Here is a 56479-nt window from a genome sequence, read left to right as displayed (position 1 = left end):
GAGCGACGACACGGAGCGCGGATGGCGAAAACTCCGAAGAACCAGGCATTGGGGAAGGCCTTGCGGCAGGCCCGCGAGGAGAACGGATTGACGTTGCGCGCGCTCGGGAAACGGCTCGAACGCGACCCCGGGGTGCTGTCGCGCTGGGAGACCGGTGATCGGACGCCGCGTCCCGAGCAGGTGGCGCAGGTGCTGACCTCGCTCGGCATCAACGGCGAGCGGTATGAGGAGGTCGTCGAGCTCGCGCACGGGGCCGACGCACCCAACTGGGTGGCGACGACGCTTCCGGCACAGCGGCAGCAGTTGGAGGCTCTGATCGACTTGGAGCGGCGGGCGATGAAGATCGTCGAGGTATCGCCGCTGATGATTCCAGGGTTGCTGCAAACGAGTGATTACAGCACGGCGGTCATGCGGGGAGGAGGTGTGCCGGAGGCGGAGCTCGCCGCCCGAACGTCCTTGCGGCTCAGTCGTCGGGAATCGGTGACCGGTTCACAACCCGCTGATCTCGTCGCGTTCATCGGGGAAGCCGCGTTGTACCAGGTGATCGGGGACAGATCGGTCCTCGTTCCGCAGCTTCGATTCCTTGATCAGGTGGCGGCCCGGCCGAACATCGAACTCCGCATCGTTCCGCTGGCCAGCGGTTGGCATCCGGGTCTGGAGGGCCCCTTCCTGCTCATCCGAACCGGTCTGGAAGAGGTCGTCCAATTGGAGAATCGTAAGTCCGGGCTCTTCCTGCATGAGCAAGCGGATGTGAAGATCTACCGAGAAGCCGTCGGCATGATCGAGAGCGTGTCGCGGAACGCGCACGAGTCACGAGCCATCATCGCCGACCTCGCCAGGAGGATGGAGGAGCGCCGATGAGCGCGGAACGGACCTGGATCAAGTCGAGCCGCAGCCAGAACACCTCGACCTGCGTCGAGGTGACGACGACGTTCGACGAGATCAGAGACTCCAAGGACCCGCACGGCCCGACTCTCAAGGCCGCCGTCGCGCCCTTGGTGCAGGCGATCAAGTCCGGCCGCTTCGACAGCTGAAGCCCTCCCGGACCACCAGGTGACCGGCCCGCTCGACCGGGTTCCCCACGCGAGCGGCCCGGCCACCTGGCCGGATTCGCGCCGCCGGGGCGGGCCGGGTGGTTCACGGTTCGAGGAGACGCGCGCGGATCCGCTGGGCCACCGGGTCGGAGAACGCCGCCAGCAGGTCCGCCGCCTCGGCACGACGGTCTCCGGCTTCGTCGGACCCGCAGCGGTCGAGCGCGGTGGCGAGGTGGTCCAAGGCGACCGCCCACTGCCAGCGGTCGTCGAGCTCGCGGAAGGAGTTCGCCGCCAGCCGGTGGAACCCGACGGCCTCGTCGGCGCGGTCCAGCGCCGAGTAGACCGCGCCGGTCGCGTCGATCACCTCGGCTTCCCTGGCGTGGTCGCCCAGCCTGCGTTGCAGCGCGGCGGCCCGCTGCAACGTCACCAGCGCTTCGGAAGGCAGGCCGAGATCGGCCTCCACCCGCCCGAGTTCGAGCGACCAGTACGCCTGCCACGCCCGGTTCCCGTGCTCGTGGGCGATCGCCAGCGCCTCCTCGACGAAGCCCAGCGCGTCGTCCGGGCGCCCGAGCCCCCGGTGGGCGTGGCTGAGCCCGCGCAGCGCGTCGCCCCTGCCGCCGGGCGAGCCGAGCCGGGTGTAGCGGCGCACCGCGTCGCGGAGCAGCCCGGCGGCCTCCTCGAACCCTTCGAGTCCCAAGTGGACGTTCGCGATGCCGTTGGTGGACACCGCGATCCAGTACTCGTCCTCGGCGCCGGTCGCGAGCCGCCGGGTCCGCTCGAACATGCGCAGCGCCTGCTCCAGCTCGTGCCCGCGCAGGTGCGCCATGCCCACCGCGTTGGTGGAGGCCAGCTCGCCCGCCCGGTCCCCGAGCTCCCGGCGCAGGTCGAGCGCGGCCAGCTGGAACCGGATCCCTTCGGCGCGCCGCGCGGACTGGGTGTGCGCCTTGCCCAAGCTCTCCAGCATGTCGGCTTCCGCGTGCCGGTCCCCGGACGCGCGAGCCGCCCCGAGGCCGATGGTGCTGGTGGCGAACCAGTCGTCGAACTGGTTGCGGCCCGCGTAGATCCCGCGCAGCAGCGCGGGAAGCCGCCACGCCGCCTCGTGCAGGCCCGCGGCTTCGGCGGCCCGCACGGCGGCGACCAGGTTCACCCGCTCCCGCTCGAACCACTGCGACGCGTCCTCGGGCGAGGTGAACTCCGGGATCGCGACGCCGGGTTCCTCGGCCGGCGGGCGCCGATGCCCCGGGGCGAGCACCCGCACCGCCCGGTCGGCGCAGCCCGCGTACCAGCGCACCGCGCGGTCCAGCGCGGCGCGAGCGGTCTCGGCGGATTCCTCGGTGCGGGCCTGGTCCGTGGCGTACGCGCGGAGCAGGTCGTGGAATTCGTACCGGTCCGGCCGCGGCTGCTCCAGCAGGTGCGCACCGGCCAGGTCGTCCAGCAGCCGCCGCGCGCGGCTCACCGGCACGTCGGCCAGCGCGGCCGCCGCGGCCGATCCGAACTCGCGCCCGGGATGCAGGCCGAGCAGCCGGAACAGGCGGCTCGCGTCCTTCGACAGCGCCCGGTACGACCAGGCGAACACCGAGCGCACCGCATCCGCATCGTCGTCATCGCCCGCGGTCAACGCGTCCCACAGCGCGGACTCGTCCCGCAACTCCTCGATGAGGTCGTGCAGCGGCGCGGTCGGCCTGCTGATCGCGCGTTCCGCCGCGATCCGCAGCGCGAGCGGCAGCCGCGCGCACAACCGGGCCAGCTCGTCGAGCTCCGCGTCGTCGTCCGGCCCGCGATGCCCGGCGGCGAGGCTCCGCAGCAACCGGACCGCCTCCTGCTCGGGCAGCACGCCGAGCGTCACCCGCCGCGCGCCGGCGCGCGCGACCAGCCCGGACAGCCTGCTGCGACTGGTGATCAAGGTGAGGCATTCGCCGCTGCCCGGCAGCAACGGCCGCACCTGCCCGACCGTGGCCGCGTTGTCCAGCACCACCAGCATGCGGCGCCCGGCCAGCAGCGAGCGGAACAGGGCGGCCCGCGATTCCAGGTCGGCCGGGATCTGCGCCCCGGGCACGTTCAGCGCGCGCAGGAAGCGCTCCAGCGCCTGATCGGGCGTGACCAGCGGACCCGGGTCGTAGCCGTGCAGGTTGACGTACAGCTGCCCGTCCGGGAACCGCGGCGCCATCCGGTGGGCCCAGTGCACCGCCAGCGACGTCTTGCCGACTCCGGCGGTGCCGACCACCACGCACGGCGCCGTCGTGCGACCGGCCTCGCCGTCGGGCAGCAGCAGGTCCAGTTGGTCCAGTTCGGCGCGCCGGTTGACGAATCCCGGTGCGTCGGCGGGCAGCTGCCGAGGCACGCCGTCCTCGGGGCGCCGCGGGCCGTGGAAGTGGATGCCGCCGCTGACCAGTCCGGCCTGGACGACCTCGTGCGCCGCGCCGGAGAGCTCGTTCCTGGACTCGTCGCCGCCCCGTGCGGGCATGGCACCACCCCCGGTTCCGACGTCAGGCCGAGGGCGCTCGGCGACCCGCGGGGCGCAGTCCCCGCACGACCCGGCCGAAGAACGCGTCGATGCGTTCCCCGTTGCGGTGCAGGGACTCGATGAACGTCGTCCAGCGCTGCGCGGTCGGCCGATCGACGCACCGCACCGCGCCCACCGCCACGCCGTCCGCGTCGTAGCGGACCTCGTAGACGGTGTCCGGGCCGAGCACGAAGATCTCCGGCAGCGGGCCGTCGCGTTCCCACTCCGCCAGCGCCGCCGCGTCGACCACGCTGATCGACGCGCCGGACTCGTGCCGGATCAGCAACGAGTTCAACTCCCAGATCAGGTAGGGGCTCAGCGGTTCCTCGACCACCCGGACGCGGCGCACGGAGAACCCGTGCGCTTCGACCCGGTCGAAGTAGTCCACCAGCTTCGGCCGCCGTTCTTCGAGCAGTCGCAGCGACCGATCCCAATCCCCGTCGTCGAACGCTTTCCAACTGGCGCTTTCCGGTTGCCGGAAGACCTGCCTGCGTTCGAACTTCCACGCCCCGGTGTTGCTGCGGTTCCAGAACCGGTCGCGGAAATCGGCGAGGTAGTCGTCGAGCGCCAGCTCGTCCCCGGTGATCGAAATGGGGGATTCGTTGATCGAGGTCGCGTCAGTCATCGGGGATGTCCCCTTTCGCGGACCTGAGCATCGATCCGGGGATGACGACGAGACGTTCGTCGAATCCGACGTTCACCCCGTCCGGCAGCGAGCCCGCGTAGGAGTCGGTGAGGTCGCGGCCGATCACGGCGACGTCGCCGTTGTCCAGTTCCCAGATGTCGGGGCAGGTCGGTTCGTCGTCGGTGTGGCCGAGTTCCAGGGCGGATTTGCCGAGTCGTCTTCGAAAGGCCGCCGAAGCGTCCGCTTCCCAAGGTCGTGGCATGGTCATCCCCTCCGCTGATCGCGTACCGGGCGGGACAAGGCCGCGGGGAGCAGCCTTGTTCGGGGAAGTTTTCCGATATTCACCGATCGTTGGAAACTTCCCGTTGTGCGAGGTGGATCGTTCGGGAAGTTCCAGTGTAAGGACGCGGCGATGGGAAGAGGGGGAAGCATTGCTTCGCATCACTCGAATGGGGCTGATCAATGCCTGATGGGCGGAACAATGGTGCGCGCGTGCGGATTCCTCCGCGAAACGTGCGCGATCCGAGAGCGGTGCATCCGCCGTTCGTGCCCGCTGGCGTCCGCATAAGCCGCTCGGAATACTCATGGTGCATCGAAGATAGCATTCTTCTCGGATGGGTTCGTCTCGCGGAGCGCGATCGTTACGCATCCTCGACCGAACACGCCGAATTCGAATCGCCCGGCACCGTACCGCGCAATCCGGCCGGGTGATCGGAGCATCGAACTCCGCTGATGGGACGAACGGGCCGTTCGCCCGGACTTCGGCGCGCAGCGATGCCGCGGCCGGTCCGGCCCTCCCCGCGGGGGCGGCGGACGCCTCGGGATCGGGGATCGCGTGCCTCGCCGCCCGCCGCGCCGGTAATCTCGCGGCATGCGCACGGTGCCGCCGCTCGTCGGGCGGGACGAGGAACTTCGCCGGCTGGAGCAGCTGACCCGCGCCGCGGCGGAGGGGCGCGGTGGCGCGCTGGTGCTGCGCGGGGAGCCGGGCATCGGCAAGAGCGCGCTGCTCGACCGGGTTCGCCGGGCGGACGGATTCCGGGTCGTCGAGGCCTCCGGGGTCGAGCCCGAAGCGGAGTTGCCGTTCGCCGGGCTGCACCAGCTGTGCCTGCCGCTGCTCGGCCGGGCCGCCGAGGTGCCCGCGGCCCTGCGCGACGCGTTCGGCTCGGCGGGCGCGCCGGACGTGTTCCGGGTCGGGCTGGCGGTGCTGGAGCTGATCGGCGAGGCCGCGCGGGAACGGCCGGTGCTGTGCGCGATCGACGACGCCCACTGGCTGGACCACGCCTCGGCGAAGGTGCTGTCGTTCGTCGCGCGGCGCATCGCCGAAGAACCGGTGGTGATGGTGTTCGCGGCGCGGGACGGGTTCGACGAACTCCCCGGACTGGTGCTCGGCGGCCTGCCCGAGGCGCAGGCGCGCCTGCTGGTGCGCGCCACGCTCGACGAGCAGGTGCGGGACCGCATCCTCGCCGAGGCGCGCGGGAACCCGTTGGCACTGCTGGAGTTGCCGGGGGAGGACGGCGATCCGCCGGTGACCTCGTCCGTGCCGCACCGGATCGAACGCTCCTTCCGCGCCAGGTTCGCGCAGCTGCCCGCGACCGCCCGGGCGCTGCTGGTCGTCGCCGCCGCCGAACCGGCCGGGGATCCGGTGCCGGTGTGGGCCGCGGCTCGCCGGCTCGGCATCGACGGCGCGGCGGCCGCGGCGGCGGAAGCCTCCGGACTGGCCGAGTTCGGCACCCGGGTCCGGTTCTGCCATCCGCTGGCCCGGTCCGCGGTCCTCCGCGCCGCCGACGCGGAGCAGCGCCACGCCGCGCACCGGTCGCTCGCCGCCGTCACCGACCCGGTCGCCGACCCGGACCGCCGCGCCTGGCACCGCGGCCGGTCCGGCACCGGCCCCGACGAGGACGTGGCCGCGGAGCTGGAGTCGGCCGCGGCCCGCGCCGGCGCGCGCGGTGGTGTTGCGGCGGCCGCCACCGTCCTCGAACGCGCTGCGGCGCTGTCGCTGGACCCGGTGCGCCGCACCGACCGCGCGTTCGCGGCCGTGCGGGCGCGGCTCACGGCGGGCGGCGTCGAGGCGGCGGCCGAGCTGCTCGCGACCGCGGACACCGGCGGCCTCGACGAGCGGCGGCGTGCCGAAGCCGACCTGCTGCGCGGCCGGATCGCGTTCGCCGCGGGCGGCGACGATGGCCCGGCGTTCATGCTCCGCGCCGCCCAGCGCATGTCCGAAGTGGACCCGGCGGTGTCCCGGGAGCACCACCTGGACGCGCTGGAGATGGCGCTGGTCGTCGGCCGGGCGTCCGGGGTGCTCGACGCGGTGCTGGCCGCCGCCGCACCCGCACCGGGGCCGCCGGACGTCCTCGACGCGCTGGTGGCGCTGGAGACCCGCGGCCACCGGGCGGCGGGCCCGCTGCTGCGCGCCGCCGTCGCCGACGACGCCGCGATCGCCGCCCGCCCCGCGTTGGCCGCCATGATCGTGGCCGAGCTGTGGGACCTGGACGCGCACGCCGACGTCACCGGCCGGATCGTGCGGGCGGGCCGCGCCTCCGGCTCGCCGATGGTGGTGCGGCTCGGCCTCGCCCAGACCGCGTCCGGTGCCGTGCTCGCCGGTGACTTCGCCACCGCCGCGTCGGCAATCGCCGAGGAAGAGGCCATCGCCGACGCCGCGGGGGAACCGCCGCTGCGCTATCCGCGCCTGCACCTGGCCGCGATGCGCGGGGAACACGCGGAACTGGCGCGGCTGGGCGCCGAGGGGGACGGCGGCGGGCAGCTCGCCGCCAACCTGCACTGGGCCACCGCGCTGCTGCACAACGGCCGCGGCGACTACCGGGCGGCGCTGGCCGCAGCCGAGGAGGCGACGGCGCCCGGCGACCTGTTCCTCGCCGGGATCGCGCTGCCCGAACTGGTCGAGGCCGCCTCCCGCTGCGGTGCGCGGGGCGCCGCCGAAGCCGCCGCCGACTCGCTCGCCGAACGCACCCGGGCCGGTGGCTCGGCGTGGGGCCTCGGCGTGGCCGCCTGCGCCCGCGCGCTGATCAGCGGGGACGAGGACGACTACCGGGAAGCCCTCGACCACCTCGACGGTTCCCCGGCGGCCCCGCACCGGGCGCGGACCCGGCTGCTGTACGGGGAATGGCTGCGCAGGCGGAACCGCGGGCTCGACGCCCGGGAGACCCTGCGCGCCGCGCACCGGGAACTCGCCGACCTCGGGATGACCGCCTTTGCCGACCGCGCCGCCGATGAGCTGCGCGCGGCCGGCGGACGGGTGACCAGCCGCCCCGCGTCCGCCGCCGCGGAACTCACCCTCCAGGAACGGCACATCGCGCGGCAGGTGGCGACGGGTGCGACGTCGAAGGAGGTCGCGGAACGGCTGTTCCTGAGCCCGCGAACGGTCGACGCCCACCTGCGCAACATCTTCCGCAAGCTCGGCGTCACCTCGCGCCGGCAGCTCCGCGACCTCCCCGGCGTCACTCCCTGACCCGCTCGCCGTGCGGGCCGGGGGCGGCGCTGCCGCGGTACTCGCCGAGGCCGGAGACGAGCGCGGCGATGTCCGGCATGCCGTCGTACCGCCGCCGGTGCAGCTCCGCGATCCTCTCGGCGAGCCCGGGGTCCGGGTCGTCGGTGATGTCGAACGAGGCGAACCTGTCCACCAGCGGCAACCCGACGCGGTCGGTGGCGAGGTGTGCCGGGTGCACCAGGTACTCCTGGTAGCCGTCCAGATCGGCCAGCACGAAGACGGCGCCGTAGTCGTAGTCGCCACCGTGGTCCGGGCCGACGACGAAGGACCGCACCGCCGGGATGGCCCGGCCCTGCTCGCGCAGGCTCTCCAGGGCCTCCTCGACGCGTTCCGGGTCCGCGTCGGCCCGGAAGGTGAACCGGTTTCCGTGGTAGATCATCAGGATGTCCTCTCGTTCCGGTGCAGCGCCGTCGCGGTGCACCCGGCCGCGGCCAACGCCGCGCCGGTCCAGGTGAAGGCGCCGGAGATCCCGGCCACCTCGATGAGCGGTTGCGCGGCCAGCGGCGACAGGAACTGACCGAGGAAGATGCCGGTGACCAGTCCGCTGAGCACTCGCCCGCGCCTGGCGGGCGCCGCCAGCTCGGCGAGCCGCAGGTTCAGGTCGGGGACCACGAGCCCGACGCCGACGCCGCCGACGAGCAGCCCGAGCACGACCGGCCCGGCGGAACCGGCGGTGCCGATCACCACCCAGCCCAGCCCGAGCAGGACGACGCTGCCCGCCGTCAGCACGCGCGGGGCGAGCCTGCCGCGCAACACCGGGAAGGCCAGTGCCCCGACCGCGCCGGTCAGCGTGCTGCACGCGACGACGGCACCGGTGACCGCAGGGCCGAGGTGGAAACCGGCCAGCAGGAACGGCAGCTGCGTCGGCGCCATGTAGAACACGAGCGTCGCCACCAGCGCCAGCAGGTAGATCCTGCCGATGCGTCCGCTGTTCCGCGCCCGACCGGCGGCGGGCGGGTCCGCGGTGCGCGGAGTCCCCCTGATCGTCCGCAGCGCGAACGGCAGCACCAGGGCACCGGCGGCGTAGAGCCAGAACGGCAGCCGCCAGTGCACCGCCGCCAGCACCCCGGCAAGCGGCAGGAAGACGACACCGCCGAGGCTCGCGGCCGCCTGCTGCATCCCGAGGAACGCGGCGCGGCGCCGCCCGTCGAACCAGTCGGTGATCAACGCGCTGATCGCGGTCATGAGCCCGCCGACGGCGACCCCGAGCAGGACCCGCGTCACCAGCAGCGGCCCCAGGCCGGTCGCGAAGTAGCCCGCCGTGCCCGCCACCGCGTACAGCGCCAGCGCGCCGACCAGCAGCGGACGGCGGCCGAGCCGGTCGGCGACCGCACCGGAGATCGGCGCGCTGATCGCGATCGCCAGCGACGTGATCGTCAACGCCAGCCGTACCAGCACGTCGGCGCCCGCGAACTCGCCGGTCATCGCGGGCAGGCTCGGCGCGATCAGCGCCGCCGACATGATCGTCAACCCGGCGGCGCCCAGCACCGTCGCCCGCGCCGCCCGCGTCGGCGTTCCCTGAAGCGTCGTTCCACTCACGACGTCGACCCTGGCATCGGGTCCGGGCGGAACGCGTCGGCGAAAATCACCTAGGTCGAACGCCGCGGACGGCTAGGTGGTTCGCGCGATCAGGGGCCGTGCTGGTTCGCGTGCGGTTGGCTCGGCTCGGTCCAGAGGATCAGCACGACGAAGAAGAGGCAGGTGGGCAGGAGCAGGCACCAGAGACCGCTGCGGCCCGTGTCGTGCAGCCGCCGGATGCCGGCGGCGATGAACGGGATCAACCCCGCGTACGCGATGACGGCGTAGGCGAGGATCCCCTGCCAGAGCAGGTCCGGTGCCGCGCCCAGGAGGATCAGGGGCGTGCCGGTCATGGCCCCGTAGAAGAGGGCGAACAGCCAGAACTCGCTGCGCGCGGCGCGTCCCCTCGCCTGGAAGGACTTCCGGAAGGCGCCGCGGACGGCCGCCGCGAAGGTGACCCGCGGCTGCGGGGGTCGCGGTGCGGGCTCGGCGTCGCCCGGATCAGCTGCCATCACCCGACGAAGTGTTCAGCCGGAAACCTGCCCCCCGAGGCGAAATCGAAGATCCGCACCCGAACGGAGGCACGCGGAGGCGGTTCACCCGGCCCGGCTCGCTCACGCCTCCCAGCCGACGCCCGGCCGGACCGCACCGGCCGGGCGCTCGGAATCTCAGCGGGCTGGGCCTCACCCGAGTTCGGTGAGGACCTTGTCGACGATGGTGGTGCGGGCGAGGCCGTAGCGTTCGTGGAGGGTGGGGAGGGCTCCCGCGTCGAGGAATTCGTCGGGGAGGGCGATGGGGACGACGCGCTGCTGCACGCCGCCCTTGGCCAGTTCCGCGGCGAGGGTCTCGAAGAGGCCGCCGACGACGGTGTGGTTCTCCAGGGTGACCACGAGCCTGCCGCCGCCGAGCTCGGCGAGCACGGTCTCCGAGTCGAACGGCTTGATGGTGGGGCTGTGCACGACCGACACGTCCACGCCGTGCTCGGCGAGGTCCTGCGCGGCCTGCAACGCGCGCATCGTCATCAGCCCGCTGGAGACGAACACGACGTCGTTGCCGCCGCGCAGCACCGATGCCTTGCCGAGCCGGAACTCGTAGTCGTACTCGTCGAGCACCGTCGGTACCTTCCCGCGCAGCAGCCGCAGGTACGTGGGTCCGTCCGAGGCCGCGAGCTGCGGCACCGCCTGCTCGATGTCCACCGAGTCGCACGGGTCGACGATGGTCAGGTTCGGCATGCCCCGGAAGATCGCGACGTCCTCGGTCGCCTGGTGGCTCGGGCCGTACCCCGTGGTGAGCCCGGGCAGGCCGCCGATGATGTTGACGTTCAGGTTCGGTTCGGCGATGTCCAGGCACAGGAAGTCGTACGCCCGCCGCGCCGCGAACACGCTGTAGGTGGAGGCGAACGGCACCAGGCCGACCTCCGCCATGCCGGCCGCGGCGCCGAACAGCAGCTGCTCGGCCATGCCCATCTGGAAGAACCGGTCCGGGTGGGCTTCGGCGAACACGTGCATGTCGGTGTACTTGCCGAGGTCGGCGGTGAGGCCGACGATCCGCTGGTCCTGCTCGGCGAGCGCGGCGAGCGCGTGCCCGAACGGGGCGGGCGCGGTCCGCTGCCCGGGGTCGGCGAACGAGGCGATCATCGCCGAGGTGGTGAGGCGCTTCGTGGTGGGGGTGCTCATGCGCTCGCTCCTTCGAAACCGGCGGTGAGCTGGTCGCGGCACAGCTGCCACTCGTGCTCGTCGATCCGCATGAAGTGGGCCTTCTCGCGGGATTCCAGCAGTGGGACGCCCCGGCCGATCTTCGTGTCGCAGAGGATCACCGAGGGGGCGCCCTCCGGCCCGGCCTGCTCGGTGGCCGCGTCGAACGCCGCCAGGAGTGCTTCGACGTCGTTGCCGTCGACGCGCTGGGTGAACCAGCCGCAGGCCGCCCACTTCTCCTCGGCCGGTTCGATGCTGAGCACCGATTCGGTCTTCCCGTCGGCCTGCAGCGCGTTCATGTCGACGATCGCGGTCAGGTTCCCCAGCCGGTGGTGCTTCGCACCCATCGCGGCCTCCCAGGTGGAGCCCTCGTCGAGCTCCCCGTCGGAGAGGAAGTTGAACACCCGCGGGGATTCGCCGCGTAGCCGCAGCCCCAGCGCCATGCCCACCGCTACCGTCAGGCCATGGCCGAGGGACCCACCGGAGATCTCCATGCCCGGGGTGTAGGAGGCCATGCCGGACATCGGCAGCCGCGACCCGTCCGAGCCGTAGGTCTCCAGCTCCGCCACCGGAACGACCCCGGCCTCCGCCAGCGCCGCGTACAGCGCGATCGCGTAGTGGCCGGTGGACAGCAGGAACCGGTCCCGCTGCGCCCAGTGCGGGTCGGCCGGGCGCAGCCGCAGCTGGTCCACGTAGGACACCGCGAGCACGTCGGCGACGCCCAGCGCCTGCCCCACGTAGCCCTGGCCCTGCACTTCGCCCATGTTCAGCATGTGGTGGCGCATCCGGTGCGCGGCGTGGCGCACCCGATCCGCGCGCGCGGCGAGACCTTCCGCGCGCGACTCGCTCGGTGCGGTCATGCGGTCCTCACTTCCTTTCCGGGGGGCCGGATCGGTGTCCGGCAGCTTCGCGGGAGCGGTTTCCGCGGTGAACGCGGCCGCGGCGGTGGAGACGACACCCAGCAGCACGAACAGCAGCGCCGCGCCGAGCCAGCCGGCGACGCCGTACAGCGCGGTCGCCAGGAACGGCAGCAGGCCCGCCACCATCGAGGCGCCGTTGTAGCCCAGCGAGATCCCGGACGAGCGCACGTCCCGCGGGAACTGCTCGGAGAACCAGGACGACTCCACCGCGAAGATCGGGTCGTGGCTCAGCAGCAGCCCCAGCGACACCGCCACCACCACGGCGATGCCCGCGCCCGTGTTCACCAGCAGGAACATCGGGATGCCGAAGGCGATGGTGAACACCGATCCGAGCAGGAACACGGGTTTGCGCCCGATCCGGTCCGAGAGCGCGCCGAACAGCAGGTGGCTGAGCAGGCCCAGCGCCGAACCGACGATGGTGCCGACCAGCACGTGCTGCTTGTCCGCCAGCCCGGCCAGCACCACGTACGAGAGCATGAAGCTGGTGGTGATGTAGTAGCCGCCGGTCTCCGCGAGCCGCAGCGCCACGATCTTGAGGATCACCCGCCAGTCGCGGCGCAGCACCTCCAGCGCCGGGGTCGCGTGGATCTCGCCGCCGTCCTTCATGGCGGTGAAGTCGGGGGACTCGGAGATCTTCATCCGGATGAACATGCCCGCGCCGACCATCACGATCGACACCAGGAACGGCACCCGCCACACCCAGTCGCCGTCGAACAGGGCCTCCGAGGCGAGGAACGCGCCGTTCGCCAGCAGCAGGCCCGCCGGGATGCCGATCTGCGGCACCGCGCCGAAGAACCCGCGCCTGCGTTCGGGCGCGTGCTCCACGGACATGAGCACCGCGCCACCCCACTCGGCGCCGAACCCGATGCCCTGCACGATCCGCAGCAGGATCAGCAGCACCGGTGCCAGCACCCCGACCTGGGCGAACGTCGGCAGCACGCCGATCAGCACCGTGCCCAGACCCATGATCGCCAGCGACCACATGAGCACCGTCTTGCGGCCCAGCCGGTCCCCGTAGTGCCCGGCGAGGTAGCCGCCCAGCGGGCGGAAGAAGAAGCCGACGGCGAGCGTGGCGAACGAGGCCAGCACGCCGATGAGTTCGTTGCCGGTGTGGAAGAACACCGACCCGAAGTAGGCCGCCGACGCGGTCCCGTAGATGAAGAAGTCGTAGCTCTCGACCGCGGTACCGATCATCGACGCGACCGACACCTTCGCCGGGTTGTCGCGCGGTGGTCCGGTGGTGGGCGCAGCGGACATGGTCTGCTCCTTTGCAGCGACCGCAGGGGACGCAGGGATTTCCGCGTGGTGCGGGGAAGAACGGGTCAGGGCGCGGGGTAGGTCTCGATCACCCGCGAGTCGTCGCGCGCACCCAGTCCGGCGTCGGCGGCGCGCTCGTAGCGCTCCCGGGCCAGGTCCAGCAGCGGCGTGTCCGCCCCGGCCTGGCGGGCGGCGTCGGCGACGAGGTTGCTGTCCTTGACGAAGATGCCGATGGTGCTGGTCACCTCCACGTCGGTGCCCCGCAGCATGCGCGGACCGCGGTCGGAGAGCATCCACGACCCGGCCGCGCCGGACTCGACCAGGGACAGCACCTGCTCGCGGTCCAGGCCGAGTTCTCCGGCCAGCGACAGAGCTTCGGCGGCGGCGACGATGTGCACCGAGCACAGGTGCTGGTTCACCACCTTGATCGCCTGCCCATCGCCGATGCGCTCGCCGACCTCGCGGACCGCGCCGAAGCGCTCCAGCACCGGGCGGGCGGCGGCGACGGTCGCCGGGTTCCCGGCCGCGAACAGCGTCAGCTCACCGGTGCGCGCCCGCGCCACGCCGCCGGTCACCGGCACGTCGAGCACCAGCGCGCCGGCCGCGGCGAGCCGGGATCCCTGCTCCCGCACCGAATCCGGGCCGACGGTGCTCATCACGATCCAGCGCTGCCCGTCGAGGTCGTTGCGGCGCAACGCTTCGTCGACGAGGGCGGTCAGCTGGTCCGGCGTCGCGACCATCACGACGACGAACTCGGCGCGCGGTGCCGCCGCGATCGACGTGACCGCCGGAATCCCCCGCTCCGCGGCCCATTCCCGCGCGGACGGGCCCGGGTCGACGGCGGTCGTCGCGCGGCCGGCGGCGACCAGCCTGCTCGCCATGTGCCGGCCGATGGCCCCGATACCGACGAACACGACACCGGGTTCACTCATCTGACAAACCTCCTGCTCGGGCCCGGGAGCGGGCAGCGCGCACCGGCACCCGGACCTCGGGTGCGGTGCTGGGTGGGCGTGCCGGGTGATCGGCTCCGGCCCAGGGGCGGCTGGTGCGGTCAGCTCTCGCCGGTCAGCGAGGACCAGACCTCGAAGTGGTGGCGCATCGCGGCCCGCGCCGCTTCGCCGTCGCGGTTCTCGACGGCGTCGACGATTCCGTAGTGGACGGTGTCGATGACCCGTTCTTCGCCCGGCGCCAGGGGAGCGCGTGCGACGGCGACCCGGCGGCGGTCCACCACCTCGTCGCGCAGCACGTGGCTCAGCCCGTCGTGCAGCAAGGTGAAGATGGGGTTGTCGACGATGGTGAACAGGCGGCGGTGGAAGTCCAGGTCCGCCTCCAGCGCGCGGTCGTCCTCGCCCGCCCCGCTCGCGCGCACCATCTCGTCGACCAGGTCGCGCAGCACCTCGACGTCGTCGGCGGTCGCCAGCCGCGCCGCCGCCTCGGACATGCTGATCTCCAGCATCTCGCGGGCGGAGCGGAACTGGCCGCCGCCGAGCTGGCCGAGTTCGTTCGACAGGTCGAAGTACAGCTGGATGAAACCGGCGTCCGGGACGCCGAGGTAGGAGCCGCGGCCCTGGGTGCGGGTCAGGAAACCCAGCATCTCCAGCATCGACAGCTGCTCGCGCAGCGCGCCCCGGCTGATGTCCAGCGACGAGACCAGCTCCCGCTCGGTCGGCAGCCGGAGCAGGTCCGTGCCCGGTTCGGGAGTGGCCTGCTCGGCCAGGCTGCGCACCAGGAACGAGAGATCGACACCCACTGGACACCTCCTTTGGTAGGACCAATGCCGGGTACGTTAAGCGTGGCCAGGAGACCTGTCAACGATTTGGTCCGACCTTTCCGGGCGGCCGACGCGCTTCCCGGTCGCGGGGGCCGAGTCCCGCCGCCAGGTCTGCCGCGGCCGGCCGATGTCCCGTTCGTCCGGATGCCGCGTTCCGGTGCGTCGTTCACCTGTGGCGGAAGCTGAAATCGGTGAGCTGGCGCACAGTCCGTTGCGCGTGCCGTGGCGGCATGGTTTCTCCTGCCACCGGGGAGATCGAGAACCGGCGTCCGCGCGGGCGTCGGCGGAGGAGGGGCGATGTACGACGCGATCATCATCGGAGCAGGGTCCGCGGGGGCGGCGGTGGCCGCGAGGCTCGCCGAGGACGACGGACGGCGCGTGCTGCTCCTCGAAGCGGGCCCCGACTACCGCTCCGCCGACACGCCACCCGAGATCCGCGGCGTCGAACCCGGCAAGATCAAGCTGGTGGAGCAGCTGGCGGCCACCCACACGTTCCCCGAGCTGCGCGCGTCCCGGTCCGCCGCGCAAGGGCCCGCGCGCTACGTGCGGGGCCGGGGCGTCGGTGGCAGCTCCGCGGTCAACGGGCTGTTCGCGATCCGGCCGACCGTCGAGGACCTCGACGGCTGGGCCGCGCAGGGGTGCGCCGGCTGGGGATACCAGGACGTGCTGCCGCTGCTGAACCGGCTGGAGGACGACCACGACTTCGCCGACCGGCCCTACCACGGCTCCGGCGGCCCCATCCCGGTGCGCCGGCCGCGGCGGGAGGACTTCGCCACCGTCGAAGCCGCCCTGGACCGGATCGCGGAGCGGCGCGGCCACCCGTGGGCGCCGGACCACAACGCACCCGGCTCGACCGGGGTGTCGCCGTACGCGTTCAACGCGATCGGCGACCGGCGCGTGTCCACCAACGACGGCTACCTCGAACCGAACCGGGACCGGGCCGAGCTGCACGTCATCGGCGGCGCGCTCGTCGACCGCATCCGGTTCGCCGGGAACCGCGCCATCGGGGTGCGGGCGATCATCGGTGGTGAGCCGGTGGAGTACCGCGCCGCCGAGACCGTGCTCGCCGCCGGTGCCGTGCACACCCCGGCGATCCTGCAGCGCTCCGGCATCGGGCCCGCCGCGGAGCTGCGCGAGCTCGGCATCCGGCCGGTCGCCGACCTGCCGGTGGGAGACGGGTTGCAGGACCACCCGGCGATCCTGCTGGCGCTCGCGCTGCACGAACCACCGGACTACGGCGGCCTGCCCGAACGCGGGCAGCTGTGCCTGCGGTTCACCACCGGCGTCGGCGACGAGATCAACGACGGGATGCTCGCGGCGCCCGGCGCGCTCGGCATCGGCGTCCCCGTCGCGGGCGTCCTCGGCTGGAACAACCGGGTGCACTCGACCGGGCGGGTCCGCATCGCCGGCACCGACCCGGCCGCGGACCCGGACGTGGCGTTCGATCTGCTCTCCGATGAGCGGGACCTGCGGCGGCTGCGCGTGGTGGTGGACGAGCTGCGTGCCTTCGCGGCGCACCCGGAACTGCGGAAGATCAGCGCGGCGATGGGGCTCGGTGCGGGCATGGTCGATCCCGCGACCGACATGGACGACCGGGAGTTCGCCGATTTCGCGCTGGCCAACGTCTCCGACACCGCGCACGCCGCGGGCACCTGCCGGATGGGCGACCCGGACCGGCCGGACACCGTCGTCGACCCGCACGGGCGGGTGCTCGGCGTCGACGGCCTGCGGGTCGCCGATGCGAGCGTGTTCCCGTGGCTGCCGCGCGCCAACCCGCACCTGACCGCCGTCCTCGTCGGCGAGAAGATCGCCGAATCCTTGCGGACCGAAGGCGGCGCCGCATGAGCTCGGCGGTGAGCGGCGGTCGCCGGTCGATCGCGGCCCTCAGGCGGGGACGGTCACTCCGGTGAGGCGTTCGGCCTCAGCCCACAGGCGTGCCGCGAGGGCCGCGTCCCGCCCCGATCGTGGAAGTGCGACCTGCTTGGCCGGGCCGACCAAGCCCCATCGCGGGCCGTAGTAGCCGCCTGCGGTGGCGGCGCGACTCGTCGCCGCGAACAACAGGGGTTCCGCGCCCTGTGCAGGGCCCTGCGAGGGCACGATCTTGTACAGGATCGATTCCAGCAGGCCGGGCCTGCCGCCGTTGAGGGTGGGCCCGGAGGTCGTCAGGTTGGTGCGGGTGTAGCCGGGGTGCGCGCCGGTCGACAGCAAGGACCAACCGCGCCTGGCTGCGAGCTCGGCCAGGTGCACCATCAGCAGCATGTCGGCCAGCTTGGACTGCGCGTAGGCGCGGGTCGGGCTGTAAGCGCGGGTGGACTGCAGATCGGCGAAGTCGATGCGCGCCCGGTTGGCGGTGCCGCTGCTCATCGTGACCACCCGTGGTGCGGGGGCTGCGAGCAGCGCGGGCAGCAGCCGGTTGGTGAGGGCGAACGGCCCGAGGAAGTTGCTGCCCAGCTGAAGTTCGAAGCCATCGGCGGTCACGGTGCGCTGGGGCACGTTCATCACTCCGGCGTTGTTGAGCAGCAGGTCCAGCGGCCTTCCTGCTGCCACGAGGCTTTCCGCGAAGTCCTGCACCGAGGACAGGTCCGCCAGGTCGAGGCGGCGGACCTGCACGCGGGCGCCGGGGTGTGCGGCGCGGATCTCGGTCTTCGCCTGTTCGCCTTTGGCCGGGGTGCGCACCGCGAGGATGACCTCTGCTCCGGCACCTGCGAGGCGCGCGGCGGCCTCCTCGCCCGTGCCGCTGTTGGCGCCGGTCACCACGGCGAGCTTCCCCTGCTGGTCAGGAACTTGGTACATCCCGAACTCCTTCGCGCGCCGCTGGTCTTTCGTCGACCTCAGCATAAAGGACCGGTGGTCTCTTATCAACGTACCGGCGGTATGTAACATGTGCGCGTGAGCTTCCAGCGCGCCCGCACCGATGAACAGCGAACCCAGCGGCGGCGGCAGATCCTCGACACCGCGGCCGCGATGCTCGCGGAGATGCCGGTCGCCAGGCTGAGCCTGAACGAGCTGAGCCGCCGGGTCGGCCTGGCCAAGGCGAACGTGCTGCGGTACTTCGAATCGCGCGAGGCGGTCCTGCTCGATCTGCTCGACGTGGAGATCGCGGACTGGATCGCCGAACTGGAGCAGGTGCCGCACCGCGACCAGGGCACGCCGCGAGAGCGCGGGGACCACCTGGCCGACCTCTGGGCCACCTCGATGGCGAAGCGCCCGGTGCTGTGCGACCTGTTCAGCGCGCAGGGTGCGGTGCTGGAGCAGAACATCTCCACCGACGTCGGCATCCGGCACAAGCGCAGGGCCCAGCAGTCGCTCCGCGCACTGGTCGGGCTCGTCCGGCGGCACCTCCCCGAATTGACCGACGCCGATGCCGGGGCGCTGGCCGAGACCGCTCTGCTGACGGCCATGACCGCATGGCAGTGCAGCCGCCCGTCCCCGGAGATGGTGGCCGTCTACGACTCGGATCCCTCGCTGGCCGCGATGCGCCTGGACTTCACCGACCTGGTCCGCCGCACCACGGCGGTGACCGCTTCCGGCCTCCTCGCGCGCCGGTAGGGGCATTCCGGCGGCCGCTCGACGACCTCACGTTCGTGCCCGCTTTCGCGCTGGTCCGCCGCATGGACGTGCTCGCGTGGAACCGGCTGTCGCCATTCCCCGCTCAGAGGCAGATCAGCCGCGGAGGACGTTCGGGGTCAGCTCGGCGGGGGAGGCGTGGCCGGTGAGGCCCAGGGTGAGGTCCAGCTCGGCGACGACGTCGGCGACCGCGTCCGGGGCTCCCGCCGCCCCCGCCAGCGCCAGCCCGTGCACGTAGGGGCGGCCGACGCAGACCGCGTCCGCGCCCAGCGCGAGCGCCTTGACCACGTCGCCGCCGGAGCGGATCCCGCTGTCGAACAGCACGGTCAGCTCCGCGCCGACGACCGGAGCGATCTCCGCCAGCGCGTCCAGCGCGGCCACCGATCCGTCGACCTGGCGCCCGCCGTGGTTCGACACGACGACGCCGTCCACCCCGGCGTCCACCGCCCGGCGGGCGTCGTCCGGGTGCAGCACGCCCTTGAGCACGATCGGCAGCTTCGTGCGCTCCCGCAGCGAGGCCAGGTCGGCCCAGGTCAACGACGGCCGCGAGTAGGTGTCCAGGAAGGTGCGCACCGCCTCCCGCGGCTCCGGGGAGCGCAGGTTCCGCAGCAGCGGACCGGGGAACCGGCGGCTCATCGACAGCAGCGCCCGCACCGCGGCGAACGTGATCCGCACGTCCTCGCCGCCGGAGCCGCGCGCCACCCGTTCCCGCACCATCTCCCGGAAGCGCGGATCCGAGGTGTACTGCGCGATGCCCTCGCCGCGCGCGAACGGCAGCGAACCCAGGTCCAGGTCCCGCGGGCGCCAGCCCAGCATGGTCGTGTCGAGCGTGACCACCACGGCCTCCGCGCCGCTGCGCTCGGCGCGGGCGAGCAGGCTGTCCACGAGTTCCTCGTCGGTGCTCCAGTACAGCTGGAACCAGCGCGGCGCGTCGCCCATCGTGGCCGCGCAGTCCTCCATCGGCACGCAGGCCTGGTTGGAGAACACGTACGGCAACCCGAGCTCGGCGGCGGCCCGCGCCACGGCCAGGTCCGCTTCGGGGTGGACGAGTTCGACGGCGCCCACGGGCGCGAACAGCACCGGGGCCGGGATGCGGCGGCCGAACAGCTCGACGCCCAGGTCCCGCCGGGACACGTCGCGCAGCGTCCGCGGCACGATCGACCGGCGGTCGAACGCCGCTCGGTTGGCCCGCATCGTCGCCTCTGCGCCCGCACCGCCCGCCACGTACGCCCAGGCGCGCGGCGAGCAGGCGCGTCGCGCGCGCCGCTCCAGCTCCCGGTGGTCGGTGGGCACCCGCGGCCTGCGGCCCGACACGCCCGCACCGTAGATCGCGGACTGGCGGTCGCGGCCGAACCCGGCCTGCGCGGTCTCTTCGGACACGGTGGTTCCTCCCCGAGGTCGCCGGTGGGCCCGATCATCGCCGTCCGGCCGGGCCCGGGTCCACAGCGGATCAGTCGAGCTGCTCCCGGTAGCCGGAGTTGATGATCTCGGTGAGGCGTTCCAGCTGGGCGGCCAGGTGCAGCCGCTCCTCGGGGGTGAACGCGGCGTAGCCGCGGGCCTGCTCGCGGCGGCGCTGCTCGCGCAGGCGGTGCAAGGCCGTGGTGCCGCGCTCGGTCAGGCTGATCAGCACGCGGCGCTCGTCCTCGGGGCTGCGCCGCCGCGCCACCAGCCGCTTGCCCTCCAGCTGGTTCAGCATCCGGGTCGCGGTGGGCAGGGTGACGCCCGCCGCCGCGGCCAGGTCGCTCACCGGGAGTTCGGCGCCGGTCGCCAGCGGCAGCACCAGGGCCAGCTGGGCCAGCGACAGCCCTTCGACGCCCGCCGCGTGCGCGGCCCTGGCCCGGCGCATCGCGAGGAACAGCGCGTCGGCGGCCTGCGCCAGCTCGTCGACCCCGGGATCGTTGAGGCCCGGTTCGTCGGGGCCGGGTTCGTCGGGGCTGGAGTCCGGTTCCTGGGCGGGTCCGCTCATGGGTGCTAGCGTAGCCGTTGGTTAGCAAGCTAAGTAATAGGAGGCGGTCATGTCCACGGCACAACGCATCGACGTCCACCACCACGTCGTGCCGCCCGTCTACCGGGAAGCCCTGCAGCGCGTCGGCTCCGACGCGGCGGGCGGCAGGCACCTGCCGGACTGGAGCCCGCAGGCCTCGCTGGACCTGATGGACCGCAACGGGATCAGCACCGCGATCCTGTCCGTCACCACCCCCGGCGTCGAACCGTGGCCCGGGCAGGAAGGGCGCGACCTGGCGCGCGCCCTCAACGAGCACTGCGCCGAGCTCGTCCGCGACCACCCCGGCCGGTTCGGGTTCTGGGCGACGCTCACGCTGCCCGACGTGGACGGGGCGCTGGCCGAAGCCGAGCACGCGCTCGACGAACTGGGCGCCGACGGGGTCGTGCTGCTGGCCAACAGCGGCGGCACCTACCTCGGGGACGAGGCGTTCGAACCGCTGCTGGCCGAACTCGGCAGGCGCGGCGCCGTCGTGTTCGTGCACCCCTCGGCGCTGCCGGCCGATCCGGTGCCCGGAATCCCGCCGTTCGCCGCGGACTTCCTGCTCGACACCACCCGCGCCGCGGCGAAGCTCGCCGCGAGCGGCACGCTGCACCGCCACCCCGATCTGAAGGTCATCCTGTCGCACGCGGGCGGCTTCCTGCCCTACGCGGTGGAGCGCATCGCGGCCTGCCTGGAGATGGCCGGGGGCGAGCGGAGCACCGCGGACCTGATCGCCGACCTGCGCCGCTGCTACTTCGACACCGCGCTGTCCGCCTCGCCGTACGCGCTGCCCGGGCTGACCGCGTTCGCCGACCCCGAGCGCATCCTGTTCGGCAGCGATTTCCCCTACGCGCTCGCCGACATCGCCACGGTCATGACCGAACGACTCGACGCGTCACCGGTGATCGACCACGCCGCCGTGGACCGCGGGAACGCCGCCCGCCTGCTCCCGCAGCACGCCTGACCCCCGCGGGGGAGCGGCCCGTTCGACCGGTCACAGTGGGCGGACGGGCCGCTCACCTGGTCGGAGCGGGCGGGAATCGAGGAGGACGCATGGATCTCGGGTTGAGCGGGCGAGTCGCGGTGGTGCCGGGCGCGACCTCCGGGCTGGGCGCGGCCGTCGTGCGCGGGCTCGCGGGCGAGGGCGCGCACGTCGCGTTCGGCGGGCGGCGGGCCGAGCTCGCCGCGGAACTGGCGGCGGAGCTCCCGTCGGCGGTCGGCGTCGGCGTGGACCTGCTCGACCCGGACGGGCCGCGCAGCCTCGTCGACGCCGCCACCGGGGCGTTCGGGCCGGTCGACGTGCTGGTGCTCAACGGCGGCGGTCCCGCCCCCGGCACCGCCGCCGAGATGACCGCCGAGGACGCCGAGCAGGCCGTGCACCGGTTGCTCACCCCGCACGTCCGGCTGGTCGAGCAGGTCCTGCCGGGTATGCGGGAGCGCGGCTGGGGCCGGATCGTCGCCATCGGCTCCAGCGGCGTGCAGCAGCCCATCAACGGGCTCGCCGCCTCCAACGTGGGCCGTGCCGCCCTCGCCGGATACCTGAAGACGCTGGCGACCGAGGTCGCCGCCGACGGCGTCACCGTCAACCTGGTGCTGCCCGGCCGGATCGAGACCGAGCGGCTGACCTCGATCAACGAGGCGATGGCCGCGCACCGCGGGGTCGCCCCGGACGCGGTCCGCGACGCCTCCCGCGCCGACATCCCGGCAGGCCGGTTCGGCACGCCCGAGGAGTACGCGGCCGCCGTGGTGTTCCTCGCGAGCGCCCCGGCCTCCTACATCACCGGTGCGCAGCTGCGCTGCGACGGCGGCCTGATCCGCGCCCACTAGTCGCGCGGGCGTGGTGGCGCAGCGCGCCGAGCGGGTCCGCGTAGAGCACGTCCAGCGACACCGCGGCCGCCGCCTGCTGCTGGATGCCGTCCCCGGCGGCGGTGAGCCGCAGGTCGCGCGGCACCGCGGAGTGCTCCGCCACCGCGCCCGCCACGTCGCGCAGCGCCGCCCGGTGCTCGGTGAACGCCTGGCCGCCGAGCACGATCCGATCGGGGTTGACCACGTCCGCGATGTGCCCGAGGGCGCGACCCAGCACCCGGGCGCGTTCCCGCAGCAGGGACGTCGCGAGCGGGTCCCTGCCCGCGGCCAGCTCGGCGAGAGCGGCGGTGCTGCGCACCTCCAGCCCGTGCGCGCCTGCCGCCGCGACCAGCGCCGTGTCGCTCACCGCGTCGGAGAGCCTGCCGGTGCCGCGCGGGTCCAGCAGCTCGGTCGGACCGGACGGCAGGTGGCCGAGCCCGCCGGGGCCGGTGCTGGGGTTGTGCACGGCTCCGCCGATGGTCAGCGCCACCCCGATCATCTCGCGGGCGTAGCAGTACAGCGTGCTGCCGTGCGGGTCGTCAGCCGGGCCGAACGACAGCTCGGCCGCGGCCATCGATTCCACGTGCGGCGCCACCGAGACCGGCAGGCCCAGCTGCTCGCCGATCAGCTCGCCGACCGGGGCGGCCCGCCAGCCCAGCAGCGGGTGGTCGACGCGGCCCAGGTCGTCGACCCGGCCGCCGAGGGCGACCCCGGCCCACAGCGGGGTCCGGCCGGGCCAGCGCGCGAGGAACCGGTGCACCCGCGAGCCGATCGCGCGCAGCACCTCGCCGGCGTCCCCGCCGCCGGTGTGCGCCCGGATCCCGCCGAGCACCCGCCCGTGCAGGTCGTGCGCGGTGATCGTGGTGGTGCGGAATCCGATGTGGACTCCCGCGGTGAGGTGCGGTTCGCGGCGCAGCTCGAACGGCAGGCGCGGCCGCCCGACCGCTCCGGCCGGGGCGAGGTCGGTGCGCTCCCGCAGCAACCCGGCTTCGATCAGCGCGGCGACGTGCCGGTTCACCGTGGGCGCGCTGAGCCCGGTGCGGGTGGCGGCGACGTCGCGGAACACCGGCCCCTCGCGCCGCGCGACCCGCAGCACCGCGGCCGCGGGCGCGTCCACGATCCGCAGCCCGGGGGCGATGACGGTCGGACCGGTGTCGCGGGCAGGGGGGAGCGCGTGCAGTGCTGCGGGCATGGGGTCCTCGGGAACGGGAGGACGGCACCCGGGCGAACGGCCCGGTGGCGCCGTGCGGTCGGCGGATTCGTCAGCGGAGCGGCGACGAACCGCGACACAGCACCCGCACCAGCGGCAGGCGGCAGGCGAGCGCGACGGTCACGTAGGTGACCTCAGGCGGAGCGGTCGGGTTGCCGGGCACGGGCGAAAACTACCGCACCGGCACGACTCCGTTCCGGCAGGTGAGAACCGCGGCAGGGGCGAACGGCCCATCCGCCCAGCGTGGCGGGGCCGGTGGGCCGTTCACCTGGTGGGATCAGAAGTAGCCGTTGACGGGGAGCGGGGTGGCGTTGACGGTCACGTCGCCGACCACGGCCGCCTTGTAGGCGGTCGGGTTGTGCAGCGTGAGGGTGCGGATGTTGCGCCAGTGCCGGTCCAGGTTCCGCGAGCGGCTCGCCGCCGACGCGCCGCCGACCTCGAACAGGTCGGTCGCCGCGCGCAGCGCGATGGCGTCCACGTGCACCTTCACCTTGGACGCGGCCAGCGAGGCCGCCGCGAACAGCGCCGGGTCGGGCGAGCCGAGCCGTTCGCTGCGGTAGGCGGCGTCGATCTCGTCGGCGGCGGCGAGCACCGCGGCCTCGGCGACGTAGGCGGCGCTGCTGATCCGGCCGACCTCGGCGTGCAGGATCGGGTCGTCGGCGGGCGAGGCGGTCGGCGCGTGCTGGAACGAGCGGGAACGGCCGCGGATCAGCGCGGCGGCGTCGGTGGCCACGCTGCGCAGGACGCCCGCGATGATCGCCTGCAGGTACAGCTGCAGCTGCGCCACATCGCTCGTCGGCCGCGGCGAACCGTCGGTGACCCGCACGTCGATCACCTCGTGCTCCTCGATGCGCACGTCGTCGAAGACGGTGGTGCCGGTGCCGGTGCGGGTCTGCCCGATGCCGTCCCAGTCGTCCAGGACGGTCACCCCCTCGCGGCCCACCGGGACCAGCACGGCCGCGACCGAGTTCTCGTCGAGCTGCGCGGACACCCCTATGTGGTCGGCGAACAGGGTGCCGGTGGAGTAGAACTTCTCGCCGTTGAGCCGGAATCCGTCCCCGGTGCGGGTGAGCCCGGTGGCGAAGGAGAACGCCCCGGCCGCCTGCCCGCCGCGTTCGCTGTTGGCGTTGCCGAACAGCTTCCCGGCGCGGACCTCGTCGAGCCAGTGCTGCCTGCGCGGGCCGGGAGGCAGCGCGCGCAGCAGCTCGTTGACCTGCCAGAAGTGCGCTCGCAGCGCGTGCGCCACGTTCGGATCGGCCTCGGCCAGGTCGATCACCACCGACAGCAGCTGCCGCACCGAGGCACCGGGGCCGCCTTCGGACGCGGGCAGGGTGATCGCGCCGAGGCGCGCCCGGCGGATCCAGTCGATCTGCTCGTGCGCGTTGCGGTCCTTGGCCGCGCGCTCCTCGGCCCCGGCGGCGATCTCGGCGATCAGCGCGGCGAGTTCGGGGGAACCCGGCAGCACCGGGTCCGCGGGCGCGGCGATCGTGGTTTCGGCGGTCACTTCGGCTCCTCACCGTTCGAAGGGTCTGCCGCGCTGCGGCGGGGAATGCGGTGCGTGCGGGCGGTCAGGAGAACGCGCCCCGGTAGGCGGCGGCCGGGTGGTGCTCGTCGAGCAGGTCGGCACCGGTGATCTTGCGGCGGGTGGTGCCGGGGGCGTACTCCCGTTGCGCCAGCCCGCGGTCCCGCAGCACCGGCGTGACGTGCTCGATGAACTCCAGGTAGCTGCCGGGGATCGTGTAGTTCATGACGTTGATGCCGTCGACCCCGGCGGCCCGCCACTCGTCGAGCCGGTCGGCGATCTGCTCGGGGGTGCCGACGACGCGGCTGTTCCGGGTGCGCAGCCGCGCGAGGTCGCGGACCGTCGGCTCCCGGTCCGGCACGGCCTCCCGCAACCACAGCAGGTGGCTGCGGGACCCCTCCGACTCGATGTCGCCGATCGGGGTGTCCAGGTCGTAGTGCCCGAGGTCCACGCCGATGCCGCCCGCCGCGTGCGCGATGATCGCGTCGTCGTCGAGGTACTCGTCCAGCTCGTCGGCGCGCAGCCGCGCCTCGGCCTCGGTGCTGCCGATGACGAACGACAGGCCCTGGAAGAACCGCAGGTAACCCGGCCGGCGGCCGGCTTCGGCCACGAGCCGCCGGGTGTCGTCCACCAGCGCCTTCGCATCCGCCGGGCTGGGCGACTGGATGAACTGGGCCTCCGCGTTGCGGGCCGCGAACCGGCGGCCGGTGGGGGACGAGCCCGCCTGGAACAGCAGCGGGGTGCGCTGCGGCGACGGCGCCACCAGGTGCGGTCCTTCGACGCGGTACCGGGCACCCTCGTGGTGGATCTTGTGAATCCGGCTGAAGTCGCCGTGCACCCCGGACGCCTTGTCCTGCGGCAGCGCCCCGTCGTCCCAGGAGCCCTCCCACAGCTTGTACACCACGTCCACGTACTCGTCGGCCCACGCGTACCGCTCCTCGTGCGGGGTGATGTCGGCGTAGCCGAAGTTGCGCCACGCGTTCGGCGACAGGCTGGTGACGATGTTCCAGGCGATCCGGCCGCGCGAGGCGTGATCCAGCGTGGAGATCTTGCGGGCGAAGTTGAACGGGTGCTCCTGCAACACCGAACTGGTGATCGCGATCCCCAGCTCCGAGGTGGCGTGCGCGATCGCCGAGGCGATCACCGACGGGTCGTTGCTGGGGATCTGCAACCCGGACTCCACGTACTTCTCCCACGACGAGCGGTGGTCGCCGTACAGACCCACCACGTCGGCGAAGAAGATGAAGTCGAACTTCCCCCGCTCCAGCTCCCGCGCGAGCGACACCCACAGGTCCAGGTCGTTGAAGTCGGTCTGCCGCGCCTCGGGCAACCGCCACGCGCCGTGGGTGATGTGCGAGGTCGTGTTCATGACGAACGCGGAGAACTGCAAGGGGCGGGGCATCGGATTCCCTCCTCGGCGCGGCGGGGCGGCTCCCGCCGACGCTAGAGCCGGGCCCCCCCCGCGCCGAGGTTTCGCATCTACCTGATCGCAACCCTTGGCGCGGCCGCGAACACCGCCCCTCCGCGCCTCGCGGGATCGGGCTCGCGCGGCGGATCTCGTCGTTCCCCCGTCAGCGGCGAACCCGCGGCGGGAGCCGGGCAACGGCGCCCGTCAGGGCGCGGCGATGCCGCGGAGGGAGGCGAAGTCGGCCAGCGGGGCCGGTTTGCCGAAGTAGAAGCCCTGGCCGTGGTCGCAGCCGATGCGCCGCAGGATGTCCAGCTGCTCCGCGGTCTCCACGCCCTCGGCGACCACGGTGAGCCCCACCGCGTGCGCCATCGCCACGATGCTGGTGACGATCGCCTGCACGTCGTCGGAATCGCTGAGCTCGGCCACGAACGACCGGTCGATCTTGAGCGTGTCCAGCGGCAGCCGCCGCAGCTGCGCCAGCGAGGAGTAGCCGGTGCCGAAGTCGTCGATCGCCAGGAACACGCCCAGCTTCCGCATCCCGCGCAGCATCCGCACCGCCGAGGTCGCGTCCAGCATCAGCGCGTTCTCGGTGACCTCCAGGCACAGCGAGCCCGCGGGCAGCCCGGCGTCGCCGAGCGCGGCCCGCACCGTGTCGTGCAGCCGCGGGTCGCCGAGCTGGCGGGGGGAGAGGTTCGCGTTGATCTGCAGTTCCGCGCCGTGCTCCCGCCGCAGCTCGGCGAACTCGCGGGTCGCGGTGCGGAGCATGAACCCGCCGACCTCGTTGATCAGGTCGCTCTCCTCGGCGAGCGGGATGAACTCGGCGGGGGAGACGGCACCGTGCTCCGGGTGGGTCCAGCGCAGCAGAGCTTCGGCGCCGACGATGCGCTCGGACGCCAGCTCCACCACCGGCTGGTAGGCCACCCACAGCTGGCCGCGCGGCACGGCGTGGCGCAGCTCCTGCTCCAGCAGCATGTGCCGCTGCACGCGTTCCCGGAGCTCCACGTCGAAGAACGCGTACCGGCCGCGGCCCTGCGCTTTCGCCCGGTACATCGCCACGTCCGCGTCGCGCAGCAGGTCCTGGGCGGAGCGGGTGTCGCCGGGCCGGGACACGACGATGCCGACGCTGGCGTCCACGTGCAGCCGGATGCCGTCCACGTGTGTCGGTTCGGTGAGGGTGCGCAGCAGTTCGTCCGCGCGGGCGCGCAGGTCGTCGTGGTCCGGCGAGTCCTGGGTGGCGACCACGAACTCGTCGCCGCCGAGCCTGCCGACGAGCTCCCGGTCGCTGGTGGCGCGCACCAGCCGCTGCCCGATGTTGCGCAGCACCTCGTCGCCGACGCCGTGCCCCAGCGAATCGTTGACGATCTTGAAGTTGTCCAGGTCGACGAACAGCACCGCCAGCGGCTCGGTGCGGTCCGGCGAGTTCACCGCCGAGTCCAGGTGGCGCAGCACCAGCGTGCGGTTGGCGAGCCCGGTCAGCGGGTCGTGGGTGGCCTCGTGCTCCAGCCGTTCGCGGGCGGCGAGGCTCTCGGTGATGTCGCTGAACGACACCAGCACCCGGTGCGGCGGCCGATCGTCGGGGTTCAGCGCGCGGGAGGACATCGCGAGCCACACGCTCTCGCCGTCGTCCCGCTGCACCCGCATCACCTGCGAGTTCACCGGTTTCCCCGTGCGCAGCGTGACTGTGGACGGCCGGGTGTCGCCGCTGGCGCGGTCGCCGTTCTCGTCGAACATCGGCCACCACTCGGAGTCCATGCCGACCAGTTCGCTCGGCCGGGCGCCGAGGATGCGCTGCGCCGCCGGGTTGGCCGATTCGATGATCCCGGTGGGGGCGACCACCAGCACGCCTTCGTCGAGCGCGTCGATGACGGTGGCGAAGGTCCGCTCGGCGCGGCGGCGGGCCGTCTCGTCGGCGCACACCAGCACGTAGCCGTCGTCCATCTCGGAGACGGTGACCCGCACGATGAGCGCGTTGCCGTCGCCGCGCCGGTGCAGCGCCTCGGTGACCCCGCCGGCGGCGAGCAGTTCCGCCGGGCTCAGCCGGGCGCCGACCAGTTCGTCCACCGGGCGGCCCATGGCCTGGTCCGCCGAGATCCCGTAGACCGCTTCGGCGGCCGGGTTCCAGCTGGTGACCAGCGAGTCCCGGTCGGTGGCGATGATGGCGTTGCTGACGTGCTGCACCAGCGCCGCCTGGTAGCGCAGGCTCGTCTCGGCGGCCTTCTTGTCGGTGATGTCGCGCAGGATGACCTGCAGCGCGGGACGGCCTTCCCAGGTGGTGAGCACCGAGACGACCTCGACGGGGGCGCGGCTGCCGTCGAACCGGTGCAGCGCGGCCTCGGCCGGTTTGGTCCGCGCGCCGGGGAACGTCAAGGTCCGCAGCCGCGCCCGCATCATCGGCACCGAGTCGGCTTCCACGAAATCGGTGATGGCGCGACCGACCACCCGGTCGGTGCTGTCGGTGCCGAGGATGCCCAGCGTCGCCGAGTTCGCGTAGCGGACCACGCCGTCCTGGTGCACGCAGATCGCGTCCGGGCTCAGCTCGACCAGCAGCCGGTACCGGTCGGCGAGGTCGGTGAGGGTCTGCCGGTCCTGGTGCACGCGCGTGACGTCGGCCGCGACGCCGATGAGCCGTTCGGCCTCGCCCTCCTCGCGGTGGCGCCGCGCGTGGAAGTGCACGAAGCGGGTGCCGCCGTCCGAGGCGGGCAGGCGCTGTTCGAGGTCCAGGTCGTGCCATTCGGCGGCGGTGCGGGCGGACAGCGCGATCGGTTCGAGGAGTTCGCGCAGCCGGGCGCGCAGCGAGTCCTCGTCGGCCCCGGGCAGGCCCAGCAGCGCGTCCATGCCGGAGGTCCAGACGAGACCGTCGTCGTCGAGGCGCAGCGACCAGCGGACCGCGCCGCTGGCGGCCAGCGCGAGGTCGAGGAACTCGCGGTCCAGCTCGGAGTTCTTCGAGTGCGAGACCACCGGGTCAACCATCGATCATCCAGGAGACAGATCTTGTGCACGTACTGCGCAACCGCTCCACCGCCGTCCACGCCATGTCGTTCCGCTCTCGAACAGCGAAGCGCCCTCCCCTTCTCCCCGCGAGGCGTAGGCCCCCGACCGGATGCTCGTAGTTTCCCATGTGCGCTGCTCGTGAACCGTCCTGAGTGGCGGGTGCGTCCGAGGAGCCCGCTGATCATAAGCCCGCGCCGGATCGGCGGCGAACACGGCAGGTGATCCGCCGCGGGTTGTCAGTAGTGATCTGTTGGCCCGTTCGCGTGGTCATTCGAGTTCAAAAACACTAATGGTTTTCGAGGACCGCCTTCTCGTTTCACTCTAAAGAGGATCGAGCTGGTAGGTGCGGTGCACCAAGTGACTGCGCGTAGCTCGATCTCCGACTCGGTGATCCGCCTCTCCCGCCGGTACCGCGAGATTCACGACACCGGTCCCGGCGGGCGATTCGCGGCGGCTCCGAACGCGCTTCGCCGCGACTCGTGCGGCGAACGCGGAATCGATTGATCGGAAAGCGAGAAGGAGAAGCAGATGAACCCGCAGCGCTCTGCAATCGAAATCGGCGGCATCGGCGCGGTGACCGGCTACGGCTGGGGTCGCGCCGAGCTCTGGGACGGCCTGGCCGCCTCGAAGCTCGCCGCCACCCTCGTCGACGGGTACGGGCCCGACCAGGACCGCACCGCCTGGGTCGCGCGCGTGCCCGACGGCGGCGACCCCGCGGACGGGCCGAGCCGCTTCGCCAGGGCGATGCGCTCGGCGGCCCGCGAAGCGATCGCGGACGCCGGCGAACGCGGCTGGAAACCCGGCCGCCGGGTCGGCCTGCTGCACGCCGTGGTGCTCGGTGAAGTGGATCTGTGGCGGGAGTTCTACCAGTCCCGCGGCGGCCAGGTCTCGGTTCGCGAATACCTGGCGCTGATGCCCTCCACCCCGATGTCGACGTTCATGAAGGAATTCGGATTCCACGGACCCGCCATGAACGTTTCCGCCATGTGCGCGTCGGGGAACGCCGGGATGCTCACCGCCAAGGCGTGGCTGGACGCCGGGATCGTCGACGACGTGGTCTTCGTGGCCACCGACCTGTCGGCGAGCCCGGAGAACGTGCTGCACTTCGAACGGCTCGGCGTCGTGGTCACCGATACCGATCCGTTCGACGCCTGCCGCCCGTTCCAGGAAGGCAGCCGCGGATTCGTCATGGGCGAGGCCTCGGTCGGCATGGTGCTGTCCCGCGGCCTTCCCGACGCCTACGCGCGGGTGCTCGGCGGCGCCATGTCGCACGACGCGCACCACGTCACCTCGATCGAGCCGAACCTGGCGGAGGTGACCCGCTGCGTGCGGGACGCGCTGGACAACGCCGGGGTGGCGGGCGGCGACATCCGCTACCTCAACGCGCACGGCCCCGGCACCGCGCAATGCGACCGCGCCGAAGCGCGGTTCTGCGCGGAACTGCTGGGCGCGGACACCGAGATCTTCTCGGTGAAGCCGCTCGCCGGGCACTGCCAGGGAGCGGCGTCGGCGGTCGAGGTGGCGGCCACCGCGCTGGGCCACCGGCACGGCCTCGTCCCGGCCGCGCCGCGGCACGCGGCGGGCGATCCGCGGCTGCTGGACGGTCCGACGCCGTTCGACGGCGGGCTCACCCTGAAGTCCTCCATCGGCATGGGCGGGCACAACTCGGCCGTCGTGCTCGCCCCGCCGCGGTGAGCGCGCCCCGGAGGTCGCCCGAGCCCGGCTCGGGGTGATCGGCCGGGCGATCGGAGCGCGGCGGTGCCCGGACCTCCTCCGGGAGGCCGGCCCCCGTCCCGGGTCAGGGCGTCCAGGCCGCCACTTCGGCGAGGAACTCGTCCCGGCGCCGCTCGTCGAGGAACGCCGCGCGGAACGAGTTCGCCGCCAGCTCCCGCAGCTGCTCGGTGCTCAGCCCCAGCTCGCGGCGCACCGCGTCGAAGTTCTCGTCCACGTACCCGCCGAAGTAGGCCGGGTCGTCCGAGTTCACCGTCACCAGCAGCCCCCGCGCCAGCAGCTCGGGCAGCGTGTGCCCGCTGAGCTCCGCGAACGCGCCGAGCCGCACGTTGGACAGCGGGCACACCGTCAGCGGGATCCGCTCCCGGCGCAGCCGTTCCACCAGCTCCGGGTCCTCCAGCGCGCGGATGCCGTGGTCGACGCGCTGCACGCCCAGCAGGTCCAGCGCCTCCCGCACGTACTCCGGCGGCCCCTCCTCACCGGCGTGCGCGACCGCGCGCAGGCCCAGTTCGCGGGCCCGGGCGAACACCTCGGTGAACTTCGACGGCGGGTGCCCCACCTCGGCCGAGTCGAGGCCGACCCCGACGATGCGGTCCAGGAAAGGTTCGGCCAGCCGCAGCGCCTCGGCCGCCGATTCGGCGGACTCGTCGCGCAGGAAGCAGAGGATCAGCGAGGCCGACACGTCGCTGTCCGCCAGCGCCGAGTGCAGCCCGCCGATCACGGTCTCCATCGGCACGCCGCGCTTCAGGTGCGCCTGCGGGTCGAAGAAGATCTCCGCGTGCCGCACGCCCTGCTCGGCGCAGCGGTCCAGGTAGGCGGCGGCCAGGTCGTGGAAGTCGGCCTCGGTCCGCAGCACGGCCATGTTCGCGTAGTAGATGTCCAGGAACGACTGCAGATCGCTGAACCGGTACTTCGCCCGCAGGTCGGCGACCGACTCGTGGGGGAGCTCGATGCCGTTGCGCCGCGCCAGGTCGAAGACCATCTCGGGTTCGAGGGTGCCTTCGATGTGCACGTGCAGTTCGGCCTTGGGCGGGGTGGGCGCGGCGTTCATCCCGCGAGACTAGCGAGGCGCCGGCGCCCGGGACGCCGCTCCGGTGCCCGGAGGAGACGGTGCTCACCGCGCGGGGGGCGCCGCCTTGGCGTGCTGGGCGGCGGCCATCACCTCGCGCAGGGCGGTGTTCAGCGATTCGAGGGTGCTCAGCGGCAGGCCGAGGCGGTCGACGATCTGCTGCGGGATCTTCTCGGCCTCGGCGCGGAGCTCGCGCCCGGCGGGGGTGAGGCCGACGGTGACCGAGCGCTCGTCGCCCGCGTTGCGGCTGCGCGTGAGGTAGCCGACCGCTTCGAGGCGCTTGAGCAGCGGGGACAACGTCGCCGGTTCGGCCTGCACGGTGTGGCTGAGGTCCTTGACGGAGCGCGGTTCGGCCTCCCACAGCGCGAGCATCACCAGGTACTGCGGGTGGGTGAGGTTGAGCGGTTCGAGCAGCGGCCGGTACAGCGCGATGACGCTGCGGGACGCGACCGACAGCGCGAAGCAGACCTGCCGGTCCAGCGCCAGCGGGTCGTCGCCGAGTTCCAGGTCCGGTTCGACGGGGCTCATCGCGTTCCTTCCGATCGGCCTGGGTGCACGTTAACATATAGTGGGCATATGATTAGCGTGTTAAACATCGGGTGGTCGTTCCAGGTGTGGACGGCCGAACGGGAGGCGGTTCGCGGTGACCGAGGCGAAGCGGGTGCGCCCCGACCCGGTGCGCTGGGTCTGGTACGCGTTCGGCGGCAAGCTGCCGTCGCGGCACGACGAGTGGGTGCTGCACGACGTCACCGCTCGCACCTGGCAGCTGCGCCACGCGGTGCGCAGCCTGGTGCAGATCTCCCCGGGGCTGCTGTTCCTGCTGGTCCCCGGCCCGATGTGGATCAAGGCGATGGCGATCCTGGGCGGCGCGATCCTCGCGGTCTGGTACGGCATGGCCTACGCCGAGTTCACCTGCGAGCACCGCGCGTTCAAGCAGGGCTATCCGCTCGGCACCGCGCGCCGGGTCCGCAAGGAGGCCGCCGAGTGGATGAGCGAGCAGCAGCGCGCCCGCTACGCGGCGCTCTACCGGACGCCCGAGCAGGACGGCTCCGGCGAGCAGGCCGGGAGCTGATCGCGCGGGAGCACTTCGGCCGGGTCCCGCGTGCGCGGGAGATCGCCCGGAAACCCGGGGCTCGGCGGGAGATCGTCCGGGAACTCCGGCGCCCCGGCGGAGGAACCGCCATCGCCCACACCCTCGTCGAACGCGCCGCCCCGGATGATTCATGCTGGTGACACCCGTCCCCGCGGCGAAGTGCCCGGAACGCGCCGCCCTGGGACGGTGGGTCGAGACCTGAACGCCGGAACCGGCGCCCCCGCGCAGCGATGCGGGCGGGCCGGGCGGTTCCGACGGTCCGGCGCCGGGATCGGCCGAACGACACGGACTTGAGGAAGGCAGCGCCATGACGACCACACTCGGAACCCTGCTCACCGCGATCGTCACCCCGTTCGACGACGAGCTGAAAGTGGACGAGGACGCGTTCGTCGCGCTGCTGCACCACGTGATCGACAGCGGTTCCGACGGAGTGGTGGTCTGCGGCACCACCGGCGAGGCGGCGACGCTCACCAACGAGGAGCACCTGCGGCTCGTCGAGATCGCCTGCGCCGAACGGCCCGAGGGCGTCACGATCCTCGGCTCGACCGGCTCCAACGACACCGCGCAGGCGTGCGCGATGACGGAGCGGGTGACGGAGCTCGGCGTGGACGGCGTGCTGTCGGTGACGCCGTACTACAACCGGCCGAACCGGCGCGGGCTGGTGCGGCACTACACCGAGATCGCGCAGGCCACCGACAAGCCGGTCGTGCTCTACAACGTCCCGTCCCGCACCGCGATCGACGTGCCGAACGACCTGCTCGCCGAGCTCGCCCAGATCGAGCGCGTCGACTACGTGAAGCAGGCCAACGACGACAACCTGGCGCTGATCGACGGGCTCGGCGTCTACTCGGGCAACAACGAGACCTTCGCGCGCGCCCTCGACATGGGCGGCGTCGGCGGCATCGTGGTGGCCAGCCACGTGGCCGGCCCGCAGATGCGGCGGATGATCGACGAGCCGGAGAACCGGGCCGAGCTGGACGCCGCGCTGAAGGACCTGTTCGCGGCGCTGTCGGTGACGACGAACCCGATCCCGGTGAAGGCGGCGCTGAACCTGCTCGGCCACCGCGTCGGCGGCCCGCGGCTGCCGCTGGTGGAGGCCGACGAGGCCGAGACCGCCGTCGTCCGCAACGCCCTCATCGCAGCCGGCTTCCTCGAATCCTGACCCGCCCCGAAGCGCCCCGGCCGACCCGCTCGCCCGGGGCGCTTCCACGTCCAGCCGTGTCGTCGTCCTTCGCTCGTCAGCGGCGAAGCCGCTGAGCGGCGACCCAGCACGCAGCGCGACCGCCCGCGGGTTCTCAGCTGCCTTCTCGCGAGGACAGCGTTTTCTCCTGTGGCGGAGCCACCGGTGAAAACGATCCCGCAGCGAGAAGACAGCTGAGGTTCCGCCACCTGCCCCGACTCGCAGTCGGATCCGGGGGCATCACTCGGTGATCAGTAGGTCTTCTAGTTCTTGTAGGGCGTTGCGGAGGTGGTCGGCGAACTTGTACATCTCCCCGGACACCGCCAGCGGCGTGCTCAGGTAGATGTTCAACCGGTCGGGCAGCAGCACGTAGGCCACCCCGATGCACTTGCCGCTGGTGGAGCCGAACCCGAAGTGCTGGATGTTCTTCGACGGCGCCGAACTGGTGCTCAGGTAGTCGTCGCGCATGATCGTCCAGCCGGGCGAGTCGTAGAGCGCGAGCGGTGCCGCGTCCGCCTCGCCACCGCGGCGCTGGATCAGCTGCAGCTCCCATAGGTGCTGTTCCGGCGCGTCCCCGGCCTGGCACTGCTTGGCGCGCGCCACGTGTGCTTCGGCCGCGGCCCGGAACGCCGCGGTCTTCGCGGCCGCGTCGGCGTCCGGATCGTCGACGGTGCGCACGAAGTCGACGACCTGCGGGGTGACGACCCGCATCGCCTCGGTGCGCCCGTGCCGCCATTGCCGGGTGGCGATGGATTCGTAGGTGGCGCCGATGCCCTTGGTGCGGTGGTGGGCGAGCTGGTACGCCAGCTGCACGAACGCGTCGGGGGACATGCCGAGCCGCTTGGCCCGTTCCGAGCCGAAGTCCTCGAAGGCGAGGACCTTGTTGGAGGTCCCGGCGGCGAAGGTGGCGAACGCGCCCGCCGCGTCGCGCACCTCGGCGCGCAGCGCGTCGTCGAGGACGAAGTCGAGGCGGGAGAAGTCGGGGACGCCGAGCGCGCGGGCGCCCGCGTTCGCCGCGTGCTGCTCCGGCGTCGAATCCAGCAGCCCGTCGACGAAGGCGAGGATGGTGGTGCCGTCCAGCTCGCAGTGCTCCACGTTGATCCCGGCCCGGCCGTCCTCGAACACCACCAGCGACACAGCCTTGTCGAACCAGCGGTTCCCGCTGTCGCCGTGCAGCAGCTGGTCGCAGGCCTCCTGCACGTCGGTGGGCGCGAAGTCCTCCAGGCACAGGCAGAACAGCGCCGACTCGATGGTCTCCAGCGCGTCGCCGTTGCCCAGTTCGAGCAGCCGCTGCCGGGTGTGCGCCCAGTCGGCACGGGCCTTCGTGGTCAGGTGCCCGACGGCGGTCTCGACCGGGGCGCGCTGGGAACCGGCGTCGCGGATGGCCTCCAGGCCGGTCGCGAGGTCGGCCAGGTCGTGCGGGGTGCCGTCGGCTGCGAGCACGTCGAGCCGGAACGCGTTGCCGCGGAAGAACACCACGACGTGCCGGGCGTCCGACGGGCCGGGGTGCTCGGCCGAGTACGGGGAGCGGACGGTGTCCTGCTGCTCCCCGGGGATGCGGATGGTGGAGAACAGGTACTTGTGCTGCTCCATGGAGGAGGCGGCGCCGCGCTGGACCACCGGCGGCAGTTCCTCGGCGTCCACCGCCCGCTTGTGCGCGACGGCGCCCGCGATGAGCCCGGCGGCGCGTTGCACCTGCGTCAGCTCGGAGTCCTGGAACAGGAAGAAGAAGTTGGCGTTGAGCGCGATCCGGTCCCGCCTGCCGAGGTAGCGCGACGGCCAGAACCGGTCGAGCCAGCTGTGCGTGCCCTCGGCGGCGTCGAAGCGCCGCAGCTCGGCGTGCAGTTCGCGGGCCGGGCTGTCGGGCCGCAGGTACTCGGCGACGGCCTGCTCGGTGCGGGCGGTCTGGTCGGCGTCGAGCAGCGGGGCGCACCACTCCAGGAAGCGGGCGCAGCTGCTCTCCAGGGTGGGCAGCGGCACACGCGGCAGCCGGTCCTCGTTGCCGAAGGTGCGGGTGGACCAGTCGTGGTCGTCGTTCACGGTCATCCTAGTGCGATCGGGCTTTCCGGTGTCCGGCTTGCTGGTGGTGCGGTCAGTCGTGCGGGCGGGACAGGTGGAGCTCGGCGTAGAGCCGCCCGTCGGCTTCGAGTCCGGTCGGGTCGACGCCGGCGGCGGTGAGCGTCGCCAGCATCTGCTGCTGCTCCTGCGGGGAGGCGAACCGGCGTTGCTCGAACACGTCCGCCACGCGGGTGGTGCGGTAGCCGAGCTCGGCGAGGGCGGCGGCGATCTCGTCGTACGGGAACATCCGCAGCACGAAGTGCGCCATCCACGGCTTGCGCGGCCCGGCGGCGTCGACGATGCGGCGCAGGGTGTGCTCGCCGACGTAGCCGAGGCAGCCGGTGGAGATCACCAGGTCGGCGCCGTGCAGCAGGTCCCGTTGCCGCGCATCGGGTTCCCGGGTCTCGAAGTCGGCGTGCACTGCCGCGTCGAGGTAACCGGCGGCGAGCCCGTAGTCCAGCGCCGGTCCGGCGGTGTCCAGCCCGATGAACCGGGCCTCGCACCGCTCGCCGCGGGCGCGCAGCCAGTCCCGGTCGCGGGCCAGCAGCCGCTCGTGGTCGAGCTCGTCGGCGTCGCCGGTGTAGCGGGCGTAGAACTCGTCGAGCGTCGCGTCCGCCCGGAGCAGCGCGGCGTTCACCCCGTACGAGCTGCCGACGCCCACGACGGTCGGCACCGGCACCCCGCGGGTGTGCCGGTACTCGTCGAGGAACTTGGCGAAGTACGGCTTGGCCAGTTGCGGGATCCGGTAGTCGAGGGGGTGCAGCGTGCGCGCGAAGTCCCGCGGATCGGGACGGGTGTAGATGTGGTCGAGCGTGATCTTCCCGGTCGAGTCGAACTGCACCGGCGTGCTCCTCTGCGGCTGGGGGTCAGTCGAGCAGCGCGTCGCCGCGCACGGCGTTGCCCGCGGCCGCCAGGTGCTCGGGCAGGACGCGGCCGAAGATCTGCTTCGTGCGGGAGACGCTGCCGATGACGCCGGGACGCTCGCTGTAGGCGAAGATCGCGGTGTGCCGGGCGCGGGTGCCGCCGACCTCGGTGACCCGGTGCAGCGAGAACCGGCCCTTGAACAGCTGCAGGTCGCCGGGCCGCAGCGCGAGCCCGCGCACCAGGTGCTCGCCGTCGCCGTCCAGCACGGCCCGCACGTCGTCGAAGTTCTCCTGCTCGGCGGAGCGGATGTCCTGGCAGTACTCGAAACCACCGCCGGATTCGGGTTCCTGCGTCAGCATGCTCACCGCGAACTCGTTGGTGTCGAAGTGCCACGGGTGCGACATGCCGGGGTTGACGACGTTGAGGGTGAGCCCGGCCAGCGGGTCGGCGAGCGGGTGGATCACCGGCAGGCCGACGCAGTCGGCGAGGAACCGCTGGAACCGCTCGTCGGTGTAGAGGCGGTGGATGATGGCGCCGGAGGGGATCTGGTCGCGGGCGACGAACGCGTTGCCGCGCCGCATGGTCTTGCGGCCCGGGTGCTCCGGCGGCAGTTCGGTGCGGACGTCGATGTTGTAGGCGTTGACGGTCTCGACGTCGTAGTGCGCGTCGGGGGCGATGGCGGCGCACTCGGTGCGGAGCTCGTCGCGGAGTTCCGGGCGGATGAAGTCGGTGAGCACGCTGCACCCGTGTTCGGCGAGGTCCCGCCGGGCCCGGCCGACGGCCTCGGCCCAGCCGGGTCCGCCCGGATCGGCGAGGGGGTAGCGGTCGGTGTCGACCATTCGCTCGACCAGCGGGGATTCGGATGCGCTCATGGGGTCCTCTCCGCACGTCGAGTTCACCGACCCGGTCGAGCGGGTCCGGTGCACGCGAGCCGCGCCGCTGCGGTGTACTCCGGATCCAACGAATCTGGCATGGTGCGGTTGCTGTCGGGTGCACCGCGGTGCGGGGAATCCGGAGCCTTTTTCCCGAGAAGATCAAATCAGCGGATTTGCTCCGGCGGAAGGTGGGCGCCGCCGCCGGATCGTGTGATCGGGATCTTCTTGTGCGCGGGGCCCGCGGAGGGGTAAGGGGCGGCCGAGCGGATCGGCCGCCCCGCTCGTCAGCGCCGTGCTCCGGAGGCGGTGGGGATGAGCGCGAAGTCGTGCTCGCTGCGCCCGGCGGGCACCGACACCCGGCTCGCGGCGGGCGCCGCGCCCGGTGCGGCGGCGACCACGGTGACGAACCGGTCCGGCAGGTCGTGCACCTCGTACCAGCCCTCGACGTCGGCGTCGACCCGCGCCAGCTGGTTGCCCGCCGCGTCGGTCACCGTCACCACCGCGCCGCGCGCGGGGAGGTCCCCGGCCAGCCGGATCGTGCCGGCCAGCGTCCGGTGGTGGGCGGGGCGCGGCGGCTCGAACGTCGGATCCACGATCGCGTCCCCGTCGTCGCGGTGCTCGTAGGAGCCCGCCTCGGCCACGGCCTCCGGATCGTTCTCCCGCTTGCGCTTCGCGTGCCACTGGGTCGCCGCGGTGAGCCCGACCCCGATCGCGCACCAGACGGCGAGCCCGGTGATCCCCGGCCAGGAGCGGGCGCCGTCGAAGTACAGGACGCCGCGGATCGAATCGGCCGCCTGCCCCAGCGGCAGCAGCAGGTGGAAGAACTGGAAGAACGGCGGTACCAGCTCCTTCGGGATGGCCCCGCCGCTGGAGGGCATGCTCAGCAGCACGAACAGCGACATCGCCACCCCTGGGATGAACTGCTTGACCAGCGGCACCAGCCCGAACGTGGTCCAGCCGACCGCCTGGGTGAGCATGAACCCGAGCAGCAGCACGATCGGGTGCGGCGGGATCACGTTCAGGATCCGCCCGGCCGAGTAGCAGACCACGGCCGCGAACGCGCCGACGCCGACCAGGCACAGCAGCTTCTGCCGGGTGGTCAGCTCCGCGCGCAGCAGCACCATCACCGTCACGTACGGCGGGATGTTCATCGCCAGCAGCAGGTAGAACAGCCCGGTGCCCATCACGTCGCCCGCGGCGGTGGGCACCAGGTCGACGGGCGTCAGCGCGTGCCCGGTGGCGGCGGCGACGGGCGCGAACATCTGCTGCAGGAACTGGACGAGCGCGGCGCCGTTGGCCTTGGCGTAGAACAGCTGCCCGCTGGCCGGGTCGTAGGCGGCGACGGCCTCGCGGTCGGTGATGGCCTCCTTCGCGGCGGCGGCGTCCGGGACGGCGGTGACGTCCACGCCGCCGGGCAGCGCCGCGGCGAACTTCGCGTCGAGCTGCTGCGCGAGCTGTTCGCCGACGGCGACCACCGGCACGTGGTGCGGGGCAGGCGCGTGGAACGGCAGCAGGTAGCACAGCACGAAGCCGAGGATGAAGAACAGCGGGAACCACAGCGACGAGGCCAGGGTGCGCACCAGCGATGTCGGCTGCTGCTCGGGCACGACTTGCTCCTTGTCTCGGTGACGGTCGTGTGCAGGCGGGGGCGGGTGAGCTCGTGCGCCTGGGGCCGGTGGCGGATCGGGATCGGTGAGCCGCCGCCGGGAACGCCCGGTCCTCGGCCTGCTGCGCGGAGCGGATCGACCCGGCCGGGCCGCGGAGGGGCCTGGCGGTGCGGGTCGCCGCGCGCGGCGGGCGAGGTCGCGGAGATCCGGGCTCCGGGAGCGTATCAGTGGCTGCATCCGGTGCAAGAATGCAGATAGTGCAAAGTTCCTCCGAGTCGTGGCGCTTTGTCCGGTAGGGGCGGAGTACCCGGCCGCACCGGCCACGGCACTACGATGGTCGGTCCGACGTGCGGCCGCCGCGACGGATCCACGAGGAGTAGCCCAGGATGCCCAGAACGACGACGCCCGACGCGACCGGCGAGGCCCCGCCACCAGCGCCGGAAGGCCTGCGGGAGCGCAAGAAGCGCGCCACCCGGCAGGCGTTGCAGCAGGCCGCGGTCCGGCTGTTCCGCGAGCACGGCGCGATCTCGGTCACCGTCGAGGACATCTGCGCCGCCGCCGAGGTCTCCCCGCGCACCTTCTTCAACTACTTCGCCGCGAAGGAGGAGGTGCTGGTCCCGTGGGACCCGCAGACCATCGCGGGCACTCCGCAGCGCGTCGTGGACCGGCCGAGCGCGGAGCCGCTGCTGCGCGTGGTGCACGTCGTGCTCGGCGAGGCGATCGACACCGCGATGGCCGCCCCCACGTGGCGCGACCAGGCGCTGGTGCTGCGCGACCACCCGGAGCTGGTGAGCCGGGTGGCGCTGGCCTCGCGGGACCTGGAACTGGCGCTGGCCGACGGGCTGTCCCGCCGCGTCGGCGAGGCGCAGGACGACGCCTACGTGCGGTTGCTGGCGGCGACCGCGGTGACCGCGCTGCGGGTGGCGATCCAGTGCTGGCACCGGGCCGATCAGGAGGCGGACCTGCACGACCACCTCGACGCGGGGTTCGCGCGGTTGGCGCGCGGGTTCGCGGCGGACTGATCCGGGCGGGGCGCGGGAAACCCCTCGACTCCCTCCGTCACTCTTGCGGGTGAGTCTCGAACACGTGTAGTCACCTGATCATGGGTGCAGTCGCCGACGAAGCCGCAGGACGGGCGGAGTGCTCGCTCCGGATCAGGCCGAAGCGCTTCATCCTCGAACTCTCCGCGGCCGTCGTGCTCGCCGCGGTGGTGAGCCTCGCCGTGCAGCTGCCCCTCGCCCGCCTCGGCCTCAGCGAACCCACCGAACTGCCCGAGCTCGCCGCCACCGCCGGTGCCGCGCTGCTGCTCGTGCTGCTGCTCGGCGGCGCCCGGTTCGCCGACCGCGTCCCCGCCCGGCTGCGGCTGCCCGCGATTTGGGTGGCGCTGCCCGCGCTGGCCACCACCGTGCTCGCCTGGCCGCTGGAACCGACCCGGCTGTACTACGGCGGCGTGTCCGTCGACCAGATGTTCCGGATGCAGTACCTGACCCGGCTCGCCGACTCGCCGGTGCCGGCGGACATGAACTACCCGGGCATCGCGCCCTACTACCCGGCTGGCTGGTTCTGGGTGGGCGGTCGGTTCGCCGACCTCACCGGGCAGCCCGCGTGGGCCGCGTACAAACCGTTCGCGCTGCTGACCATCGCCGTCACCGCCGCCGTCGCGTTCACCCTGTGGAGCACCGTGGTGCGCAGGCGGGTCGCCGTGCTGTGCGCGGTCGCCACCACGCTCAGCGGCTTCCTGCACGGCTTCGACGAGCCCTACGCGTGGATGTCGGTGGCCTGGCTCGCGCCCGTCGCCGTCGCCGCCTGGCACGTGCTGCGCTGCCGCGCGCACCCGCACCGGGCCGCGCACCTCGGCATCGGGCTGTTCCTCGGGTTCACCGCCATCACCTACGCGCTGTACCTCGCGTTCGCCACCGCCGTGCTCGTCGCGATGGCCGCCGTCATCGCCACCGCCCGCATCCGCGCCGGTGACCGGATAGGGCAGGTCGCGGGCCCGCTGGTGCTGCGGCTCGCCGCCGTCGGCGCGATCGGCGGGCTGGTGGCGCTGGTGGTGTGGACGCCGTTCCTGCTCGCGAAGCTCGGCGGAGCCGGAGGTGCGGGCGCGGCGAACCGGTACCTGCCCGCGGAATCGGTGCCGCCGTTCCCGTTCCTCGAACCCACCCCGTTCGGCGCGCTGTGCCTCGCCGGGTTCTGCTGGCTGGTGCTCGCGTGCCGCCGCGACGAGACGGCGGCGGCGCTGCTCGTGCTCACCGGCGCCACCTACGCGTGGTTCGCGCTCTCCGCGCTCGCCGTCGCGGCGGGCACCACGCTGCTCGCGTTCCGCACCACCGCCGCGCTGGAGGTGCTGCTCGCCGCCGCAGGCGTGCTCGGACTGCTCGACCTGTGGCGGCGCGGCCTGCCCCGGCTGCGGGAGCGGTGGCGCGCGCGGGTCGCGGCGCTCGCCGTGCTGCTCGGCCTCGCCGGATCGATCAGCACCGTGGAGACCGCGCTGGCCACCAGCATCGCCGAGGCCGCGGGTCCCGCCTACGAGGACTACTACCCGACGGGCTCCAACGCGCAGCGCAGGCAGGACCCCGCGCAGCCCGGGGCGTGGAACGACGAGCTGGCCACCGCGCTCGCCGGAACCACCGGCCGCCCGCCCGCCCGGATCACGCTGCTCACCACGTACCACCCGATCATGTCGTTCGCGCCCTACTGGGGTTTCCAGCAGGAGACCCCGCACTACGCCAACCCGCTCGCGCACTACGAGGAGCGCGCCGCGCTGATCCGCGGCTGGGCAGGCGCCGCCGGGCCCGACGAGCTCGCCGCGATGCTGCACCGCAGCCCGTACCCGCCGCCGAACGCGTTCCTGCTGCGCCGCGAGGACGACGGGCTGCACCTGACGCTGTCGCACGACGCGTTCCCGCACCAGCCCAACGTGCAGATCTACGACGTGCGCTTCGACCCGGCGCTGTTCGACTCCCCGCGCTTCGTCCGCCGGGACGTCGGTCCCTTCGCCGTCATCGCGCTGACCGACCCCGGGGGAACCCGTTCGTCCCGGTGACCGGGGCGGTGGGCCGTTCACCCGAGGCGGATCGTCAGGTTAGCCTTGCCTCAGAGAGACGAATCGCGATGAGGAGGGCCGAATGGCTGGAGCGGGCAAGCCCAGGCCGATCAAGCGGCTGCGAGTGCTGCGCAAGGAACAGCTCACCCCGCACATGATCCGCATCGTGGCGGGCGGGGACGGCATCCGGGCTTACCAGCACAACGAGTTCACCGACGCGTACGTGAAGGTGATCTTCCCGGTGGCCGGCGTGGCGTACCCGGAGCCGCTGGACATGGGCGTCATCACCGCGGAGCTGCCCCGCGAGCAGTGGCCCAGCACCCGCACCTACACGGTCCGGTACTACGACGCCGACGCGGGCGAGCTCACCATCGACTTCGTGCACCACGGCGACACCGGCCTCGCCGGGCCGTGGGCGGCGAACGCGGCGGTCGGCGACGAGCTGCTGCTCGCGGGGCCGGGCGGCGCCTACGCGCCGGACCCGGCCGCGGACTGGCACCTGCTGGTCGGTGACGAGAGCGCGCTGCCCGCGATCGCCGCCGCGCTGGAGGCGCTGCCCGCCGACGCGCAGGCGCAGGCCGTCGTCCTGGTGGACGACGTGCAGGAGCAGCAGCCGCTGGCGACCAAGGCCGACGCGCAGGTCCGCTGGTTGCACCGCGCGGCGGGCGACGACGTGGCGACCGCGGTGCGGGAGCTGGAGTTCCCGCCCGGCGACGTGCACGCCTTCGTGCACGGCGAGGCCGGGTTCGTGCGGGAGCTGCGCCGCTACCTGCTCGACGAGCGCGGCGTCACCAAGGACCGGCTGTCGATCTCCGGGTACTGGCGCCAGGGCAAGAACGACGAGCAGTGGCGCCAGGAGAAGGCCGCCGAACGCGCCGCCGAGCAGGCCGCCACGGCCTGACCGCCCCTCGGCCCGCGGCGGGCGGGTCGGGAGGCACGAGGGTGGTGGACGTCCCGGGACCGGCGGGGGCGTCCACCGGCGCGGGAAGTGGGTACTACTACTCATGCGTCCCGCGTCGAAGGAGGCGATCATGAGTGCTCGCAGTCGTTCGCCCAGGAGGAACAGCATGACCGAGCAGAAGCGATCCCCGATCCAGGCGTTCCGCCGCCTGCTGGTCAACCCGGTGTCGCTGGGCTACCTGGCCCTGGTCGCCGCCGTCTGGGCCTGGGTGCTGGTGATGACGTTCCTGGTGCCGCACCCGGACGCGAGCCTCGCCGGGGTGTGGGGCTTCCTGGTGACCGCGCCGACCTCGCTGCTGTTCCTGGGCATGTCGAGCCCGTTGGTGTGGGTGGGCGTGGCCGTCGCGGCGGTGTTCCAGGCCCTGCTGCTCGGCGCCGCGTACCGCGGGATCACCGGCCTCGTCCGCCGGGCCGGGACCAGCGCCGCCTGATCGGGCGTTCACCGCGGCAGCCCGGGCCGGGACGGTCCCTGAGGCGAGGCCGCCCTTCGTGCACAGCCCCGTTCGGGCCGGGCGAGGTGGCTTCGCGGCCCTCGCGTTGTGCTGGACCGCCTGGAACCGCGGCCGGCCGACGCCCTGTCCAGGTGCGCGGGCGTCACGAGGCGGAATTCGGCTCCACCACGAGGAATCCGTGATCGCGATCCGCGGGGAGCACGCCGTTTCCGGGGCGGCACAGGAACTCCACCACCGGTGTGCTGGTGTGGTAGCAGACCACCGACGAGTCGACGCCGAAGACGCCCGCTGGGTCGAGGAAGAACGGCAGCTCGGCGAGCAGGTAGTCCATCCCGGCTCGCACCTGCTCCTCGGAGATGCCGGTGTCCTTCCCGATGAGGAAGCGGCGCACCAGGTCCCCGCACACCGCGGTGAACTCCGGGTCGGCCGCGATCGCGTCGTCGACCCGGCGCCGGGCGGCGCGGTAGGCCGGTTCGGGCAGGAGATCCGACAACGCCCGCACGCGCAGGACCGGCGCCGCCCGTTGTTCGACGACGCGGCGCATCTTGCGCCGCACGTCCCGCAACCTCGACTTGACCTGCCGAGCGGCTTCGGCAGGGGTGGATCCGGCCGCCACCAGCGTCGAGGCGAGGTGGGTGTCGACGTAGACCACGTCGACCGCGGCGAAGTGGTGACCGGCCCAGTTCACCAGCGCCAGCAGGCGTTCCTGGGTGAAGTAGCCGTTCCCGGTGCTCACCCCGAGCAGTGCGTGGTCCCCACGCCGCCAGAGCTCCGCACAGCGGTCGCTGCACGGCGTGGTGTCGAAGCCGTGCGCGGTGCTCGTGGCCGTGTTCGGGCGCATGATCTCGTCGTCCCTCCGTCGCGGCGGTCGGTCACGGTCGGGTCGGTGGCTCGGCCGGTTGCAGCACGTCGGCCATCCGGGCGCACAGGTCGTCGAGCAGCGGGCCGAGTTCGGTCGATCCAGGTGGCGCGTGCACGACCTCGTCGAGCCTGGTGAGCACGGGTTCCAGCCGCGGATCGGTTTCGCCGACGATCAGCAGGGCGCGCCGGGCGCCTTCCACCAGCCGGTACACCGCGTAGTCGCGGGTCTCCTCGGTCTGGCGGCGGCCGCTGCTGAGCAGGAACGCCGCGAGCAGCAGGAGCTCCTCGTGCGGATCGACGTCACCAGTGCTCATACCGGACCACCTCCGAATTGTCGCGGCGCACGGACCGCTGCGGCTCCCGGTCCGGATGGCCGATCGGCACCACCAGCACCGGCGCGATGTGCCCCGGAAGACCGGCCATCCTGCGGACGGGTTCCGCGAGGAAGCTGCTGACGGGGCAGCCGCCGAGGCCGAGCGCGTGCGCGGCCAGCAGCAGGTTCTGCACGGCCATCGCCACGCACAGCACCCCGACCTCGGGCATCCGCTGGTCGTCCGGGGCCCGAGATCCGTCGAAGCAGGCCACCAGCAGCAGCGGGGGGACCCCGATCACGCCGGGCGCGAACGCCCGGATCCGCCGCACCCGCGCGGGATCGCGGACCGCCACGAACGCCCACGCCTGCTTGTTCGACGCGGAGGGCGCGGCGAGCATGGCCGTCGTCAGCCGGTCGAGCGTCGCGTCGTCGACCGGTTCCCCGGTGAAGCGGCGGGTCGCGGTGCGCCCGGCCATCACGTCGAAGACGTCGAGCGCCTGCGGGACACCGGATGCGCGCGGGTGCGGCGCGTTCGCGATGTCGTGTTCGATGGTCATCACCTGCCCCTGTCCGCCCGGCGCCCTGGGCTGCTCCCCGCGACATCCGTTTCGGACGCGTGGTCGTCGAACCGGTCGTCGAACCACCGGGTGGGCGGGGAAATGGTCGCGACGATGCGATCGGAATTCGCTGAACCGGTACTTTCCAGCGTGGCCCGTGATTCCTGTTCGGCGCGCTTTTCCGGGGTGGTGCGTTTCCGGGGTGGTGCGCCGAATTCGGTGAACGGGCCGTCGATCTTCGATGATGGCACATCGCGCTGTGCGTGAGGAGGGGGTCGATCTCCAATCACTCGATCGGTGAGCAGCGGTGTTCCACCGGTGCAGCGCGGAAGTCATCGTGTGCGAATTCGTTGCACGATGCGGGGAAATGGGCTAACACCCGGGTTCGCGAGTCGTGGCAGGGTTGGTGGGATGTCCGGGATTCGGGATGGGATCATCGCCCATTCCTCGCCGATTTCCGCGATTTCCCCACGCGGTTCCGGCGACCCATCCGGTTTCGGGACGAGAGGAACCAATGTGATGAACAGGACGTGCCGCGGTTCTTCTACCGCGCCCTCCGCCGCGGGGAACCCGACCGGGCCGCGGCACTGCTGGCGGCGGACGTCGAGTGGTCCACCTCCGCCCGGGACGGCCGCCGGAACACCCTCCGCGGCCGGGAGGCGGTCCTGGCCGAGCTGCGCTCGGAACGCGGCGGGCTGTTCGCGGAACCCCGCGAGCACCTGCCGTCCGGTTCGCGGGTCGTGGTCCTCGGCGACTACCGGCGCGACGGCGGGGCGGCCGACGGCACCGTTCCGTTCACGCACGTCTGGGACTTCCGCGACGGCCTGGTGGTCCGCTTCGAGGACGTGCACGATCCGGCGGGGAGCCGGCGCGTCCTGGACGGCGAAGCCGCGGATCTCGACGAGATCATCGCACTGGGACTGGGGTTCTGGCGGTCGGCGGTGCTGCTGGCGGCGGTGCGGCTGGGGGTGTTCACCGCGCTCTCCGGGCGCGAGCTAGGCGCGGTCGAACTCGCCGAGCGCACCGGCGTGTGCGAGCGCGGTGCCCGGGACTTCTTCGACTGCCTGGTCGCGCTCGGTCTGCTGCGGCGCGGGGACGGCCGGTATCGCAACGCCGCGCACGCGGCCGCGCACCTCGACGGTCATGACCCCGGCCGGTACGTCGGCGGGTTGCTGGAGGAAGCCGGAACCCAGTGGTACCAGTCGTGGGCGCGGCTGCCCGCCGCGCTGGCCGAAGGGACTCCGCAGTGGCTGGTCCCGGCCGATGAGGTGCGGCAGTCCTACGGCTGGATCTACGCGGAACCCGACCGGGTGCGGCGGTTCCGGTCGGCGATGGCCGGTGGCGCGATGACGGCGATGCTCGCGCTGCCGCGACGGTTGCACTGGTCGCGGTACCGGACGGTCGCCGACATCGGTTGCTGCGGCGGCGAAGTGCTGGCCCACCTGCTCGACCACCACCCACACCTGCGCGCCATCGGATTCGACCTGCCCCTCGTCGCGGACGCGTTCGCGACGACGGCGGCTGCGCGGCAGGCGGCGGGGAGGATGCGCTTCGTCGCAGGGAACTTCTTCACCGACCCGCTGCCCACGGCCGATGTGCTCGTGTTCGGGCACGTGCTGCACAACTGGGGCCTGGCGGAGAAGAAGCTGCTGCTGCGCAAGGCGTACCGGGCGCTGCCCGAGAACGGCGAGGTGGTGATCTACGAGGTGCTGGTCGACGACGACCGGTCCCGCCACGTCGAAGGGCTGCTGATGAGCCTGCACATGCTCGTGATGAGTCCGACGGGGTTCGGCTACACGGGCGCCGAATGCCGGAGCTGGCTCGCCGAGGCGGGTTTCCGCTCCTCCCGGGTGGAGCACCTGGCGGGCGCCGAGTTCATGGTGATCGGTACCAAGTGAGCTCGGCTCACCCCTCGTCCGGCGTGGCGGTGCCCAGCACGTAGGTCATCCAGAACAGCGGGCCGGGGCTGAAGCCGAACCGGCGTGTCGCGGCGAGCGCGAACCCGGCCCGCTCCAGCTCGACCGCGGCGTCCCGGTGCAGTTCGCATCCGCCGCACAACCGGCGCCACACCGGCGCGATGCGCTGCTGGAACGCGCCCACCAGCGGTCGCGCGGACCGCACGTGCTCCAGGAAGTGCACCGTCCCGCCGGGGCGCAGCACCCGCCGGACCTCGCGCAGCGCGCGTTGCGGGCTCGGCACCGAGCACAGCACCTGGCTCAGCACCACGCCGTCCACGGAACCGTCCGCCGCGGGCAGCGCCTCGGCCTGCCCGGCCACCACCCGGACCGGGACCGGGGCCGAGCGCGCGTGCCGGTCGGCGTGCGCGCGCAGCGAGTCGTTCGGCTCCACCGCGATCACCTCGGTGACGGAAGCCGGGTAGTGCGCGAAGTTCAGCCCGTTGCCCGCGCCGACCTCGACCACCCGGCCCGCGGTGCTGCGCACGAGTTCCCGGCGGAACTCGGCGACGCCGCGCCGGTCCGCGATCGAGCTCACGGTCGTCCAGAAGCGGCTGAACATCGGGTGCTGCAAGGTGCGCAGGTCCGGGCGGGGCGATGTCTGGTCCATGCTTCGAGTTGTACTGCGGCGGCGGCCGCCGGAAGGTCGCGATCACCGGTTCGTGGGATCCGGTTCGGCCCGTCGGGTGCCGTCCCGCACCGGGCGGGCCGATCCGCCCGCGGTCAGGCGTCGGTTCCGGCGGCGCTCGCCTCCTGCGGCTCCACCTGGGCGAGGCGGGCCCGCAGCGACGCGGTCACCGCGCGGTACGAGTCGCTGCCCAGCACCAGCCGCAGCGGGGCGGGCCGCTGCTCCGCGCTGTCGATGACGCGGGCCGCGATCTTCACCGGGTCGCCGACGATCGGGATCGGCGCGCCTTCCCGGAAGCCGCGCACGAACGCGGCGGGGGTGCCGTCGTAGGCGGCGAGCGGCTCACCGGTGCGCAGGCTGGAGCCCGCGAACGCGGTGCGCGCGCCGCCCGGCTCCACCAGCGTCACCTCCACGCCGAACGGGGCGACCTCCTGGGACAGCGCCTCGAAGAAGCCCTCCACGCCCCACTTGCTCGCGTGGTACAGCGAAGCGCCCGCGTGCGCGGCGATGCCCGCGACCGAGGAGATCGAGATCAGTCGTCCGCCGCCCTGCGCCCGCAGGTGCGGCAGCGCGGCCCGCGCCGTCTGGATGGAGCCGAGCAGGTTGGTGGTGATCTGGTGCAGCACCTGCTCGTCGCTGACCTCCTCGGCCGCGCCGAACAGGCCGTAACCGGCGTTGACGACCACCACGTCGATGCGGCCGAGGTCGGCGAACGCGGCGTCCACGACCTCCCGGATGCGGGGCAGGTCGGTGACGTCGAGGTGGGCGAGCCGGAACCGGTCGCCGTGGGCGTCGCGGAGGTCGTCGGCGGAACCCTCGCGGCGGACGGTGCCCGCCACCCGGTCGCCGCGGGCCAGCAGTTGCTCCGCCAGCTGCCGCCCGAATCCGCTGTTGACGCCGGTGATGAACCAAGTGCGCGTTGTCATGGCACCGAGCCTCGCCGCCCGCGGGCGCGCCCGGCAGCCCCCGCTGTTCCTGGTAGTGCGGGGGGCACCCACCGCGCCGCCGCGGCGGCATACTGGAGCGCATGGGCAACGCGCTCGGCGACTTCCTGCGGGCCAGGCGGGAACTGGTCACCCCGGCCGAAGTGGGCCTGGCGCCCGGAACCGGCCTGCGCCGGGTGCCGGGGCTGCGCCGCGAGGAGGTCGCGACCCTCGCCGGGATCAGCGTCGAGTACTACCTGCGCTTGGAACAGGGCCGGGACCGCAGCCCGTCGCCGCAGGTCATCGAGGCGATCGCCGGGGTGCTGCAACTGGACGCCGAAGGCGTCGAGCACCTGACCGCGCTCGCGAGCCCCCGGCCGCGCCGCCGCGCACGGCGGGAACCGCAGGTACCGCGCGGGCTGGAGCTGCTGCTGCGCACGCTCAACGTGCCCGCGCTGGTGTGCACCAAGTACGGCGAGGTGCTGGCGGTGAACGCGCTCTCCCGGGAACTGCTGCCGAGCGCGGCACCGGGTACGAACCGGCTGCGCGCCCTGTTCACCGAACCGGAGGCGCAGCACCGCGTCCCCGATTGGGAGGAGCACGCCGCCGACGCGGTCGCGCACCTGCGTGCGCAGAGCGGCGCCGACGTCGAGGACGAGCGGCTGCACGCGCTGATCGGCGAGCTGTCGATGAAGAGCGAGCGGTTCCGCACCCTGTGGGCGCGGCACGACGTGCGCCGGGCCCACGGCAGCCGGTTCCGCGTCCGGCACGCGAAGCTCGGCGAGGTGGAGCTGCTGGCGGAGAAGTTCGCCGTTCCCGGCGACGGCGGCCTCGAAGCGCTGCTGCTGCACGCGGAACCCGGCACCCCCTCCGCCACCGCCCTCACCCGGCTCCGAAACCTCGTAGACGAGCAAGCCACCCCGAACCGATGAACAACCCCGTCCTCGCCCCACGGACCTAGCCGTCGTCCTGTCAGCGGCAAAGCCGCTGAGCAGCGACCCAGCACGCAACCGGCACCCGCCGCGGGTTCTCAGCGGGATTCTCGCGAGGACAGCGTTTTCTCATGTGGCGGAGCCACCTGTGAAAACGATCCCGCAGCGAGAATCCCGCTGAGGTTCCGCCACCCACCCCGATCAGCAACAGAAGCGGGGAAGTCAATCAGGCGTGCAGCCAGTTGAAGACCTGGTCGTAGTAGGCGTCCCGCTCGGCAGGCCGATCGTCACCGAGCAGCCCGGTGCCGATCCGGTAGCCGCGCCGGTCCAGGTGCCAGGCCAGCAGCGCGTAGGTGGGGCGGAACGCGGCCAGTTCCTCGGCCGGGATCGACGGCACCGAGCCGGGCAGCACCGGTGCAACGGTGTCCCGCTCGTAGATCGCGTCCAGCGAGAAGATCCGCCACTCCCCGTCGCGGCGCTCCACCCGGTAGCCGAGCCGGGCGTAGGAGGTCAGGTCCACCGGCACCTCGTCGACGGTGGTGCGCACTTCGATCGCGGCGGACACCTCGGCCCACGCCCGCGCGCCCGCGAGGTGCACGACCGGCGGCGCGAGGCGGTGCACGCTGCGGTCGCCGCGCCCGCTCATCTCCTCCGAGCCTGCGACGAACCCGGGTCCGTCGCCGGTGTACCAGGTGAGGTTCACCTGCGAGTCCGGCCAGAACGCGGCGGCCATCTGCGGCCACCACTCGCGGTCCCGCCCCTGCCGTTCGCGCAGCAGCAGCTGGACGATCGTCGTGGTCTCGTCGGACATGCCGGCCTCCCCGTTCGGTTCCGGACGAGGAGGCTGGTCGCCGCCGGACCGGCCCGGCACCACGAGCACCACCGAGGCGGCCGCGAGCAGCCCCAGCGCGACTACGTTCAGCACCTGGTCCAGCGGCCCGTACACGTGCAGCATCGTCAGGTGGTAGCCGCCGTGCAGCACGTTGAACACGAGCCACGCCGCGCCCGCGACGCGCGGCAGCACGCCGCCGCGCAGCAGCGCGAGGACGGCGAGCGCGCCGAGCGCCAGGAACATCGCGCCGGTGTCCTTCGCCAGGTGCTCGTTGTAGGGGCCGAGCGGCGGCAGCCAGCTCAGCCCGAACCCGGGGAACGACCCGTACCACCGGGCGGGTGCCAGGTACGCCCAGCCGCCGGTGCCGAGGGCGACGAGCGCGAGCAGCACCAGGCACACCCGGTCGGTGGTGGCCTTCGGTCCGGCGGGGCGGATTCCGGTCATGAGCGCGCTCCGATCCGTGCTGCGGGTGGTGCCGCGGTCGGCCGAATCGCGGCCCCGCGGCGGGAAGACCGGTGCGCCCGGCCGAAGTGGTGTCCCATGAGCACGGGACGGGACCGGCGCCCGGATCGTGACACGAGGTGACCCGAGCCACCTCCTGTCACACCGGGCACCGCCACCTCGTCCCCACCACGACCGGCCGGAACCGGCCGGAGGACGGGAGGACTCGGATGAAGGTCGCGGTCGCAGGCGGAACCGGCCTGGTGGGCGGGATGGTCGTCGCGGAGCTGCGCGCGGCGGGACACGAACCGGTGGTGCTGTCCCGGTCGCGCGGGGTGGACCTGCGCACCGGCTCGGGCCTGGCGGCGGGGGTGGCCGGGTGCCGGGCGGTGATCGACGTCAGCAACGTGGTGACGATCAGCCGGAAGACGTCGGTGGAGTTCTTCGCCGCCGCGAGCCGGAACCTGGTGGCCGCCGCGCACCGGGCGGGCGTGGAGCACCTGGTGGCGCTGTCCATCGTGGGCTGCGACCGCGTCGACTTCGGCTACTACTTCGGCAAGCGGGCCCAGGAGGAGGTGGTGGCGGGCGGCCCGGTGCCGTGGACGATCCTGCGCGCCACCCAGTTCTTCGAGTTCCCGGAACCGCTGCTGGCGAAGCGGATCGCGCTGGTCCCGCGGATGCTCTCGCAGCCGGTGGCGGCCGCCGACACCGCCGCGGAGCTCGTCCGCCTGGTCGAGCGGGAGCCGGTGGGGCGCGCACCGGAGCTCGGCGGCCCGGAGCGGCTGGACATGGTGGACGTGGCGCGCCGGCTGTCCGCGGCGCACGGCCGCCGCGGGCTCGTGGTGCCGGTGTCCCCGCCCGGCCGGGTCGGCGCGGCGATGCGGGGCGGCGCGCTGCTGCCGCGCGGCGAGCACGCGTGCGGGAACCGCACCTTCGCCGAGCACCTCGCCGCGATCCGCGCCGCGAGGTGACGCGCGGGGACCGCCCGGCCACCCGGGTAGGGTCGGGGATCGACCGCGGCGAGGAAGGGACCCGGCTTGGGCGAGCGGATGCAGATCGGCGAGGTGGCCGAGCGCACTGGGCTGTCGCTGCGGACGATCCGCTACTACGAAGAGGTCGGCCTCGTCGTGCCGAGCGGCCGCAGCCCCGGCGGGTTCCGCCTCTACACCGACCCGGACGTGGACCGGCTGCGGCTGATCATGCGCATGAAGCCGCTCGGGTTCCAGCTCGACGAGATGCGCGAGCTGCTGGCGATCCTCGACCCGCACGACGGTGATCCGGAGCTTGCCGACCCGGACGCCCGGCTGGCCGAGTTCACCGCCAACGCCGAGCAGGCCTGCGAGAAGCTGCGCGCCAAGCTGCGCATCGCCGAGGAGTTCGCCGAGGTGCTGCGCGCCCACCGGGCGTGATCCCGCCCTCATCGGGGTTCGCGGGGTTGGAGTCCGCGCGACGGTCTCGTCTAACGTAAGGGGAGAGTTGCGGGTCGCCCCCCGTACCGCTGCCCCTGCCGGCGGCACGAAACCTCCGCGCCCCCCGAGGCGCCCGAGCACGTCAGGACGCCCGTGTCGAACTCCGCCGCCCCCGCCTGGGCGCGCCCGTCGTGGGGGTCGCCGAAGGTCGTCCGCACCGAGGTCCTCGGTGGACTGGTCGTCGCGCTGGCGCTGATCCCCGAGGCGATCTCGTTCTCCATCATCGCCGGGGTCGACCCGAGCGTCGGCCTGTTCGCGTCGTTCACGATGGCGGTGGTGATCTCGATCGTCGGCGGTCGCCCGGCGATGATCTCCGCGGCGACCGGGGCGATCGCGCTGGTCGTGGCACCGATCAGCCGCGAGCACGGGCTCGGCTTCCTGGTCGCCACCGTCATCCTCGGCGGGATCTTCCAGGTGGTCCTCGGCTCGCTCGGCGTGGCGAAGCTGATGCGGTTCGTGCCGCGCAGCGTGATGGTCGGCTTCGTCAACGCCCTCGCCATCCTGATCTTCACCGCGCAGGTGCCGGAGCTGATCGGCGTGCCGTGGGCGGTGTACCCGCTGTTCGCCGCCGGGCTCGCCATCATGGTGCTGTTCCCCAGGCTCACCAAGGTGGTCCCGGCGCCGCTGGTGGCGATCGTCGCGCTGACCGCCACCACGATCGCCGCGGGGATCGCGGTGCCGACCGTCGGGGACAAGGGCGCGCTGCCGTCCGCGCTGCCCGTGCCCGGGCTGCCCGCGGTGCCGTTCACCCTGGAGACCCTCCAACTCATCGCGCCGTACGCGCTGGCCTTCGCGCTCGTCGGGCTGATGGAGTCGCTGATGACGGCGAAGCTCGTCGACGACATCACCGACACCCGCTCGAACAAGACCCGCGAGTCCATCGGGCAGGGCGTCGCGAACATCGTCACCGGTCTGTTCGGCGGCATGGGCGGCTGCGCGATGATCGGCCAGACGATGATCAACGTGAAGACGGCGGGCTCCCGCACCCGGCTGTCCACGTTCCTCGCCGGGGCGTTCCTGCTGGTGCTGTGCCTGGTGTTCGGGCCGGTCGTGTCGCGGATGCCGATGGCGGTGCTGGTGGCGGTCATGGTGCTCGTCGCGTTCGGCACCTTCGACTGGCACAGCATCGCGCCGCGCACCCTGAAGCGGCTGCCCGCGGGGGAGAGCATCGTGATGGTGGTGACGGTCGCCGTGGTGGTGGCCACCGACAACCTCGCCATCGGCGTCGTCGTCGGCTCGATCACCGCGATGGTGATCTTCGCGCGCCGGGTGGCGCACCTGGTGGAGGTCAGCGCCGTCACCGATCCGGACGGGCGGCACGTGGTGTACGCGGTGCGCGGGGAGCTGTTCTTCGCCTCCAGCAACGAACTGGTGTCCCGGTTCGACTACGCCGCGGACCCGGAGCACGTGACGATCGACCTGTCGGCCGCGCACATCTGGGACGCCTCGACGGTGGCCGCGCTCGACGCGATCACCACCAAGTACGGGTCCCGCGGCAAGCAGGTGGAGATCACCGGCCTGAACGAGCCCAGCGCCACCATGCACGGTCGCCTCAGCGGCAGCCTGGCCCCCGCCGAGTGAGCCCGCGGGCCGTTCACCGGGCGCTCAGGGCGGGGGTGCTCGGCCCGCAGCCGGGCGATGGCCCTCGGCACCGCCACCGCGGACGCCGCCGGGTAGGCGCTCACCGCGAGCCGGTCCCGCAGCCCGGCGATCTCCAGGTAGGCCGCCTCCAGATGGGCGACGACCTTCCTGGCATGCCGCAGCAGCACCGCACCGGCTGGAGTGGGCCGGACGCCGCGGGCCTGCCGCTCGAACAGCGGGACGCCCACGGCGGCCTCGGCGTGGTTCCCGGGCCACCACCCGCCATCGGAACCGCATGTCACACCACGCTGATCGCCCCGGTGAGGACGGCGAAGGCGATGTAGGCGACGGAGGCCAGCAGCACCCAGGGCAGCGCGAAGCGCTGGAACTCGCCGAGGTCCCGCTTGACCAGGCCCAGCAGCACCCACAGCGGCGCCGAGGTCGGGCCGATCGAGTGCATCATCTGCCCGATCGCGCCCGCCCGGGCGATCTCCACCGCCGGGATCCCGTAGTGCCCGGCGGATTCGGCGAGCACCGGCAGCACGCCGAAGAAGTACGCGTCGTTGGACATGAAGAAGCTCAGCGGCAGGCTGATCACCGCGGTGAACAGCGGCAGCAGGTTGCCCATCGACTCCGGCACGACCGACAGCAGCGCGTCGGCCATCGCCTTCGTCATCCCGGTGTCGGTCATGATGCCGGTGAAGATTCCGGCGCCCAGCACCAGCATCACGACCGGGACCGCGCTGCTCGCGTGCTTCTTGACGACCTCGGCCTGGTCCGCGAGCCGCGGGTGGTTGACGACGAGGGCGACGACGAACGCGAGCATGAACAGGTTCACCAGCTCGGCGACGCCGAACACCAGCAGCACCAGCAGCAGCACCGTGAGCCCGGCGTTGAACCAGGTCCGCCAGGTGCGCCCGTCGCGGTCCACCCGCTGTTCGGCGATCTCGGCGGCGAACTCCTCGATGACGGCGCGGTCGATGCGCTTGCGCTGCGCGCGCCCCAGCAACCAGGAGATCGTGATGATGGCCAGCGAGGTCAGCGCCATCGGCGCGATCATGTGCACGAAGTAGTCGGTGGAGTCCAGGTGCAGCACGCTGATCCCGCGGGTCGCCGCCCCGCCCCACGGCGTGGTGCCGGAGATGGTGCCGAGCGCCATCGTCGCGATCGCGGCCAGCACCAGCGGGTTGATGCCCAGCCGAAGGTAGATCGGCAGGAACGCCGAGCACAGGATCATGTAGCTGGTGGTGCCGTCCCCGTCGAGCGCCACCAGCAGCGCGAGCACGGCGGTGCCGACGCAGATGCGTGCCGGATCGCCCTGCGAGAGGCGGATGATGCCCCGCGAGATCGGGTCGAACAGCTTCGCGTCCATCATCACGCCGAAGTACAGCACCGCGAACAGCAGCAGGATCGCGGTCGGGGCGACGATCTCCAGGCCGTTCAGCATCATCTCGTCGAGGCGTCCGCCGCACCCGGCGGCCACGGCGAACACGACGGGGGTGGCCATGATGGCGACGAAGGCGGTCAGGTAGCGGCGCATCACCAGCGCCATGAAGACGCCGAGGGTGGCGAAGCCCAGGACGGCGAGCATCGTTGCTCCTTTGCTGCTCCCGGGGGGGGGGGGGGGGGGGGGGGGGGGGGGGGGGGGGGGGGGCGCGGGGGGGGCGGGGGCCGGGCCCGGCCGGGCCTGCGGCGAAG

The 56479-nt window shown here is 72.8% G+C and carries 49 protein-coding genes; 19 read left to right on the top strand and 30 right to left on the bottom strand.

Features of this window, described 5'->3' with window-relative positions; all coding sequences use genetic code 11:
• Nucleotides 1-21: 21 nt before the first annotated feature.
• Nucleotides 22-861: a Scr1 family TA system antitoxin-like transcriptional regulator gene (locus tag LCD33_RS14195; RefSeq protein ID WP_224955605.1), complete on the top strand. Its 840-nt coding sequence runs from the start codon at nt 22-24 to the stop codon at nt 859-861.
• Nucleotides 858-1034 (top strand): DUF397 domain-containing protein, encoded by a 177-nt coding sequence (locus tag LCD33_RS14190; protein WP_224955606.1) that lies wholly within the window; start codon nt 858-860, stop codon nt 1032-1034. Before LCD33_RS14195 ends, LCD33_RS14190 begins: the two co-directional genes overlap by 4 nt.
• A gap of 103 nt (nt 1035-1137) precedes the next feature.
• Here LCD33_RS14190 and LCD33_RS14185 read toward each other — a convergent pair whose 3' ends face one another.
• Genes LCD33_RS14185 through LCD33_RS14175 form a run of 3 tightly spaced genes read right to left on the bottom strand, consistent with a single transcriptional unit; the run spans nt 1138 to nt 4424 of the window.
• Nucleotides 1138-3498: a tetratricopeptide repeat protein gene (locus tag LCD33_RS14185; RefSeq protein ID WP_224966971.1), complete on the bottom strand. Its 2361-nt coding sequence runs from the start codon at nt 3496-3498 to the stop codon at nt 1138-1140.
• 22 nt (nt 3499-3520) lie between these two features.
• Nucleotides 3521-4162: a DUF6879 family protein gene (locus tag LCD33_RS14180; protein WP_224955608.1), complete on the bottom strand. Its 642-nt coding sequence runs from the start codon at nt 4160-4162 to the stop codon at nt 3521-3523.
• Nucleotides 4155-4424: a hypothetical protein gene (locus LCD33_RS14175; RefSeq protein ID WP_224955609.1), complete on the bottom strand. Its 270-nt coding sequence runs from the start codon at nt 4422-4424 to the stop codon at nt 4155-4157. The genes LCD33_RS14180 and LCD33_RS14175 overlap by 8 nt, the downstream gene beginning before the upstream one ends.
• A 609-nt stretch (nt 4425-5033) precedes the next feature.
• Between LCD33_RS14175 and LCD33_RS14170 the strand changes: the two genes are divergently transcribed.
• Nucleotides 5034-7628 (top strand): AAA family ATPase, encoded by a 2595-nt coding sequence (locus tag LCD33_RS14170; RefSeq protein WP_224977934.1) that lies wholly within the window; start codon nt 5034-5036, stop codon nt 7626-7628.
• Here LCD33_RS14170 and LCD33_RS14165 read toward each other — a convergent pair.
• The 7 genes from LCD33_RS14165 to LCD33_RS14135 form a co-directional block, all read right to left on the bottom strand.
• Entirely contained in the window at nt 7618-8046 is a 429-nt protein-coding gene (locus LCD33_RS14165) for a Dabb family protein (protein ID WP_224955611.1), read from the bottom strand. The two genes, LCD33_RS14170 and LCD33_RS14165, sit on opposite strands and share 11 nt — an antisense overlap.
• Nucleotides 8046-9206, bottom strand: coding sequence for an MFS transporter (locus tag LCD33_RS14160; RefSeq protein WP_224955612.1), 1161 nt, complete (start codon nt 9204-9206; stop codon nt 8046-8048). Before LCD33_RS14160 ends, LCD33_RS14165 begins: the two co-directional genes overlap by 1 nt.
• Before the next feature lie 89 nt (nt 9207-9295).
• Nucleotides 9296-9697, bottom strand: coding sequence for a DUF805 domain-containing protein (locus tag LCD33_RS14155; RefSeq protein WP_224955613.1), 402 nt, complete (start codon nt 9695-9697; stop codon nt 9296-9298).
• Nucleotides 9698-9868: 171 nt separating this feature from the next.
• Nucleotides 9869-10861 (bottom strand): transketolase family protein, encoded by a 993-nt coding sequence (locus LCD33_RS14150; protein ID WP_224955614.1) that lies wholly within the window; start codon nt 10859-10861, stop codon nt 9869-9871.
• The gene (locus LCD33_RS14145; RefSeq protein ID WP_224977933.1) at nt 10858-13056 is read right to left on the bottom strand and encodes an MFS transporter; all 2199 of its coding nucleotides are present in this window, start codon (nt 13054-13056) and stop codon (nt 10858-10860) included. The genes LCD33_RS14150 and LCD33_RS14145 overlap by 4 nt, the downstream gene beginning before the upstream one ends.
• Before the next feature lie 65 nt (nt 13057-13121).
• Nucleotides 13122-13988 (bottom strand): NAD(P)-dependent oxidoreductase, encoded by an 867-nt coding sequence (locus LCD33_RS14140; RefSeq protein WP_224966967.1) that lies wholly within the window; start codon nt 13986-13988, stop codon nt 13122-13124.
• 119 nt (nt 13989-14107) lie between these two features.
• Nucleotides 14108-14806: a FadR/GntR family transcriptional regulator gene (locus LCD33_RS14135; protein ID WP_224966966.1), complete on the bottom strand. Its 699-nt coding sequence runs from the start codon at nt 14804-14806 to the stop codon at nt 14108-14110.
• Between the two features lie 318 nt (nt 14807-15124).
• Between LCD33_RS14135 and LCD33_RS14130 the strand changes: the two genes are divergently transcribed.
• Nucleotides 15125-16672, top strand: a complete 1548-nt coding sequence (locus LCD33_RS14130; RefSeq protein WP_224966965.1) for a GMC family oxidoreductase — start codon at nt 15125-15127, stop codon at nt 16670-16672.
• Between the two features lie 39 nt (nt 16673-16711).
• Here the strand turns inward: LCD33_RS14130 and LCD33_RS14125 are convergent, their stop codons facing one another.
• The gene (locus LCD33_RS14125; protein WP_224966964.1) at nt 16712-17620 is read right to left on the bottom strand and encodes an SDR family oxidoreductase; all 909 of its coding nucleotides are present in this window, start codon (nt 17618-17620) and stop codon (nt 16712-16714) included.
• Nucleotides 17621-17716: 96 nt separating this feature from the next.
• Between LCD33_RS14125 and LCD33_RS14120 the strand changes: the two genes are divergently transcribed.
• Nucleotides 17717-18376, top strand: a complete 660-nt coding sequence (locus tag LCD33_RS14120) for a TetR/AcrR family transcriptional regulator (RefSeq protein WP_224955621.1) — start codon at nt 17717-17719, stop codon at nt 18374-18376.
• Between the two features lie 114 nt (nt 18377-18490).
• Here LCD33_RS14120 and LCD33_RS14115 read toward each other — a convergent pair whose 3' ends face one another.
• Complete coding sequence (locus LCD33_RS14115; RefSeq protein ID WP_224977932.1) at nt 18491-19774, bottom strand: alpha-hydroxy-acid oxidizing protein; 1284 nt, start codon at nt 19772-19774, stop codon at nt 18491-18493.
• A gap of 70 nt (nt 19775-19844) precedes the next feature.
• The gene (locus tag LCD33_RS14110) at nt 19845-20360 is read right to left on the bottom strand and encodes a MarR family winged helix-turn-helix transcriptional regulator (protein WP_304612896.1); all 516 of its coding nucleotides are present in this window, start codon (nt 20358-20360) and stop codon (nt 19845-19847) included.
• A gap of 49 nt (nt 20361-20409) precedes the next feature.
• Here LCD33_RS14110 and LCD33_RS14105 point away from each other — a divergent pair, with 49 nt between their 5' ends.
• Nucleotides 20410-21342, top strand: a complete 933-nt coding sequence (locus LCD33_RS14105) for an amidohydrolase family protein (RefSeq protein WP_224966963.1) — start codon at nt 20410-20412, stop codon at nt 21340-21342.
• Between the two features lie 89 nt (nt 21343-21431).
• Complete coding sequence (locus LCD33_RS14100; protein ID WP_224955624.1) at nt 21432-22205, top strand: SDR family oxidoreductase; 774 nt, start codon at nt 21432-21434, stop codon at nt 22203-22205.
• Here LCD33_RS14100 and LCD33_RS14095 read toward each other — a convergent pair.
• The 4 genes from LCD33_RS14095 to LCD33_RS14080 all read right to left on the bottom strand — a co-directional run bounded on the left by LCD33_RS14095 (nt 22156) and on the right by LCD33_RS14080 (nt 29333).
• Nucleotides 22156-23415, bottom strand: a complete 1260-nt coding sequence (locus LCD33_RS14095) for an ROK family transcriptional regulator (protein ID WP_224955625.1) — start codon at nt 23413-23415, stop codon at nt 22156-22158. The genes LCD33_RS14100 and LCD33_RS14095 overlap by 50 nt on opposite strands.
• Before the next feature lie 295 nt (nt 23416-23710).
• Nucleotides 23711-24937, bottom strand: coding sequence for an acyl-CoA dehydrogenase family protein (locus LCD33_RS14090; protein WP_224955626.1), 1227 nt, complete (start codon nt 24935-24937; stop codon nt 23711-23713).
• Nucleotides 24938-25001: 64 nt separating this feature from the next.
• Nucleotides 25002-26357: an LLM class flavin-dependent oxidoreductase gene (locus LCD33_RS14085; RefSeq protein WP_224966962.1), complete on the bottom strand. Its 1356-nt coding sequence runs from the start codon at nt 26355-26357 to the stop codon at nt 25002-25004.
• Nucleotides 26358-26567: 210 nt separating this feature from the next.
• Nucleotides 26568-29333 carry an EAL domain-containing protein gene (locus tag LCD33_RS14080; protein WP_224965791.1) on the bottom strand — a complete coding sequence of 922 codons (2766 nt, stop codon included), beginning with the start codon at nt 29331-29333 and terminating at the stop codon, nt 26568-26570.
• 549 nt (nt 29334-29882) lie between these two features.
• On the opposite strand from LCD33_RS14080, the gene LCD33_RS14075 reads away from it, so the two are divergent.
• Nucleotides 29883-31049, top strand: coding sequence for a beta-ketoacyl synthase N-terminal-like domain-containing protein (locus LCD33_RS14075; protein WP_224957548.1), 1167 nt, complete (start codon nt 29883-29885; stop codon nt 31047-31049).
• A gap of 103 nt (nt 31050-31152) precedes the next feature.
• On the opposite strand, the gene LCD33_RS14070 is transcribed toward LCD33_RS14075, so the two are convergent.
• Both LCD33_RS14070 and LCD33_RS14065 read right to left on the bottom strand, forming a co-directional pair.
• Complete coding sequence (locus LCD33_RS14070) at nt 31153-32136, bottom strand: adenosine deaminase (protein ID WP_224957550.1); 984 nt, start codon at nt 32134-32136, stop codon at nt 31153-31155.
• A gap of 63 nt (nt 32137-32199) precedes the next feature.
• On the bottom strand, nt 32200-32682 hold the full coding sequence (locus LCD33_RS14065) for a MarR family winged helix-turn-helix transcriptional regulator (protein WP_224957552.1): 483 nt from the start codon (nt 32680-32682) through the stop codon (nt 32200-32202).
• A 115-nt stretch (nt 32683-32797) separates the two neighbouring features.
• Between LCD33_RS14065 and LCD33_RS14060 the strand changes: the two genes are divergently transcribed.
• Together LCD33_RS14060 and dapA are read left to right on the top strand one after the other, a co-directional pair.
• Nucleotides 32798-33226, top strand: a complete 429-nt coding sequence (locus LCD33_RS14060) for a DUF5313 family protein (RefSeq protein ID WP_224957553.1) — start codon at nt 32798-32800, stop codon at nt 33224-33226.
• Nucleotides 33227-33554: 328 nt separating this feature from the next.
• The gene (dapA, locus tag LCD33_RS14055) at nt 33555-34409 is read left to right on the top strand and encodes a 4-hydroxy-tetrahydrodipicolinate synthase (protein WP_224957554.1); all 855 of its coding nucleotides are present in this window, start codon (nt 33555-33557) and stop codon (nt 34407-34409) included.
• Between the two features lie 258 nt (nt 34410-34667).
• Here the strand turns inward: dapA and LCD33_RS14050 are convergent, their stop codons facing one another.
• The 4 genes from LCD33_RS14050 to LCD33_RS14035 all read right to left on the bottom strand — a co-directional run bounded on the left by LCD33_RS14050 (nt 34668) and on the right by LCD33_RS14035 (nt 39831).
• A complete protein-coding gene (locus tag LCD33_RS14050) occupies nt 34668-36473 on the bottom strand; it encodes a choline/carnitine O-acyltransferase (protein WP_224957555.1) in 1806 nt (601 codons plus the stop codon).
• Between the two features lie 46 nt (nt 36474-36519).
• Nucleotides 36520-37326, bottom strand: coding sequence for a class I SAM-dependent methyltransferase (locus LCD33_RS14045; RefSeq protein ID WP_224965792.1), 807 nt, complete (start codon nt 37324-37326; stop codon nt 36520-36522).
• 25 nt (nt 37327-37351) lie between these two features.
• Entirely contained in the window at nt 37352-38221 is an 870-nt protein-coding gene (locus tag LCD33_RS14040) for an arpA protein (RefSeq protein WP_224957557.1), read from the bottom strand.
• A gap of 287 nt (nt 38222-38508) precedes the next feature.
• Nucleotides 38509-39831 (bottom strand): ABC transporter permease, encoded by a 1323-nt coding sequence (locus tag LCD33_RS14035; RefSeq protein WP_224965793.1) that lies wholly within the window; start codon nt 39829-39831, stop codon nt 38509-38511.
• Between the two features lie 386 nt (nt 39832-40217).
• Between LCD33_RS14035 and LCD33_RS14030 the strand changes: the two genes are divergently transcribed.
• From LCD33_RS14030 to LCD33_RS14015, 4 genes are all read left to right on the top strand, one after another.
• Nucleotides 40218-40853: a TetR/AcrR family transcriptional regulator gene (locus LCD33_RS14030; protein WP_224957559.1), complete on the top strand. Its 636-nt coding sequence runs from the start codon at nt 40218-40220 to the stop codon at nt 40851-40853.
• Nucleotides 40854-40933: 80 nt separating this feature from the next.
• The gene (locus LCD33_RS14025; RefSeq protein ID WP_224957560.1) at nt 40934-42877 is read left to right on the top strand and encodes an arabinofuranosyltransferase; all 1944 of its coding nucleotides are present in this window, start codon (nt 40934-40936) and stop codon (nt 42875-42877) included.
• An 82-nt stretch (nt 42878-42959) separates the two neighbouring features.
• The gene (locus LCD33_RS14020) at nt 42960-43778 is read left to right on the top strand and encodes a siderophore-interacting protein (protein ID WP_224957562.1); all 819 of its coding nucleotides are present in this window, start codon (nt 42960-42962) and stop codon (nt 43776-43778) included.
• Between the two features lie 166 nt (nt 43779-43944).
• On the top strand, nt 43945-44268 hold the full coding sequence (locus LCD33_RS14015) for an SCO4225 family membrane protein (protein ID WP_224957563.1): 324 nt from the start codon (nt 43945-43947) through the stop codon (nt 44266-44268).
• Nucleotides 44269-44431: 163 nt separating this feature from the next.
• Here the strand turns inward: LCD33_RS14015 and LCD33_RS14010 are convergent, their stop codons facing one another.
• The 3 genes from LCD33_RS14010 to LCD33_RS14000 are packed head-to-tail and all read right to left on the bottom strand — an operon-like array spanning nt 44432 to nt 46020.
• Nucleotides 44432-45130: a tRNA-dependent cyclodipeptide synthase gene (locus LCD33_RS14010; RefSeq protein WP_224957564.1), complete on the bottom strand. Its 699-nt coding sequence runs from the start codon at nt 45128-45130 to the stop codon at nt 44432-44434.
• A gap of 31 nt (nt 45131-45161) precedes the next feature.
• A complete protein-coding gene (locus LCD33_RS14005; RefSeq protein WP_224957565.1) occupies nt 45162-45464 on the bottom strand; it encodes a DUF6092 family protein in 303 nt (100 codons plus the stop codon).
• Entirely contained in the window at nt 45451-46020 is a 570-nt protein-coding gene (locus tag LCD33_RS14000; RefSeq protein ID WP_224965794.1) for a nitroreductase family protein, read from the bottom strand. The genes LCD33_RS14005 and LCD33_RS14000 overlap by 14 nt, the downstream gene beginning before the upstream one ends.
• A 530-nt stretch (nt 46021-46550) precedes the next feature.
• Here LCD33_RS14000 and LCD33_RS13995 point away from each other — a divergent pair.
• Nucleotides 46551-47918 carry a methyltransferase gene (locus tag LCD33_RS13995; protein ID WP_224965795.1) on the top strand — a complete coding sequence of 456 codons (1368 nt, stop codon included), beginning with the start codon at nt 46551-46553 and terminating at the stop codon, nt 47916-47918.
• Nucleotides 47919-47925: 7 nt separating this feature from the next.
• Here LCD33_RS13995 and LCD33_RS13990 read toward each other — a convergent pair whose 3' ends face one another.
• Nucleotides 47926-48585, bottom strand: a complete 660-nt coding sequence (locus LCD33_RS13990) for a class I SAM-dependent methyltransferase (RefSeq protein ID WP_224965796.1) — start codon at nt 48583-48585, stop codon at nt 47926-47928.
• A gap of 113 nt (nt 48586-48698) precedes the next feature.
• The gene (locus LCD33_RS13985; RefSeq protein ID WP_224965797.1) at nt 48699-49529 is read right to left on the bottom strand and encodes an SDR family oxidoreductase; all 831 of its coding nucleotides are present in this window, start codon (nt 49527-49529) and stop codon (nt 48699-48701) included.
• Between the two features lie 101 nt (nt 49530-49630).
• On the opposite strand from LCD33_RS13985, the gene LCD33_RS13980 reads away from it, so the two are divergent.
• On the top strand, nt 49631-50458 hold the full coding sequence (locus LCD33_RS13980; RefSeq protein WP_224965798.1) for a helix-turn-helix domain-containing protein: 828 nt from the start codon (nt 49631-49633) through the stop codon (nt 50456-50458).
• Between the two features lie 226 nt (nt 50459-50684).
• Here LCD33_RS13980 and LCD33_RS13975 read toward each other — a convergent pair whose 3' ends face one another.
• The gene (locus LCD33_RS13975; protein WP_224977931.1) at nt 50685-51734 is read right to left on the bottom strand and encodes a nuclear transport factor 2 family protein; all 1050 of its coding nucleotides are present in this window, start codon (nt 51732-51734) and stop codon (nt 50685-50687) included.
• A 227-nt stretch (nt 51735-51961) separates the two neighbouring features.
• Here LCD33_RS13975 and LCD33_RS13970 point away from each other — a divergent pair, with 227 nt between their 5' ends.
• The 3 genes from LCD33_RS13970 to LCD33_RS13960 all read left to right on the top strand — a co-directional run bounded on the left by LCD33_RS13970 (nt 51962) and on the right by LCD33_RS13960 (nt 54781).
• The gene (locus LCD33_RS13970) at nt 51962-52702 is read left to right on the top strand and encodes an SDR family oxidoreductase (RefSeq protein WP_224965800.1); all 741 of its coding nucleotides are present in this window, start codon (nt 51962-51964) and stop codon (nt 52700-52702) included.
• 66 nt (nt 52703-52768) lie between these two features.
• Complete coding sequence (locus tag LCD33_RS13965) at nt 52769-53140, top strand: MerR family transcriptional regulator (protein WP_224957575.1); 372 nt, start codon at nt 52769-52771, stop codon at nt 53138-53140.
• A gap of 153 nt (nt 53141-53293) precedes the next feature.
• Nucleotides 53294-54781, top strand: a complete 1488-nt coding sequence (locus LCD33_RS13960) for a SulP family inorganic anion transporter (RefSeq protein WP_224977930.1) — start codon at nt 53294-53296, stop codon at nt 54779-54781.
• Nucleotides 54782-55079: 298 nt separating this feature from the next.
• On the opposite strand, the gene LCD33_RS13955 is transcribed toward LCD33_RS13960, so the two are convergent.
• On the bottom strand, nt 55080-56372 hold the full coding sequence (locus LCD33_RS13955; RefSeq protein ID WP_224977929.1) for a CitMHS family transporter: 1293 nt from the start codon (nt 56370-56372) through the stop codon (nt 55080-55082).
• Between the last annotated feature and the right edge of the window lie 107 nt (nt 56373-56479).

This window comes from Saccharopolyspora sp. 7B (genome assembly GCF_020177435.1).
Lineage (GTDB): Bacteria > Actinomycetota > Actinomycetes > Mycobacteriales > Pseudonocardiaceae > Saccharopolyspora_C > Saccharopolyspora_C gregorii.
Note: the sequence above shows the minus strand (reverse complement) of the source record. Positions and strands in the feature narration are given on the sequence as shown.

Excerpts from the sequence above, each read along its gene's own strand:
- LCD33_RS14195 (WP_224955605.1), top strand. The coding sequence starts at position 22 with ATGGCGAAAACTCCGAAGAACCAGGCATTGGGGAAGGCCTTGCGGCAG.
- LCD33_RS14190 (WP_224955606.1), top strand. The coding sequence starts at position 858 with ATGAGCGCGGAACGGACCTGGATCAAGTCGAGCCGCAGCCAGAACACC.
- LCD33_RS14185 (WP_224966971.1), bottom strand. The coding sequence starts at position 3,498 with ATGCCCGCACGGGGCGGCGACGAGTCCAGGAACGAGCTCTCCGGCGCG.
- LCD33_RS14180 (WP_224955608.1), bottom strand. The coding sequence starts at position 4,162 with ATGACTGACGCGACCTCGATCAACGAATCCCCCATTTCGATCACCGGG.
- LCD33_RS14175 (WP_224955609.1), bottom strand. The coding sequence starts at position 4,424 with ATGCCACGACCTTGGGAAGCGGACGCTTCGGCGGCCTTTCGAAGACGA.
- LCD33_RS14170 (WP_224977934.1), top strand. The coding sequence starts at position 5,034 with ATGCGCACGGTGCCGCCGCTCGTCGGGCGGGACGAGGAACTTCGCCGG.
- LCD33_RS14165 (WP_224955611.1), bottom strand. The coding sequence starts at position 8,046 with ATGATCTACCACGGAAACCGGTTCACCTTCCGGGCCGACGCGGACCCG.
- LCD33_RS14155 (WP_224955613.1), bottom strand. The coding sequence starts at position 9,697 with ATGGCAGCTGATCCGGGCGACGCCGAGCCCGCACCGCGACCCCCGCAG.
- LCD33_RS14150 (WP_224955614.1), bottom strand. The coding sequence starts at position 10,861 with ATGAGCACCCCCACCACGAAGCGCCTCACCACCTCGGCGATGATCGCC.
- LCD33_RS14145 (WP_224977933.1), bottom strand. The coding sequence starts at position 13,056 with ATGTCCGCTGCGCCCACCACCGGACCACCGCGCGACAACCCGGCGAAG.
- LCD33_RS14140 (WP_224966967.1), bottom strand. The coding sequence starts at position 13,988 with ATGAGTGAACCCGGTGTCGTGTTCGTCGGTATCGGGGCCATCGGCCGG.
- LCD33_RS14130 (WP_224966965.1), top strand. The coding sequence starts at position 15,125 with ATGTACGACGCGATCATCATCGGAGCAGGGTCCGCGGGGGCGGCGGTG.
- LCD33_RS14125 (WP_224966964.1), bottom strand. The coding sequence starts at position 17,620 with ATGTACCAAGTTCCTGACCAGCAGGGGAAGCTCGCCGTGGTGACCGGC.
- LCD33_RS14110 (WP_304612896.1), bottom strand. The coding sequence starts at position 20,360 with ATGAGCGGACCCGCCCAGGAACCGGACTCCAGCCCCGACGAACCCGGC.
- LCD33_RS14105 (WP_224966963.1), top strand. The coding sequence starts at position 20,410 with ATGTCCACGGCACAACGCATCGACGTCCACCACCACGTCGTGCCGCCC.
- LCD33_RS14100 (WP_224955624.1), top strand. The coding sequence starts at position 21,432 with ATGGATCTCGGGTTGAGCGGGCGAGTCGCGGTGGTGCCGGGCGCGACC.
- LCD33_RS14095 (WP_224955625.1), bottom strand. The coding sequence starts at position 23,415 with ATGCCCGCAGCACTGCACGCGCTCCCCCCTGCCCGCGACACCGGTCCG.
- LCD33_RS14085 (WP_224966962.1), bottom strand. The coding sequence starts at position 26,357 with ATGCCCCGCCCCTTGCAGTTCTCCGCGTTCGTCATGAACACGACCTCG.
- LCD33_RS14080 (WP_224965791.1), bottom strand. The coding sequence starts at position 29,333 with ATGGTTGACCCGGTGGTCTCGCACTCGAAGAACTCCGAGCTGGACCGC.
- LCD33_RS14075 (WP_224957548.1), top strand. The coding sequence starts at position 29,883 with ATGAACCCGCAGCGCTCTGCAATCGAAATCGGCGGCATCGGCGCGGTG.
- LCD33_RS14070 (WP_224957550.1), bottom strand. The coding sequence starts at position 32,136 with ATGAACGCCGCGCCCACCCCGCCCAAGGCCGAACTGCACGTGCACATC.
- LCD33_RS14065 (WP_224957552.1), bottom strand. The coding sequence starts at position 32,682 with ATGAGCCCCGTCGAACCGGACCTGGAACTCGGCGACGACCCGCTGGCG.
- dapA (WP_224957554.1), top strand. The coding sequence starts at position 33,555 with ATGACGACCACACTCGGAACCCTGCTCACCGCGATCGTCACCCCGTTC.
- LCD33_RS14050 (WP_224957555.1), bottom strand. The coding sequence starts at position 36,473 with ATGACCGTGAACGACGACCACGACTGGTCCACCCGCACCTTCGGCAAC.
- LCD33_RS14040 (WP_224957557.1), bottom strand. The coding sequence starts at position 38,221 with ATGAGCGCATCCGAATCCCCGCTGGTCGAGCGAATGGTCGACACCGAC.
- LCD33_RS14030 (WP_224957559.1), top strand. The coding sequence starts at position 40,218 with ATGCCCAGAACGACGACGCCCGACGCGACCGGCGAGGCCCCGCCACCA.
- LCD33_RS14025 (WP_224957560.1), top strand. The coding sequence starts at position 40,934 with ATGGGTGCAGTCGCCGACGAAGCCGCAGGACGGGCGGAGTGCTCGCTC.
- LCD33_RS14020 (WP_224957562.1), top strand. The coding sequence starts at position 42,960 with ATGGCTGGAGCGGGCAAGCCCAGGCCGATCAAGCGGCTGCGAGTGCTG.
- LCD33_RS14015 (WP_224957563.1), top strand. The coding sequence starts at position 43,945 with ATGACCGAGCAGAAGCGATCCCCGATCCAGGCGTTCCGCCGCCTGCTG.
- LCD33_RS14010 (WP_224957564.1), bottom strand. The coding sequence starts at position 45,130 with ATGCGCCCGAACACGGCCACGAGCACCGCGCACGGCTTCGACACCACG.
- LCD33_RS14005 (WP_224957565.1), bottom strand. The coding sequence starts at position 45,464 with ATGAGCACTGGTGACGTCGATCCGCACGAGGAGCTCCTGCTGCTCGCG.
- LCD33_RS14000 (WP_224965794.1), bottom strand. The coding sequence starts at position 46,020 with ATGACCATCGAACACGACATCGCGAACGCGCCGCACCCGCGCGCATCC.
- LCD33_RS13990 (WP_224965796.1), bottom strand. The coding sequence starts at position 48,585 with ATGGACCAGACATCGCCCCGCCCGGACCTGCGCACCTTGCAGCACCCG.
- LCD33_RS13985 (WP_224965797.1), bottom strand. The coding sequence starts at position 49,529 with ATGACAACGCGCACTTGGTTCATCACCGGCGTCAACAGCGGATTCGGG.
- LCD33_RS13980 (WP_224965798.1), top strand. The coding sequence starts at position 49,631 with ATGGGCAACGCGCTCGGCGACTTCCTGCGGGCCAGGCGGGAACTGGTC.
- LCD33_RS13975 (WP_224977931.1), bottom strand. The coding sequence starts at position 51,734 with ATGACCGGAATCCGCCCCGCCGGACCGAAGGCCACCACCGACCGGGTG.
- LCD33_RS13970 (WP_224965800.1), top strand. The coding sequence starts at position 51,962 with ATGAAGGTCGCGGTCGCAGGCGGAACCGGCCTGGTGGGCGGGATGGTC.
- LCD33_RS13955 (WP_224977929.1), bottom strand. The coding sequence starts at position 56,372 with ATGCTCGCCGTCCTGGGCTTCGCCACCCTCGGCGTCTTCATGGCGCTG.